The organism is Candidatus Blochmannia vicinus (assembly GCF_023586525.1).
In the GTDB taxonomy this organism is placed as follows: Bacteria; Pseudomonadota; Gammaproteobacteria; order Enterobacterales; family Enterobacteriaceae; genus Blochmanniella; species Blochmanniella vicinus.
Genome location: NZ_CP097763.1, coordinates 57,672 through 115,342 on the forward strand (window position 1 = coordinate 57,672; position 57,671 = coordinate 115,342).

General features: G+C 27.5%; 45 protein-coding genes, 4 tRNA genes and 1 pseudogene (1 of these 50 only partly in view). 23 read left to right on the forward strand and 27 right to left on the reverse strand.

Features of this window, described 5'->3' with window-relative positions; translation table 11 throughout:
• Positions 1-325: 325 nt before the first annotated feature.
• The gene (gene trxB, locus M9408_RS00265) at positions 326-1,294 is read left to right on the forward strand and encodes a thioredoxin-disulfide reductase (RefSeq protein ID WP_250257230.1); all 969 of its coding nucleotides are present in this window, start codon (positions 326-328) and stop codon (positions 1,292-1,294) included.
• 278 nt (positions 1,295-1,572) lie between these two features.
• Positions 1,573-1,791, forward strand: coding sequence for a translation initiation factor IF-1 (gene infA / locus M9408_RS00270; RefSeq protein ID WP_250257231.1), 219 nt, complete (start codon positions 1,573-1,575; stop codon positions 1,789-1,791).
• A 144-nt stretch (positions 1,792-1,935) separates the two neighbouring features.
• Here the strand turns inward: infA and M9408_RS00275 are convergent, their stop codons facing one another.
• Positions 1,936-4,089, reverse strand: coding sequence for a TonB-dependent receptor domain-containing protein (locus tag M9408_RS00275; RefSeq protein WP_250257232.1), 2,154 nt, complete (start codon positions 4,087-4,089; stop codon positions 1,936-1,938).
• 658 nt (positions 4,090-4,747) lie between these two features.
• On the opposite strand from M9408_RS00275, the gene M9408_RS00280 reads away from it, so the two are divergent.
• Complete coding sequence (locus M9408_RS00280; protein ID WP_250257233.1) at positions 4,748-5,383, forward strand: winged helix-turn-helix domain-containing protein; 636 nt, start codon at positions 4,748-4,750, stop codon at positions 5,381-5,383.
• Between the two features lie 836 nt (positions 5,384-6,219).
• Here M9408_RS00280 and M9408_RS00285 read toward each other — a convergent pair.
• Complete coding sequence (locus tag M9408_RS00285) at positions 6,220-6,864, reverse strand: transglycosylase SLT domain-containing protein (RefSeq protein WP_250257234.1); 645 nt, start codon at positions 6,862-6,864, stop codon at positions 6,220-6,222.
• Between the two features lie 360 nt (positions 6,865-7,224).
• Positions 7,225-7,641, reverse strand: a complete 417-nt coding sequence (mntR, locus tag M9408_RS00290; RefSeq protein ID WP_250257235.1) for a manganese-binding transcriptional regulator MntR — start codon at positions 7,639-7,641, stop codon at positions 7,225-7,227.
• Between the two features lie 760 nt (positions 7,642-8,401).
• Between mntR and mnmA the strand changes: the two genes are divergently transcribed.
• Together mnmA and purB are read left to right on the forward strand one after the other, a co-directional pair.
• The gene (gene mnmA / locus M9408_RS00295; protein ID WP_250257236.1) at positions 8,402-9,571 is read left to right on the forward strand and encodes a tRNA 2-thiouridine(34) synthase MnmA; all 1,170 of its coding nucleotides are present in this window, start codon (positions 8,402-8,404) and stop codon (positions 9,569-9,571) included.
• A gap of 105 nt (positions 9,572-9,676) precedes the next feature.
• Entirely contained in the window at positions 9,677-11,059 is a 1,383-nt protein-coding gene (gene purB / locus M9408_RS00300) for an adenylosuccinate lyase (RefSeq protein ID WP_250257495.1), read from the forward strand.
• Positions 11,060-11,448: 389 nt separating this feature from the next.
• Here the strand turns inward: purB and M9408_RS00305 are convergent, their stop codons facing one another.
• The 16 genes from M9408_RS00305 to rluC form a co-directional block, all read right to left on the reverse strand.
• Entirely contained in the window at positions 11,449-12,687 is a 1,239-nt protein-coding gene (locus tag M9408_RS00305) for an ABC transporter permease (protein ID WP_250257237.1), read from the reverse strand.
• A 28-nt stretch (positions 12,688-12,715) separates the two neighbouring features.
• Entirely contained in the window at positions 12,716-13,399 is a 684-nt protein-coding gene (gene lolD / locus M9408_RS00310) for a lipoprotein-releasing ABC transporter ATP-binding protein LolD (protein ID WP_250257238.1), read from the reverse strand.
• Positions 13,392-14,609, reverse strand: coding sequence for a lipoprotein-releasing ABC transporter permease subunit LolC (lolC, locus tag M9408_RS00315; RefSeq protein ID WP_250257239.1), 1,218 nt, complete (start codon positions 14,607-14,609; stop codon positions 13,392-13,394). The genes lolD and lolC overlap by 8 nt, the downstream gene beginning before the upstream one ends.
• 215 nt (positions 14,610-14,824) lie before the next feature.
• Entirely contained in the window at positions 14,825-15,328 is a 504-nt protein-coding gene (locus M9408_RS00320) for a penicillin-binding protein activator LpoB (RefSeq protein ID WP_250257240.1), read from the reverse strand.
• Between the two features lie 243 nt (positions 15,329-15,571).
• Positions 15,572-15,916 carry an HIT domain-containing protein gene (locus tag M9408_RS00325; protein ID WP_250257241.1) on the reverse strand — a complete coding sequence of 115 codons (345 nt, stop codon included), beginning with the start codon at positions 15,914-15,916 and terminating at the stop codon, positions 15,572-15,574.
• Positions 15,917-16,189: 273 nt separating this feature from the next.
• On the reverse strand, positions 16,190-16,972 hold the full coding sequence (locus tag M9408_RS00330) for a YchF/TatD family DNA exonuclease (protein WP_250257496.1): 783 nt from the start codon (positions 16,970-16,972) through the stop codon (positions 16,190-16,192).
• A 4-nt stretch (positions 16,973-16,976) separates the two neighbouring features.
• On the reverse strand, positions 16,977-17,990 hold the full coding sequence (locus tag M9408_RS00335) for a DNA polymerase III subunit delta' C-terminal domain-containing protein (RefSeq protein ID WP_250257242.1): 1,014 nt from the start codon (positions 17,988-17,990) through the stop codon (positions 16,977-16,979).
• Positions 17,990-18,634, reverse strand: a complete 645-nt coding sequence (gene tmk, locus M9408_RS00340) for a dTMP kinase (protein WP_250257243.1) — start codon at positions 18,632-18,634, stop codon at positions 17,990-17,992. The genes M9408_RS00335 and tmk overlap by 1 nt, the downstream gene beginning before the upstream one ends.
• 391 nt (positions 18,635-19,025) lie before the next feature.
• On the reverse strand, positions 19,026-19,886 hold the full coding sequence (pabC, locus tag M9408_RS00345) for an aminodeoxychorismate lyase (protein WP_250257244.1): 861 nt from the start codon (positions 19,884-19,886) through the stop codon (positions 19,026-19,028).
• 434 nt (positions 19,887-20,320) lie between these two features.
• A complete protein-coding gene (acpP, locus tag M9408_RS00350; protein ID WP_250232341.1) occupies positions 20,321-20,569 on the reverse strand; it encodes an acyl carrier protein in 249 nt (82 codons plus the stop codon).
• A gap of 140 nt (positions 20,570-20,709) precedes the next feature.
• Positions 20,710-21,444 carry a 3-oxoacyl-ACP reductase FabG gene (fabG, locus tag M9408_RS00355; RefSeq protein WP_250235667.1) on the reverse strand — a complete coding sequence of 245 codons (735 nt, stop codon included), beginning with the start codon at positions 21,442-21,444 and terminating at the stop codon, positions 20,710-20,712.
• A 26-nt stretch (positions 21,445-21,470) separates the two neighbouring features.
• Complete coding sequence (gene fabD / locus M9408_RS00360) at positions 21,471-22,412, reverse strand: ACP S-malonyltransferase (protein ID WP_250257245.1); 942 nt, start codon at positions 22,410-22,412, stop codon at positions 21,471-21,473.
• A 20-nt stretch (positions 22,413-22,432) separates the two neighbouring features.
• The gene (locus M9408_RS00365) at positions 22,433-23,386 is read right to left on the reverse strand and encodes a beta-ketoacyl-ACP synthase III (RefSeq protein ID WP_250235670.1); all 954 of its coding nucleotides are present in this window, start codon (positions 23,384-23,386) and stop codon (positions 22,433-22,435) included.
• 13 nt (positions 23,387-23,399) lie between these two features.
• A complete protein-coding gene (gene plsX / locus M9408_RS00370) occupies positions 23,400-24,431 on the reverse strand; it encodes a phosphate acyltransferase PlsX (RefSeq protein ID WP_250257497.1) in 1,032 nt (343 codons plus the stop codon).
• 21 nt (positions 24,432-24,452) lie between these two features.
• Entirely contained in the window at positions 24,453-24,623 is a 171-nt protein-coding gene (gene rpmF, locus M9408_RS00375) for a 50S ribosomal protein L32 (protein WP_250257246.1), read from the reverse strand.
• Between the two features lie 1,007 nt (positions 24,624-25,630).
• Entirely contained in the window at positions 25,631-26,641 is a 1,011-nt protein-coding gene (gene rluC / locus M9408_RS00380; RefSeq protein ID WP_250257247.1) for a 23S rRNA pseudouridine(955/2504/2580) synthase RluC, read from the reverse strand.
• A 517-nt stretch (positions 26,642-27,158) separates the two neighbouring features.
• Here rluC and rne point away from each other — a divergent pair.
• The 3 genes and pseudogenes from rne (at position 27,159) to M9408_RS00395 (ending at position 32,324) form a co-directional block, all read left to right on the forward strand.
• Positions 27,159-29,723: a ribonuclease E gene (gene rne, locus M9408_RS00385; protein ID WP_250257248.1), complete on the forward strand. Its 2,565-nt coding sequence runs from the start codon at positions 27,159-27,161 to the stop codon at positions 29,721-29,723.
• A 327-nt stretch (positions 29,724-30,050) separates the two neighbouring features.
• Positions 30,051-30,974, forward strand: coding sequence for an LpxL/LpxP family Kdo(2)-lipid IV(A) lauroyl/palmitoleoyl acyltransferase (gene lpxL, locus M9408_RS00390; protein ID WP_250257249.1), 924 nt, complete (start codon positions 30,051-30,053; stop codon positions 30,972-30,974).
• A gap of 415 nt (positions 30,975-31,389) precedes the next feature.
• Positions 31,390-32,324, forward strand: a pseudogene (locus M9408_RS00395) (L,D-transpeptidase family protein).
• Between the two features lie 153 nt (positions 32,325-32,477).
• Here M9408_RS00395 and M9408_RS00400 read toward each other — a convergent pair.
• The 3 genes from M9408_RS00400 to pgsA form a co-directional block, all read right to left on the reverse strand.
• Positions 32,478-32,560 (reverse strand) — tRNA-Leu (locus M9408_RS00400).
• Positions 32,561-32,574: 14 nt separating this feature from the next.
• Positions 32,575-32,645: transfer RNA gene (locus tag M9408_RS00405), tRNA-Cys, on the reverse strand.
• A gap of 209 nt (positions 32,646-32,854) precedes the next feature.
• Complete coding sequence (gene pgsA / locus M9408_RS00410; protein ID WP_250257250.1) at positions 32,855-33,406, reverse strand: CDP-diacylglycerol--glycerol-3-phosphate 3-phosphatidyltransferase; 552 nt, start codon at positions 33,404-33,406, stop codon at positions 32,855-32,857.
• Between the two features lie 390 nt (positions 33,407-33,796).
• Between pgsA and M9408_RS00415 the strand changes: the two genes are divergently transcribed.
• Positions 33,797-33,870, forward strand: a tRNA-Lys gene (locus tag M9408_RS00415).
• 298 nt (positions 33,871-34,168) lie between these two features.
• Here the strand turns inward: M9408_RS00415 and M9408_RS00420 are convergent.
• Positions 34,169-34,251, reverse strand: a tRNA-Ser gene (locus M9408_RS00420).
• Between the two features lie 377 nt (positions 34,252-34,628).
• Between M9408_RS00420 and M9408_RS00425 the strand changes: the two genes are divergently transcribed.
• The 5 genes from M9408_RS00425 to M9408_RS00445 all read left to right on the forward strand — a co-directional run bounded on the left by M9408_RS00425 (position 34,629) and on the right by M9408_RS00445 (position 39,792).
• Complete coding sequence (locus M9408_RS00425; protein WP_250248800.1) at positions 34,629-34,958, forward strand: TusE/DsrC/DsvC family sulfur relay protein; 330 nt, start codon at positions 34,629-34,631, stop codon at positions 34,956-34,958.
• 209 nt (positions 34,959-35,167) lie between these two features.
• Positions 35,168-35,485, forward strand: coding sequence for a heat shock protein HspQ (gene hspQ, locus M9408_RS00430; RefSeq protein WP_250257251.1), 318 nt, complete (start codon positions 35,168-35,170; stop codon positions 35,483-35,485).
• Between the two features lie 718 nt (positions 35,486-36,203).
• Positions 36,204-36,722: a bifunctional 3-hydroxydecanoyl-ACP dehydratase/trans-2-decenoyl-ACP isomerase gene (gene fabA, locus M9408_RS00435; protein WP_250235684.1), complete on the forward strand. Its 519-nt coding sequence runs from the start codon at positions 36,204-36,206 to the stop codon at positions 36,720-36,722.
• 218 nt (positions 36,723-36,940) lie between these two features.
• Positions 36,941-38,347, forward strand: coding sequence for an asparagine--tRNA ligase (gene asnS / locus M9408_RS00440; protein WP_250257252.1), 1,407 nt, complete (start codon positions 36,941-36,943; stop codon positions 38,345-38,347).
• Positions 38,348-38,571: 224 nt separating this feature from the next.
• Positions 38,572-39,792: an amino acid aminotransferase gene (locus M9408_RS00445; protein ID WP_250257253.1), complete on the forward strand. Its 1,221-nt coding sequence runs from the start codon at positions 38,572-38,574 to the stop codon at positions 39,790-39,792.
• Between the two features lie 97 nt (positions 39,793-39,889).
• On the opposite strand, the gene M9408_RS00450 is transcribed toward M9408_RS00445, so the two are convergent.
• Positions 39,890-40,537 (reverse strand): MBL fold metallo-hydrolase, encoded by a 648-nt coding sequence (locus M9408_RS00450; protein ID WP_250257254.1) that lies wholly within the window; start codon positions 40,535-40,537, stop codon positions 39,890-39,892.
• A 168-nt stretch (positions 40,538-40,705) separates the two neighbouring features.
• Entirely contained in the window at positions 40,706-41,491 is a 786-nt protein-coding gene (locus M9408_RS00455) for an SDR family oxidoreductase (protein ID WP_250257255.1), read from the reverse strand.
• A gap of 1,685 nt (positions 41,492-43,176) precedes the next feature.
• Here M9408_RS00455 and ribA point away from each other — a divergent pair.
• The 8 genes from ribA to M9408_RS00495 all read left to right on the forward strand — a co-directional run bounded on the left by ribA (position 43,177) and on the right by M9408_RS00495 (position 54,011).
• Positions 43,177-43,767 (forward strand): GTP cyclohydrolase II, encoded by a 591-nt coding sequence (gene ribA, locus M9408_RS00460; RefSeq protein ID WP_250257256.1) that lies wholly within the window; start codon positions 43,177-43,179, stop codon positions 43,765-43,767.
• A gap of 2,616 nt (positions 43,768-46,383) precedes the next feature.
• Positions 46,384-47,949 (forward strand): anthranilate synthase component 1, encoded by a 1,566-nt coding sequence (locus M9408_RS00465; RefSeq protein ID WP_250257257.1) that lies wholly within the window; start codon positions 46,384-46,386, stop codon positions 47,947-47,949.
• 2 nt (positions 47,950-47,951) lie between these two features.
• The gene (locus tag M9408_RS00470; RefSeq protein ID WP_250248790.1) at positions 47,952-48,551 is read left to right on the forward strand and encodes a glutamine amidotransferase-related protein; all 600 of its coding nucleotides are present in this window, start codon (positions 47,952-47,954) and stop codon (positions 48,549-48,551) included.
• 1 nt (position 48,552) lies between these two features.
• Positions 48,553-49,554 carry an anthranilate phosphoribosyltransferase gene (gene trpD, locus M9408_RS00475; RefSeq protein ID WP_250257258.1) on the forward strand — a complete coding sequence of 334 codons (1,002 nt, stop codon included), beginning with the start codon at positions 48,553-48,555 and terminating at the stop codon, positions 49,552-49,554.
• 4 nt (positions 49,555-49,558) lie between these two features.
• Positions 49,559-50,932: a bifunctional indole-3-glycerol-phosphate synthase TrpC/phosphoribosylanthranilate isomerase TrpF gene (gene trpCF / locus M9408_RS00480; RefSeq protein ID WP_250257259.1), complete on the forward strand. Its 1,374-nt coding sequence runs from the start codon at positions 49,559-49,561 to the stop codon at positions 50,930-50,932.
• Positions 50,933-50,980: 48 nt separating this feature from the next.
• Positions 50,981-52,171: a tryptophan synthase subunit beta gene (gene trpB / locus M9408_RS00485; protein ID WP_250257260.1), complete on the forward strand. Its 1,191-nt coding sequence runs from the start codon at positions 50,981-50,983 to the stop codon at positions 52,169-52,171.
• 1 nt (position 52,172) lies between these two features.
• Complete coding sequence (trpA, locus tag M9408_RS00490) at positions 52,173-53,003, forward strand: tryptophan synthase subunit alpha (RefSeq protein WP_250257261.1); 831 nt, start codon at positions 52,173-52,175, stop codon at positions 53,001-53,003.
• Between the two features lie 270 nt (positions 53,004-53,273).
• Positions 53,274-54,011 carry a YciC family protein gene (locus tag M9408_RS00495; protein WP_250257262.1) on the forward strand — a complete coding sequence of 246 codons (738 nt, stop codon included), beginning with the start codon at positions 53,274-53,276 and terminating at the stop codon, positions 54,009-54,011.
• A 155-nt stretch (positions 54,012-54,166) separates the two neighbouring features.
• Here the strand turns inward: M9408_RS00495 and M9408_RS00500 are convergent, their stop codons facing one another.
• Positions 54,167-54,787 (reverse strand): TonB family protein, encoded by a 621-nt coding sequence (locus M9408_RS00500; protein ID WP_250257263.1) that lies wholly within the window; start codon positions 54,785-54,787, stop codon positions 54,167-54,169.
• Between the two features lie 822 nt (positions 54,788-55,609).
• Here M9408_RS00500 and cls point away from each other — a divergent pair.
• The gene (cls, locus tag M9408_RS00505; RefSeq protein WP_250257264.1) at positions 55,610-57,079 is read left to right on the forward strand and encodes a cardiolipin synthase; all 1,470 of its coding nucleotides are present in this window, start codon (positions 55,610-55,612) and stop codon (positions 57,077-57,079) included.
• Positions 57,080-57,546: 467 nt separating this feature from the next.
• Here cls and M9408_RS00510 read toward each other — a convergent pair whose 3' ends face one another.
• Positions 57,547-57,671, reverse strand: partial view of a thymidine kinase gene (locus M9408_RS00510; RefSeq protein ID WP_250257265.1) — the 3' end only. Its footprint extends 463 nt past the window's final position; the window shows 125 of its 588 coding nt (coding positions 464-588); its start codon lies beyond the right edge, outside the window; its stop codon occupies positions 57,547-57,549.

Here is a 57,671-nt window from a genome sequence, read left to right on the forward strand (position 1 = left end):
TATGAAAAAATAATTAGTTTGCTGTGTTATTTAAATAATATATACGACATATTTAACAAACTTCAGTAATTTTAAATAAATTAAAGCACTTTAATTTATTTAAAATACTTGCTATATTGTATACATTATTTTATAATATATCGCATGTGATGTAAGTTAAAAATAGTTATAGGAATTGTTATATAACAACTTAGAATTTCGTTCTGGTCTTTGTTGTAAACTTATTTAAAAAATTTAATATTTCAAGATTTATAAACATACTGCATACAATATGGATACAGCAGAAATCAAATGAAATTAGAGAGAGCTATATGAGATACATTGCATGACAAAAAGTAAAAAACATTGCAAACTACTTATATTGGGAACAGGTCCCGCTGGATATACTGCAGCTATCTACGCAGCCCGAGCTAATTTAGCTCCTGTACTAATCACTGGATTAGAAATGGGAGGACAACTAAACACCACTACAGATATAGAAAACTGGCCTGGAGATCCTGAAAATCTTACTGGACCTATATTAATGAATCGTATGAATACACATGCTATTCATTTAAACACCGAGATAATCCCCGATTATATCGTTAAAGTAAATTTTAAGCAATATCCTTTTTATTTATGTGGAAACATGTATGAATATACATGTGATTCCTTAATCATAAGTACAGGAGGATCTGCTCGAAACCTTGGAATTCCTTCTGAAGAAAAATATAGAGGGAAAGGTGTTTCTTCATGTGCTACATGCGATGGCTTTTTTTTTAAAAAGCAAATTGTTGCAGTTGTTGGTGGCGGCTCTACAGCAGTAGAAGAAAGTTTATACTTATCTAATATTGCCGAAGAAATTCATCTTATTCACCGTCGTAATCAGTTTAGAGCAGAAAAAATTTTAATTAACAGACTGATGAACAAAGTTAAAAATGGTAATATTTTTTTACATCTCAATCATACTGTTGAAGAAATATTAGGAGATGGTACAAATGTTACTGGATTATACTTAAAAAATATGACGCAACAAGATAAAAAATACACAATAACTGTCCAAGGTGTATTCATTGCTATTGGATATACGCCAAATACTTCTATATTCAGTAATCAACTCATATTGAATAATGGATATATTAATGTACAATCTGGAACTAACGGTAACACAACTGCTACTTCTATTCCGGGAATATTTGCTGCAGGAGACGTAATAGACCATAACTACCGTCAAGCAATTACTGCAGCCGGATCTGGTTGTATGGCTGCTCTAGATGCTGAACGCTACTTGTCTGCTATCAAATTAACAAAGTAACTTAAAGAAATAATAATTAATAAAAAAAAATAATAATACAACTACTTATTAAAGTATAAATAAAATAAATCATATTATTTTTATTGTTTATCATTAAAATACTGTCACTATAACAAACAATCATAGTAATAATTCCATTATCAAAGAAGATTACATTATAAAAATAACTATTTTTATAATTTTTAAAATATCAAATCTCAATCGACGCATACTACTTGATTAGCTGATATCTTATGATAAAATTTTTAGATTATCATTTAATTCTATAGAAGAACCTAATGACAAAAGAAGATAATTTCGAAATGCATGGTGTCGTATTAGATACTTTACCTAATACAATGTTTCGCGTAGAACTAGAAAACGGGCATACTATCATAGCACATATTTCTGGAAAAATAAGAAAAAATTACATTCGAATCCTAACAGGAGACAAAGTAACTGTTGAACTTACACCATATGATTTAAGTAAAGGAAGAATTATTTTTCGTAGCAGATAATAACATTTAAAAATTTAATGCCTTTACATGCGTATTTATAAAATCATGCTAGCATGATTTTATAAATACGCATGTAAATTTTAAACATAGACTAATTTTAAAAACTTTTTAAATATAAATCAAATTTCTTCTTGCCTTTTTTATTTATAGCACTATCCCCAATTTAATCCACCAAATGCGTCCTGGTTCATACATTAACGTTCCAGTAGGATATCCAAGGCGTTTATGCATATATAAATTAAAATATTCCCTATAATTATGATTCAACAAATTATCCACACCAATACTAAATTTATAAAATTGAGAGTTAGTCCATGCTAAATGTGTAGATAATATTCCAAACCCTGAAGTATTATAATTCTCACGCGCATGCAATAACGTATTCTTATAAGTAACAGGGGCTGGAGAAATAAATAAATTATTAGATTGTGGAAATGCAAATCTCCACAAAGCAGTGATGCTGTAACATCCTTTTATCCATTGACATATTACTTTACCTTCCAATGGAGGAATTTTAGGTAAAGAACAATTATTATCTGCATTTATACCCCAAGACCATGACATATTACTTTCAGCCCGCCAATAATCATTAAATTGATAATTTAATCCTATTTCAGTTCCACATATTTTAGCATTAATATTTTCTGTATGATTAATACCACCATTATATGGTATGTAATCATTGTAATAACCACATAAAATAAAATCTCTAATATATCCAGCATAAGACGATATCCATCCATTTGTTTGTAGATGTTGAAAATTAGCTCCTATATCTATCTGAACGACCTTCTCAGGTTTTAGTTCTAAAACATTTTCTATACTGCTATTAATATTCTGACTAAATCTATTAGAAAATAACTCCCAATAATCAGGAAAACGAAAACTTGTTCCAACACCTACATAATATGATAACAATGGATTAACATTGTCCTCATAGCGTAAAAATCCCGCAGGATATATAATACTATACCGTTTATATTTAGAAAAATTATTAAAATTAACTACACTGTATTCCAGTCGCGTACCTCCAATAAATCTTTTACTTGATAATGAATTCGCAATTAATTCAGTAAATATACCAATATCTTGGGAAACAATATCTTTCTCCCAATTAAAACAAGATTGTACGTGTTCTCTGTGTTTGTTAACTTGCACATCTGCTCCGCTATAACATTTGATGTTATCCCATTGTGTTGTCGCAACACCTCGCGCACCCCATATTAATCGATCAACATTGTTTTCAATATCATTATTAAATCCACAACAATTTTTACAAGATAATCCTGTAACATACGGTAAAGTATCAGCCATAATATGGCTTACATAATTATGCCAAGCTTGCAACTCAATTTTATCTAATTTTTTAATTATGTCTGTAGTTTCTACTTTTATTCCATAACTTTCTCTAGCAAAACATAATCCATCCATAGATCTAACAGCATAATTTGCATTACCGTTACCTTGCCCTAAACTAATCTCTAAATGTATGTCTTCTCTTAAATTTAAAGACAAAATGGCATCAGCGTTCCATTTATACCATGCAGAATGTACTCTATGTTTATGGCCATCATAATAATCATCTGACTGAGAAAGATTACCTATTAATCTAAGATATCCATATTTACTTCCTATAATACTGTCTATATTTCTATCTACTTTATTATTTGCTCCAATCATTAAATTACTGCGCAATTGAACTTTTGATTTATCAAAACAAGGATTATATCGTTCAAATTGTAATGTAGCTCCAGATGCTACAGGACCCCATAACACTGTCTGCGGGCCTTTAATAACATTTAAAATATCAAAAGTTTCTGGAGAAATATAAGCGCTAATAGGATCCATATGAGAAAAACAAGCACCAAGTATTTCTCCGTTATCCATTAAAATACGTATCCGAGATCCAAACATCCCACGAAAAACTGGTTCGTTATTAACTCCTCCGTTACGAATAGCAGTAAACCCTGAAATATTTTTCAAATAATCAGCTGCATCAGTTACATATAATGATTGCAATGATCTTGTAGGAGAAGCAGTAAAAACCAATGGAGAATTTTTTAATGAAATGATAGTCATTATATCATCACGTATTTTTACCTGATGATATAATGTTGGCGATCTTTGTATATCATCAGATACTGACATTAAGGTGTCTTTAGATCTATTTCCAATAGACATATCATTCAAATTAGCTTGAGAGTTATTAAGAGTAATCATGATTAAATCAAAACATATCAAAAATAACATTTTATAAATTAATGTTCTAAAACTATATAAAAATGTGTCATACATCATATATACGCTCATAGTTATTAAATGATTCTTAAAAAGACTAATATAACAACTAAAATATGCGCGTTAAAACTTAACATTATTCAGTAAAACACCAAGTACATCAATAATACAAAATAATGTCAACTCAAACACATATCTATAATCATATCAGTATATTATACTAAATCACTTCAACTATCTTAATACCTAAAAAAAAGAATATTATTTATGAATATAATCATTTAAATTAAAAAATACTATTCTAATAGAAATAAAACCTAAATATTTTCTGTGTTACAATCGGTTAAAATTTTTATATATACATATTTGTTTAAATTAATATCAAAATCAATTAAATAACTTCTATGTCATCGACATGTATCAAATATAACAATATCACATATATATATTATTATAATAATGTAATATACATTTACTAATGTACTAGATTTTTAGAGTATATTATTATATTATTTAAAAATTAAATTATGAAAATGCCAAAAAATATGATCACGTTACTAACATTATGTTAGTAATAGAATTTTAATAATAAAAATACTGTTTTATAATCTTTATATATATTGATTAAAGAATAAAAAAATGCTATTATTTTAGATTATATGTAAACAGCTGGCATAAACGTTGCTTAATCCATATACAGTTCATATGGAGTAACTAAATGAAATATGTCATTCAATCAACTATCATATTCGATACTGCAGAATATATTTTAACATCATTAACTGAACCTAACACATCGGTGAAGTTATCTAATTCTGCAGGACGAGTATTAGAAGAACTTATTAAACAACGAAATATTGATCCCAACACTCCAGTCACTCGGGACCATTTATTTTCAATTGTATGGCGAGTTTATGGGCTCGAGCCATCTAACGGAAACTTAAACCAACAAATTAGTTTAATACGAAAAACTATAACCTCTTTTGGGTTAGATCCTTCATCTATTATAACTATACCTAAACGAGGTTTAAAACTAAACAACCAGTTAACTATAGAAAAAATAAATGAAGAGACCCCGTGTTTATCTTCTACTCTACATAAAACCATAGATAAAAACAACAACTTACCATCTTCCGCTTTACTAAATATAAAAACTCATATAAAATATATGACTACTCTCACAACAATAGTCTCAATCTTATTCAGTATTGGGTTTTTTTATTTATACACCAAAAAAGACCATATAAAATTATATTGTTGCAAAGAAATAAACTCATGCAATGTTTGTACTTTTCATTCAGAACCAGGATTAGATTGTAGCGGCTGTGCTATACAATGTACCGAAGTGACATAATATAATCAGATATAAGATAATTTATAAAAATTTTACTTTTCATTATCATGATCTAAAATTATAAGCAGCTCATCACTATATGAATATATATCTAAACCCCACAACATGTTTTAGTAACTATCTTTAACTTTATAACAATTCTACACTAATATCTAACCAATATTAACCTAAAAATTAGTAAATATATTTATACATATTCTTTTAATAAAACAACTATTTAATAAAATTTCTATTTATACGTATCATAAAAATCAATCAAATTAAATCTAGTCCTCCCTTTTTATTAAAATTTAAAACATCAACATATGATTAATAATCATTCAATTACAACAAAAACATTATTTTTATGAAAGATTTTATTTCAAATATTTAATTGAAATTAACTCATCACAAAAGATATATCATAAAATTACAATCTTTATATTTAATATAGATTGCAATTATATTAATATTAATTTCTTACCATTAACAATAATATAAATCCCTATATGAATATAATTAGACCATAAATAAAATTAACATATATACATACGATATTAAAATATCTATCAAAAAATAAATATACTTGTATATAATCTTATTTATCTAACTTAGACACAATTTATTTACATTCATAACAATTTTTAATTAAATAACATATTTAATCATTGTTACATTTGTAATACTATTTTATTCTGTAATTTTAAACTAATATATTCCTAACGATCAAACATCATTTAAATTTTTTATTACTTAATATAATAAATAATCGCAGAAAAAATATATCAATATATATCTCCAAGTTTATAAAAAATTAATTTAAAAAATAAAATATTAATCTAAAATTAGATCTATAATTAATCCTGATTAACATAAATAGAATTAACTTTAGATAAATAACGCTGTGCCTGCGCAGATGGATGATGGGATTGTATATATTGGTAAAATTGATCTGGACTAAGCTTATTTATTTTTTCAATAGCATAACTACGATCAATAGAAAATGTTTTTAACAATGCACTCAAACCATTTACATAGGCAACAATAACAGCGTAACGTCTAGTTTTTGGATTAATAATACCTTCTAATTGTTTTTGTAATATAGACAAATAAGCAGTGCCAAGATCAATATTGACAACAGCATTTTTTAATTCATAAATACTAGGTTCTCCTGTCCATCCTTTTAAACGATAAGCATCTCTACCTGCAGTATCTGCTTTAAGCTGCATTAGTCCGACAGCATTAGATTTACTAATTACAGTAGGATCATAATTGGATTCTACTTGAATAATAGCCTTCACTAAAGATGCATCTACTCCATAATTAATAGCGCAACGACGAATGCAATCATTATATATTGATGATGTAACTTGTTTAGAAGAATCAACTTCTTTGCATCTTAAATTAGTAGATGATGTACGTATAGCATTATCTTTATTATTTTGTTGTACACAAGTTGTCAGCAAAAAAATAATAACTAAATATATTATATATATCTTCATAATTTTATAATTTTTGTAATCAAAATATATATTATTTATATAATATTATGAAATGAGACAATGTTTTATGTTTTAAAAATTAGTTTTCCTATAACTCTAAAAATATAGATAACAATATCTATATCTATATATAAATTAAACAATGAAATCATTGTCTACAAATAAAATACGTAAAGGTATTAACTTTGGCTATGTACAATGGAAAATATCTCATTTATTAAAGAAATAATACAACCATAAATCATGTATATTAAAGATATAAATACTACATAATTCTCTCAAAAATTTTAAATAATTTTACCCAAACGTATGTTACACGATGAATAACTTAATGAAATACATATATATATTCATATTCAATTATTTATTACATCGCTTAGAAAACTGTCTAAATGCTAATAATGTTTCATTGCTGACATGATGCTCAATACCTTCCGCATCTCTTTGAGCAGTTTTTTTATTAATACCCAAATCCATTAGAAATGTTCTTACAATTTTATGTCGTACATGATTTTCATCAGCTAATCGTCTTCCTTGTTCTGTTAATAATACTCTACGATAGCGTTTATGTTCAATTAATGAACAAGCAATCAATTTCTTTAACATTTTTGCTACTGTTGGTTGTGTTACTCCCAATCGTAAAGCTAAATCTACTTGACGAGCCTCTCCACATTCTTGGATTAAATCTGAAATCAACTCAATATAATCATCAATAAGCTCACGGCGATGTGCTGCTCTAACCTGAATAAATCCTTGTGAATTATCTACTTTTTTCATAAAAATTTTGAATTACTGGGAAATATCTTCATATTATTTTTAGTTATAATAAATATATCATGATACCTTATAAATAATATACCTTATCAACATAAGTAGATTATAACGTTTCTTTAAAAAATAATATTTTTATCATTATGCTATTTTTTATATTAATATATAAATACAACTTACATTATAATACTCTATATTTATGAAATAAAATATAGTAAATAATCTATACGCAATAAATATAAGGATACAACAAACATATTAACAAAATTAACCAACACAGTAACTTGCCTAAATAAAAATAAAATTGTTTATACTGATCTATAATTATTACATATATTTTTAACGACTAATTATGTTTAAAAAGTCATATAATTTTATCGTATTTTATCCATATAACTAATAAAAAAATAATATCATCTAACTTAAGATAAAAAATAAATAAATTAACTGATTACATATACGTAAACGACACTGTTATTGTCTTGATAACGTAAATAAATATTACGATATTCATATTTTATATAAATAAAACATTTTTTCTAAAAAAATATCTTTAAGCATTTAAATTATAAATAGTATAAATTATTTAATATGTTATCACTAATATATATATTTATATCATCATATCTTTCTAAAGATAAGATTTGCTATATAACAAAATTTATAATATTATCCATCTAGGTTTTGCAATAAAATGATTAAAAATAATATATTTGCTTTAATATTAAATCGTGCATACACAAAATAACTTATATTTTATCTAATCATGAATACTATATTACATACCCATTGTAAAAAAAAAGTGATTGTTGGAATGTCTGGGGGGGTTGATTCTTCCGTATCCGCATGGATATTATTACAACAAGGATATAAAGTAGAAGGATTATTTATGAAAAATTGGGAAGATGACGATAGTAATGAACATTGCTCATCAGCATCTGATTTATCGGATACTTATTCTGTCTGTAATCATTTGGGTATATATTTACATACCGTAAATTTTTCTAAAGAATATTGGGAAAATGTATTTCAAGTATTTTTGCAAGAATATAAAATTGGCCGCACCCCTAATCCTGACATACTCTGCAATAAAGAAATTAAATTCAAATGTTTTTTAGAATTTGCACTCAAAGATTTAGACGCAGATTTTATTGCAACTGGACATTATGTACGCCGTATTGACACCAATCAAGGAACGTGCCTAATGCGTGGTTTAGACAAAAATAAGGATCAAAGTTATTTTCTATATACACTTAGTCATACACAACTTAAACAATGTTTGTTTCCTGTAGGAACATTAAAAAAATCACAAGTTAGAAATATCGCTAAAGAATTAAACTTAATTACAGCTAATAAAAAAGACTCTACTGGTATTTGTTTCATTGGTAAACGAAAATTTAGAAATTTTATTAGTCATTACATACCAATGCAACCAGGAATTATAATTAATATAAATGGAGATAAAATTGGAACACATCAAGGAGTATCATTTTATACTTTAGGACAAAGAAAAGGATTAAATATAGGTGGAATCAAAAAAGGAAATGGGAAACCATGGTACGTAATAGACAAAGATATAAAAAATAATACGTTAATCGCAGCGCAAGAACATCATCACCCGCTTCTTATGTCTACTGAATTCATTGCTAAACAAGTACAATGGATAAAAGGAAATATACTTAAGTCACCTTTATATTGTACAGTAAAAATTAGATACAGACACCCAGATGTTCAATGTCGTGTATATCCTATTTTTAACAATGACCTTAAAGTTGTTTTAAAAAATCCAGTATCAGCAATTACACCGGGGCAAGCAGCAGTTTTTTACTCACATGAAAATTGTTTAGGCGGCGGCATCATTGAACAAACTATTCCTTATAGCTACTTAAGCCCTAAAAATTATTACTCTTCAATAAACATAAACAATATCAATTAAAAATATTTATTCAATATCATTGAACATATTAAATACTACCATAATTATAAAACTAAATAATTATTATATTTAATGTTTAATTTCATCATGAAAGGAGAAGAAGTGATAAAATTATCGCCCTTAACTGTAGTATCACCTATCGATGGTCGTTACTATAAACAAACTGATTCCTTACGTAGTATTTTTAGTGAATTCAGTCTGTTAAAATTTCGAGTACAGATTGAAATCTATTGGTTACAAAAACTAGCTCACACAACAGCTATTAAAGAAATATCTCCTTTTACACAACCCGAATATGACTTTTTAAATAAATTAGTGATTAATTTTAATATCAAAGATGCAGAACGTATTAAAGAAATAGAACAAATTATTAAGCATGATATCAAAGCAGTAGAGTATTTCTTAAAAGAAAAAATAAGTATATTACCTAATTTAAAAAAAATAAGTGAATTTATTCATTTTGCTTGTACTTCAGATGATATTAACAATCTTGCATATGGATTAATGCTTACTAATGCCAAAAAAACTATTTTGTTACCTATTTGGCAACAAATTATTAATGAAATTAAAAAAATGAGTATTAATTATAAAGATATTCCTTTATTATCTAGAACTCATGGACAGCCCGCTACCCCTTCTACTATTGGAAAAGAAATGGCTAACATTGCATATCGACTAATACGTCAATATAATCAATTAAAATCAATAAAAATTTTAGGTAAAATGAACGGCGCTGTAGGAAACTACAATGCTCATACAGTAGCATACCCAGAAATAAATTGGCGTAAATTAAGCAAAGAATTTGTTATATCTTTAGGAATCGAATATAATCCATATACAACACAAATAGAACCACATGATTATATTGCTGAATTATCCGACTGTATTACACGATTCAATACAATCTTGATAAATTTTAATAGAGATATATGGGGTTATATTTCACTCAACTATTTTAAACTATACCATAATGAAATTTCAATTGGATCATCCACTATGCCACACAAAGTAAATCCTATAGACTTTGAAAAGTCTGAAGGAAACCTAGGATTAGCAAACGCCATATTTAATCATTTTTCTGAGAAGTTACCAATATCACGTTGGCAACGCGATTTAAGCGATTCAACCGTCCTAAGAAGCTTAGGAATGGCTATAGGATACGCTTTAATCTCCTACCATAGCGTACTAAAAGGCATAAAAACATTAATAGTTAATAAAGAATACATATTAAGTGAATTAAATAGACATTGGATAGTATTAAGCGAAGCTATTCAAACGGTTATGAGACGGCATAATATTCATAAATCTTATGAAGATACAAAAAAATTTATCAGCAGTACAGATATTAATCCTGAAAAAATAAAAATTTTTATTGAATCACTACCATTACCAGCAACAGAAAAAATACGTTTACAAAAATTGACTCCAACCAATTACATAGGTTTAGCAGCAGAAATGGCAAATGAAATTGATGATGTAACATCATGATGTTACATCATCAATTTCATTTGCCATTTCTGCTGCTAAACCTATGTAATTGGTTGGAGTCAAAAATAAAAATAAATATTTTAACTCACACATTAAATTAAGTTACCAAAATGGAATCTACTGCATTGCGCTAACAGTGTTATTTTCATTTTATAAATAATATATTTTATAAAAATTTATTTATATACCATGAGTTTGAAATATTAAACGCTACTCAATATAACATTGATATACCATATCAAAACTGTCAAAATTATAAATATTAGAAACCTACATTCTATTATCTACAATTGATGTTTATATTTTTATTTATTTATAACTCAACTATATTATTAAACAAATTATTCAAAATCTTTTGCTCTAGCAAAAGATCACAAATTTTCAATTTCTCATTTTAACATTTTATATAAATCAAATTTTTCTGTTTTTAATACCGTATACCAACTAGTAACTATCCCGAGTAATAATGTTATACCTAAAACCGATAATACATCCCACCCATTTAATTTAACAGGTAAAAAATTAATAAAATAAATTCCTTGTGACAAAATCTTACTTCCCAAAAAATCGTTACAAATTGTAATTAAACTTGTTAAGTTAAAAGAAACAAAAACACCTAATCCGGTTCCTATAACACCAGAAATAATATAAATAATTAACCCATACCAGAAAAATATACGTCTAATTAAAATATTTTGACCTCCTAATGCACAAATTAGCGCAATATCATAATTTTTATCTTTTATTGATAAAATAAGCGTAGCAATTACGTTAAAACAAGAGATACTCATCATCAATATCATTGATAAATATACAATTACACGAACCATTTGAATATCTCTATAAATATACCCATAGGTATCCATCCAGCTTCTTACATAAACCTGACGATTAATTATTTTTTCAATTTTATGTACTATTTTATTAGCAGAAAAAATATCATTAATTTTAATAGCTATTCCTGTAATATCTGATTTTTTATCATATAAATGTTGTATATCCAATAAAGACATTATAGCAATATTGTAGTCTAATTGACTACTCAAATTTAATATACCAGCCACTTGTAAACGAATTTTTTTAGATGATAACAATTTATTATCTATACGAAAATTATGAGCAATTAAAATAGTGATCCAATCACCTACTTTAATTCCTAGCGCATCCGATATTCCTTTTCCTAAAATAATCTGTTCCGTATTTTCATAAAAATATTTCCAAGAAAAATCTTTCTCTATAAAATAAGATAATATATTTTTATCTACGTTTTTCATTAAATCTATACTTTTAACGTAAACCACGTGCCATTTATTATTAAATTCAACAACTCCAGAAAAATTAATATAAGGAGTTACACAAATAATTTCTGGCATTTGACAAATACACTTCGAAACCTCAGACCAATCGATAAATGACTCACTAACCGACTCAATTTCTACGTGCGGAACAATCGCCAAAATACGATGACTTAATTCATATTTAAACCCATTAATTGCGCTTAATGCAATTATAGATATTGCTATTCCTATAGTAATACTAATAATAGCAATTAAAGATACTAAAGATATCAGAATATTATTATTCGCACCGCGATGAAATTTTAAAGCAATTTGTAAAGATAATATCATTTTAAAACAATTACCTAAACGAATTATCCTATGTTAATATTATTTGACCATCAGATATCGTTAATATTCTATGACATTTCTTAGCCAAATCTAAATCATGAGTTGCAATTAAAAAAGTTGTTCCATAATGAATATTTAATGTTTTTAATAATTGAAAAATATTACTTGAATTTTCTTCGTCTAAATTTCCAGTAGGTTCATCGGCCAGCACTAAAGCTGGATTATTTATTATAGCTCGTGCTATAGCTACTCTCTGACTTTCTCCTCCAGATAATTCGTTTGGAAAAAAATGAATACGATTCTCTAAACCAACTAATTTTAATATACATCGTGCTTTATTTTTCGCTTGACTAAATCCAGTACCTCCAATCAATAATGGCATCGCTACATTTTCTAAAATATCAAAATCTAATAATAAATGATGAAATTGGTAAATAAAACCTAAACGTTTATTACGTATCATAGCGCGCGCATTATCAGATAATTTATGTAATGCATATCCTTCAAAGAATATCTCACCTGCAGTTGGTTTATCTAATCCCCCGAGTAAATGTAACAATGTACTTTTACCAGACCCAGACATCCCCACAACAGCAATAATCTCCTTAGGTTGTATACTTAAAGTAATATGATTCAACACTTTGATTAAAAACCCAGCACGACGATAATATTTCGTCAATTGAGCACAATATAATAATGGAATATCAACCATGACGTAAAATTCTTGCAGGATGAACGGAAGCTGCACGCCATGATGGATACAACGTAGCTAAGAAGACTATAATAAACGTCATAAATACGATACCTAATATTTGATAATATTTTATTTCTACGGGTAATTGTACAGCATCTGGTAATATTTTTAAAAATAATAATATTTGATTTAGTTTACTAGATAGTAATAATCCTAATCCTGTACCAAATATAATACCTAAAATACCATTTCCAAATCCCTGAATCATAAAAAGCAACACAATCTGTCGGCGAGTAAAACCATATGTTTGCAGTACTGCAATTTCTATCTGTTTGTCTAATATTAGTAACGCTAAAAAAGAAATAACATTAAAACCTGCTGCTATTATGATTAAAACTAATAACAAGGACATTATATTTTTTTCTATTTTCATCGCTTGAAATAAAGATCCTTTACACTCTCTCCAATCCCTCCACACCCAATCCTTACATAATTGCAAGCGATTATTATAATAATAATTGTTCAGTAACAATGGTTCATGTAGCCACAATCTCCACCCAGTAACACATTGCGCTGGATAATGCATTAACGCAGAAGCATCAGATCGATGTATTAATACTTGATAAGAATCAACTTCACTAGTCGTAATATAAACATCTAATACTGTAAATAGTCGTTGACTAGGAACATAGCCAATAGGAGTGATCTGCATAACAGAAGGAACAATTAAACGAATTTGATCATTTATACGTACTTCAAGTTTTTTTGCTAAAGCTGACCCAATAATGACATAATATTTTCCTGGAATTAACTGATCCATATATTTATTAATTAAATACAGATATAATGGCTCAAAATGATTCGGATCAATCCCTAACATCACTCCAAATGATGCTTTTCTAGAACTTTGTAATATAACATTAGATGTCACCAACGGTTGAACACATATTATTTTATGTTGTAATTGACGTAATACTAATTTTGGTTTATTCTCAATATGTACATATCCTTTGTCAGTAGTAAGCAATACATGAGGTATAAAATTAAGAAGATTTTGTTTTATTTCACGCTCACAACCATTCATAACTGACAATACAGTTATCATTGCCATCACACCTAACATAATAGCAATACTAGAAATCCAATAAATATTTCGGCCAAACTGATCTATCGATTTCCCCAAAACATAACGTAAAGCAATAAACAATACGATTGGTTGATACGTCAAAATCTGCTGTATTACCTCATAAGTATATCAAATAATATATTTTTTTAAATTCTCATATATCTGCAACATTTAATCATTAAATATACATGCCAACTATACAACATATATAGTCATTTTAAATGTAATAATTGAATCTTTTTATAAGATCATATCTTTAACCCTTTTATAATGCCTTAAGTAATTACTAACAATTACTATTAAAACCTATTTATATCTTATGCAGAACCACTAACAACTCTCAAAATCTCACCAGTCTTAACCGATATTAATTGTAATTCTAAATTTGGTTTTTCTGAATTTCCATAAGCAATACCATATAGGATATAATTTGCTTGCAAATAATTTGCAATTTTCATAGAAAAATTATAAGAATTTCTATTATCTTCCGGAAACACACCCAATTCTCTGTATACAGAATGTAATCTTTCTATATCAATAACATTATATTTTCCAGTATTCTCTACAATACATTTGATTAATATGTTTGTAACATTATTAGTCTGAAAAATACCGTTGGTATTATTCTTGATTATATTTACTAACAATACACTACCGCGTTCGATATTATCAAAAAAAAATGCATTCTGCAGCATATTTAATATAATTGGTTCCCAATGAATTAAGTTAATTTGAGATGGTACTGATAATGCAGGCTTCGTATTTAGCGTAAACGTGTTATCATAATTACATAACCCAATACAATAATGTACAGAAATCATACCGATCACTAAACATATTATCTTGTTTTTATAAATGAAATATATGTTATTATCATTTTGCATAATAATTTTTATCTAAAAATAAAAATTTTTTACCAAATTCGCTATCATATTGTCCTTTACACATCAATAAACATATATTTTAATTTTTACACAAAACAAAAAATTAACTCTTATTAAAAGAGATACTAATTGAAAAATCCACTTATAATTAAACTATAATATATGCTCTTATTACTTTTTTTATAACAAAGGACCTAGAGGTTTTCCTCCTAATAAATGCATATGAAGATGATAAATTTCTTGACCAGCATGATGGTTACAATTAACTATTAAACGATAACCTGAAGAATGTATATTCTTTTTCTTAGCAATTTTTGCTGCTACTACAAATAATCTACCTAATATTATTTCATCATTAGTTGTGACATGATTAACAGTAGGAATCAATATATTAGGTACAATTAATACATGAACAGGCGCTTTAGGGTTTAAATCATAAAATGCAGTCACTAATTCGTCTTGATATAAGATATCAACTTTAATTTTCTTTTTAATAATATTTATAAAAATATTATCTTTTTTCACAACTTATCCTATTACTTAAAAGTATATAAATATTACAATAATTCTTTGACCACATCAGCTAGCATCTACCCCTAACATAAAAAATACAAATACTATATTTGTCTTCAGGTTATTAAATATTATATTACATTTACAATATATATAATAAATTAATGATTATATTAATCAAATTATATTCAATATAGTATAACTACTATATTCTAATGTTAATAACAATACGACACTATTAATCTATCCGTAATATCCATTTAATATATTCATTTTATTCTTATTTCACAAATGAAATAAAGTACGAAAATTAACTGTAGTAATAAACGCTAATTCATCCATATCAATATTTTTTATAAGCGCTATATGATTAGCAATTTCATATATATAAGCCGGCTGATTCTCTTTCCCTCTATAAGGAATGGGAGCAAGATAAGGAGAATCAGTTTCTAACAATATACGATCAGAAGGCACATATTTAATTACTTCTTGCATCATATAAGATTTTCTAAATGTTATCATACCAGAAAAAGATATATAAAAATTAAGATTTAATAACAATCTTGCAGTATCTACATTTTCATTAAAACAATGTAACACACCACCACAATCTTCTGCTGATTCTGAACGTAAAATAGCAACAGTATCCTTACAAGAATCACGACTGTGTACGATAACTGGCTTCTGTGCTGCTCTAGCAACACGAATATGTTCCCGAAATGCTTCTTTTTGTTTTTTTTTGTTATCTAATTTTAATTTATGATAATAATCCAATCCAGTTTCACCTATTGCTACTACATTTCTTCTAGAAGATAAAATATACAATCTTTCTCTATCAAAATTATTAGAATAATGTACATATGTAGGATGTACTCCGCAAGAAAATACAACATCATTTCTGTATCCAATTAACTCAACCATGCTATTATAATCTGACATAGAGACACTAACTGATAAAACTAGCTTTACTCCTCTTTTTTTCGCTTTGTTCAATACATCTGAAACATTTTTATGAATATTTTGATAATTTAATTGATTCAAATGACAATGAGAATCTACCAAAAACATAATGTCATATACTCCATGCATGGAAACAAGATTCAATAACGTCTTGTTTCCAATTTAATAAACGATAGGTCAATAATAATTCACGATCAATATTAGTAAATTTCTGAAAACAACACAACAATAATAACCATTGTTGTAATTGAAGGCTTAAAGATGAAATACTCCAATAATCTGCAATAATAGTAATTAATTCTATTTGATCTAAATTTATTATAAATCTCTTATTTATTCCTTGCTTCCATTTTAATGCATCTACAAGTACAGTAATAAACCAATACAAATATGTATTTTTCCGACAAGTATTTAAAAATGGTACGAGTTTTAAAAAATCTTTATTTATAATAGTATCATGTATAGATTTACATAATTCTAATCGTTGTTTCCACATCCCTAATTTAAACATAGTTTCTGCTTCTATAGGCGCTCCGTTACACAAACGTAGTGCACATTGTGCCGATAAAATATCATTCACTCCTTCCCGTTGCCGTATTAGCCACTGTAATCCAAGCGATTCCTTTGGAGGTATAATTGACCATTTCATACATCGACTCAAAAATGTTAATGGTATTTTTATATAATCTCGAGTTTTAAAAAAAAAATAAGTATTTATTGGAGGTTCGTCAAGTGTTTTAAGTAATGCATTAATAGATTGATCAGTTAAATATTCTACATATTTTATATGTATAATTTTTACTTTACTTTGACAAGCGTGATGATATATGGAATGAATACAGGCACGCATGATATCAACGCCTATAGTCTGAGTATTATTTTCTGGATTTATCGGATAATAATCAGGATGATGTCCTGCATTCATTAACTTGCAATTATGGCAAATATCACAGTGTCGAGTTTCTAGAGGATGAGAGCAACTTAACCATCGCACAATAGCATAAATTAAAGTATCTTCCCCGTTATCCCATTTAGCATTTAAAAGTAATGCGTGATGTCCTCTATTTTTTCGATAAGAATTCAATATTTTACTATAAATAATATCCAACCAGGGATACCATCTCATTATAGCTTCCTCCTGGAACGTATTAACCACCAATCTAAATATCTATAAATAATAGCAGAAACTTTTTCTAAACTTTGGGAAGCATCAATCATGATAACATTCTTTTTTTCAGAGGCCAATTTTTTATAACAAGAACGCACACGAGCAAAAAAAATTAAAGATTCTTGTTCAAAACAATCTAACATTATTCTGTTCTTTATTCGAGATATACTTAATTCTGGAGAAATATCAAGATAAAATATTAAATCTGGATATAAGATACTTGTAACTTTATTAGATAAAGCATGTAATAATAGCATATCAACTCCTCTACCTCCTCCTTGATATGCCTGAGAAGACAAATCATACCTATCTCCAATTACCCAATAACCTTTAGATAAAGCTGGTTTAATAACATTTTTTATTAGTTGAAATCGTGCGGTATAAATCATCAATAATTCTGATATACTATCAATAGGATCGTTTATAGGTCCACCATATTTAATTAATACACGTAATAAATCTGCAACTGGTGTGCCCCCTGGTTCACGAGTAGTTACAACGTTTACAATGCCACATTTATTTAAATATTTAGTTATACGATAAACAACGGTAGTTTTTCCGGCTCCATCCAATCCTTCAATTGTAATAAATTTATTACTCACATCCATACCTTATACAAAAATTATTAATGCCAAAATTTAATTATTCATTAAAGTTATAAAAATTTACGTGTTTATTGCAATAAATATTAAAAACACATAACCTTTATATTTCCCATAACTATAAGTATTTTCTATATCCATAGAAATTAAAAAATAAAAAATTTAATTCTTATAAGTAGAAAATTAATAATAACAATAATAAATATTTATATAGTATATGAGCTAATATCGTTTCTAATGTCATTAAAAATATATCTCTTAACAACAATTCTGATAAAAAGGTTCAATTAAATCATTATTTTTTTTTGATCAGCTTATTAAAGACAACTCTATTTTTGATAAAAATCATGAAACATTTTATACATACAATTTTTTAGAAAAATAATAAATACTATTGAATTTTATTATTTGTAATATGAGAATACAACAAACGAAATAATGTCTTATCTGAATAAAAGCAATCATCAATTGAGTTAACTGATGCTAATGGCAATAAAGCATTTGTAATAAACACTTCATTTGCGTTTTTTACATGCTCAGGACCAACTGTCACTGTCCGTATACAATATCCTAATTCTGGTAATAATCTAAATACTATCTGACGCATAATTCCATTAACACCAGCATAATGTATAGAAGGAGTAAACACTTGATATTTATATCTCCAAAAAATATTAGAACTGCAACATTCTACAACATTTCCATCAGTATCTAAAACTAATGCTTCATCAATTTCCTCGTTTTTACTGATCCACATCGAAATCATAACTTGTTCTAATCTATTAAGATGCTTGATTCCAGCTAAAAAAGTATTCCGTGCTAACCGCACAACACTTGTTTTCATACAAATCCCAACATTAATCCATCGTATGTAATATTTCGGTAATCGACCGATATAAATTATACGCAATGGTTCAATATCGTTTTTGCATTTATATCCATGTAGCTTATGATTGTCACTTCTGCTAATTATTACTTTGATGATACTATATGTGCTACTAAAAGAAGCTGCTTGTAACATTTCTTTATATAAAAAATTATAATTGAAATTATTAAACATCAACCTCTTCGCCGACAAAATTAATCGATTCATATGCAAATCTAAAAACTCTATTTCACCATGTCGTAATCTAGCTGTCGTAAAAAATCCATCTCCAAAATGCAAAGCACGATTATTTAATGATACTGTTTTTTTTAAAATTCCATTCACCCAATACATTATTATTTTCAATTTACCAGCGATAAATAACATTTCGATGTGTCTTGTAATACAATAGATACCGAAACTGTTGTCCCTTAACCCTATCAACAATAATACAATATTATTTTTTTATATATACCGCACAATTAATTTATAATATTTAATAAACATAATTATTTATTCTTGATGTAACATGTACAACTACGAAATTAACATCTTATTGCCTTCTATTTTTAAATATACAGGTTTCATTATAATCTAATTATTTTTTAACTCTTACAATATATCGTGATATTGTAATTTAAAAATTTACATTAATATTAACATATTACTAATGGTACCAACTTTTTTAAGTCATTACTTTTTAATTCTCATATGTTATTAGCATAATTTATTATATTGAAATAACCTTACTTACAAAAACAATTTATCAATTTACTAAAAATACCTATGCACTAGTATAAGCAACATACTATACCTTATAATTAATCATTTTTATTTTTATGACTATTACTAATAAAATCTATTGCTGCTTGAACAGTTGTAATCTTTTCAGCTTCTTCATCTGGAATTTCAGTATCAAATTCTTCCTCTAATGCCATAACCAACTCAACAGTATCAAGAGAATCAGCTCCAAGATCATCAACAAATGAAGCATGATTCACAACTTCTTCTTTTTTAACCCCCAATTGTTCAGCAATAATTGTTTTTACTTTTTCTTCTATAGTATTCATATTCTCATTTTCCTATTAAAATGTGCCTATACGATAGTTTTCAAAAAATATAAAAAACAAAATAATACCACTCCCTAGCAATTTTAAAAAATTAAACTTTCTTTTATTAAAGCTTTAATAGATATATCACATAACACTAATTATCCCATATACATCCCTCCATTAACATGCATTGTTTGTCCAGTAATATATTCTGCATAATCAGAAGCAAAAAACATTACAGAATAGGCCACATCTTTGGGCTCTCCAAAACGATTAACTGGTATCTTTGATAAAATATCATTTTTCTGTTTGTCAGTGAATTTTTTTACCATATCCGTACAAATAAATCCCGGTGTTATTAAATTAACTGTAATACCTCTAGAAGCAACTTCACGCGCTAAAGACTTTGTAAATCCAATTAATCCAGATTTAGCAGCTGAATAGTTTACTTGACCAGCGTTCCCCATAATACCGACTACGGAACCAATGTTGATAATTCTACCATAATGTTTTTTTATCATCGATTTTATTACCAATTTAGACATACGATATACAGCAGTCAAATTTACATCAATGACAGATTTCCATTCATTATCTTTCATATGTAACAAAATATTATCTTGAACGATACCAGCATTATTTACTAAAATATCAACATTTCCAAATTCTTGACGAATCTTTTTTGCAAAAAGATCAATAGAATATTTGTCAGTAACATCTAATTCCATCCCTTTTCCTTGACTCCCTAAGTACATATCAATATCTTTAACACCCAACTCACTAGTCGCAGTTCCTATTACAGTAGCTCCATATTTTGCAAACATTTCAATAATAGCGCGACCAATACCACGACGAGCACCGGTTACTAAGACAATTTTTTCATTAAAAGTCATCTTACATGTACTCCTATACAAATATATCAATTCCAATCAATTTTCATTGCTTCTGACAAAGAAACAGGGTCATTTACTGATAAACTAAACACGTTACTAACAATACTACGTATTAGTCCAGTTAATATTTTCCCCGGTCCCATTTCTAAAAATTTTTCAATTCTCTGATGAATACAATATTGCACGACCTCACGCCAACGCACTGGGGTGTATAATTGTCGCATTAATGCACTACGAATAGCTCTTGGTTCCTGCTCAATACATACATCAGTACTATTTAACACTGGTATACTGGGAGTGTTAATTTTTATTTTTTCTAATTCTTTTATAAACCTTGTAGCCACTGGTTTCATTAATGCGCAATGTGCTGGAACACTAATCGGAAGTGTAAATACATGTTTTGCTCCTGCATTTTTACAAAATAAATTAACACGGTCTACTGCTGCTTTATTCCCGGAAATAACTACATGTCCAGGTGCATTAAAACCAGCGAGGGAAACAATTTGATCTTGTTGTGCTGCTTTGCAAAATTCAAAAACAACATCATCATTTAGACCAATAATTACAGACATAGCTCCACATCCATTCGGGACGACTTCTTGCATCAACATACCACGTACCATTACCAATCTAACCCCAGAACGTAAATCCATACTTCCCGCGCATACTAAAGCAGAATACTCCCCTAAACTATGACCTGCCATTATTTGTGGCATACAACCTCCTTGCTGTTTCCATATTCTCCACACGGCTACTGAAGCCGTTAAAATAGCTGGTTGTGCTCGATAAGTTTTATTTAGTTCTGTAAAAGGGCCATATTGTACTAATTTCCATATATCATAACCTAAAATCTCTGATGCTTCAGAAAAAGTCTCTTCTACTAACGAATAATGTGCTGCCAGAGTTTTTAACATTCCTACCCTTTGACTCGCTTGTCCTGGAAATACTATAGCTAATAATGTATTCATAATAATATTTCTCTCTTGTATTAAAATCGTAATAACGCTGAACCCCAAGTAAACCCCGCTCCAAACGCTTCTAATAACACTAATTGGCCTGGTTTAATACGACCATCACGAACAGCCTCATCCAAAGCTAAAGGAACAGAAGCTGCAGACGTATTTCCGTGTCTATCAAGCGTAACTACTACTTTTTTCATATCCATATCCAATCGTTTAGCAGTAGCAGAAATAATTCGTAAATTAGCCTGATGAGGAACTAACCAATCTAATTCATCTTGATGTAAATTATTAATATTAAGAGTTTCATCAATAACACGTGCTAAAACAGAAACAGCTATTTTAAATACTTTATTTCCAGACATTGTTAAATAATTAGATATAGTCGGGTTATTTCTATTATAATTAGGGAGAGTTAATAAATCCCCATGATATCCATCTGCGTGTAAATGAATAGAAATAATACCTGGTGTTTTTGAGCGACCAAGTATTACTGCGCCTGCCCCATCGCCAAACAAAATTAACGTCCCACGATCTCTAGGATCTAAAGTGTGACTTAAAGTATCTGACCCTATAACCAAAGCATAATCCACACTTCCACTTTTAATATATTGATCTGCTACGCCTAACGCATAAACAAATCCAGAGCAAGCTGCTGACAAATCAAAAGCAATAGTATCCCGCACATGCAAATCCCGTTGAATTTGACATGCTGAACTAGGAAATGCATGACTGGAAGAAGTGGTCGCGACAATAATAATACCTACTTTATCTGCATGTATACAAGCCATATCTAAGGCCCTTTTAGCAGCAAAATAACCCATTTTAGCCACAGTTTCGTCAGAACTAGAAATACGACGTTCTTGAATGCCAGTACGAGCGACAATCCATTCATGCGATGTATCTACCATTTTTTCTAAAACAACGTTAGATCTAATATGCTGAGGTAAATAACTCCCTGTTCCAAGGATTCTAGTAAACATGTATATTTGATTATTATTTTTTAGATAAGACTGTACTTAATCGAGCAGAGATCCTTTCTGGAATTTTTCGTTCTACAGCGTGAATTGCCTGTACAATAGCAGCGGTAAATGCACGTTGATTAGCCGCGCCATGGCTTTTTATTACCGTATTACGTAAACCTATCAAATAAGCGCCATTATACCAATCAGGATGAAATTGACTGAATTTATTAAACAAACATTTACCTATCCAAAAATTAATACTTTGCATAAACCAATTCAATTTATTTTCTTTTTCTGATGATTTCAATGTTGACAAAATAACTCTTATAACTCCTTCCATAGTCTTTAAGGTAATGTTACCAACAAAACCATCACAAACTAAAACATCTGTTTTTCCTATTAATAAATCATTTGCTTCGATGTAACCAACATAATGAATTGATGAAATGGTGTGTAATATCTCTGAAGCATGGCGAATATTATCTAATCCTTTAGTTTCTTCTGATCCAATATTCAATAACGCTACTCTTGGATTACTTACGCCTAAAATTTGTTCTGATAATACCGAACCCATAATTGCAAATTGTACTAACATTGCGCCATCACATGAAATATTAGCACCTAAATCTAAAATAACGGTCTTTCCTTGTTTTTGGTGTGGCAGTAGTGTCGTTAAAGCAGGACGTTCGATACCGTTTATAGACTTCAGCACTAATTTGGATAAACCCATAAGCGCCCCTGTGTTACCTGCGCTAACGCAAGCTTGAGCACGACCTGACTTAATAAGCTCTAAAGCTACACGCATTGAAGTATCCTTACTGACTCTAATTGCTTGAGCAGGCCTAATATCCCCACCTATTACCAATTTTGCTGGAATAACAGTTAATCTATCAATACACGCAGATCTTGACGCTGACAAAATAGGTGAGATTACATCAGGATTTCCAACAAGCAATAATTCAAGTTTCGGATGTAAAGACAATGCTTGTAGGGAAGCAGGCACTGTCACAACTGGACCGAAATCACCACCCATTGCGTCTAATGCAAGAACTACATTTTTCAGCTGTATATCATTATTCAAAAATCACTTCTCAATCATTTTTTTTCCGCGATAAAATCCATTCAAAGTAATACAATGGCGTCGATGTACTTCTCCAGATACTTGATCTACTGATATAGCAACTGGACGTAATACATGATGAGAACGACGCATTCCTCTTGTAGAACGAGTAGATTTATTTTGCTGTACAGCCATATTATACTCTCCTTTTATTTTATTTTAATATTATTTATTGTCTAGGTGATTAGTATAAATATTAATTAAATCAACCAAATAATTGAAATACACGATTATTTAACAAAATATAATTTAATTTTTTAAATTGATAACATTTTTATGATTTTTATTTTATAGAATATTATTTTTCTATCAAATAAAGTATATTTGATAGTTGAGTAAATCCACAAATATTAACTTATCTATATCAGTTGTTATACAATTATAAAAAATTCTAGCGCTTTTTATTTATTTAAACTAAATAAAAGTGCATATAATTATTAAATTCAATTCACACATACACATTTATTAAGATAAATATAAATCGTAATTTATTATTACATCATTAATATTATTATAATAATATGTTATTTCTGTCTTAGTTTTACAAATTTATTGAGCTTTTTATAATAAGCACCATACCTCTAGGCTGAATCAATACACGTCTCAGTACTATTACCTATTAACACATCATCTTAATAAGAACATTGAATAATATATCTAATACAACTCATCTGTCTAGATAAACTTCATCCTATACTATAGGGTTACATACCTATATTCTAAATATATAAATTTTTATTTATAGTCATTATAATTAAATTATCAAACATATAGATTATTCATAATCCATTAAAATAATCAGTTAACTTTTATTTTTCAAATAAAATCATCTAAACATTGTCCAAATAATATACACTCATAAAACATTTGGTTATATCATCAGTATAATACCTACTATTTAGTAATATTAATATTTGTCCTTTCATAAAAATGCATAATTAATTAAATGTCTTCGTTAATTATATTTTCTTACAGTATAAAAATAACACTTAAATTATTTAAGAAATAATATATATCATACTTCTAGTATGAGATTAATTACGTCAAAACATAAAACAACAAAAAATAACGATATTTTATTTTAATTTTACGATGTATATAACTTATTTCATTAAATTAATAACAAATAATTTCTTTAATTATTAATTATTATTTATATTTTTTACTATACTTTCTAATGAACGATTATAATTAGTCATAATTAAGTTTCTCAAAAAAAATAAGCAATTGTAAAATAATTGGTCTAATGGCGCATATATGGAAACATCTTTCTTTGTATTTGGATGCGTAAAACGCAACATATAAGCGTGCAAAAATAATCGATTAAATCCAAATTGTTTAAATTGAATATTAGATTTATAATCGCCATACACACTATCTCCTACAATAGGATGATCCGCGTATTTAGTATGTTTCCTAATTTGATGTGTACGTCCAGTAATAGGTTTAATTACCAAAAAAGTTGCTATTCTTTCAAATTGTTCTTTAATTTTAAAATGAGTCGTAGAACATTTCCCCTTTTCCGCATCTCTGTAACCAATCTTATTGTTAAATAAAACAGTTTTTTTGAATAACGGCTCAGATATGAGCTCTACATTTATATCCCACTTTCCATGTACCAAAGCTAAATATTCTTTCTTCATACTTTTTATACGTAACTGTTCATGTAAAAACACCAAAGCAATACGTTTTTTAGCTATCAATAATACACCAGAAGTTTCTCGATCTAAACGATGAACTAATTCTAAAAATTGATCTTTAGGGCGTAATGCTCGTAATCCCTCAATGATGCCAAACTTAAGACCACTTCCTCCATGCACAGCAATGCCAGTGGGCTTGTTAAGTGCTAATAAATAATCATCTTCATAAATTATAATATTCTGTAAAAATGCAATTTCTTTCATATATTTTATATCAAATTCATTTAAATGCATCCTTCTTACTGGAGGGATTCGCAATACATCTCCTATTTGCAACTTATATTGAAATTTGATTCTTTTTTTATTAATACGTATTGCACCAGTTCGTATAATTCTATAAATCATAGATTTAGGCACTACTTTAAAATAAGTATTCAAAAAATTATCAATTCTTTGACCAGAAAAATTTGAAGAAATTACAACAAAATGCGCATGAATGTCACGTTCTTTCATAAGAAACCATGGTAATTACATAATTGTTTGAATATAATAACAAAATAGAAACAATAATAATTGTAGCAAACTAAAATAAACTAACTAAATAATAAATACGAAAAATTAGTATAGTTAAATATTTAAAAATTATCAGTTTTTAAATATTTAACTATACTTTTACATATACAATATTTATATAAATTATTAATTTTTAATTTGCTACCCAGCATAGCCATTGATTCGTATAATTATAATGAAGTTATTTATAAATAACATATTGTAAAAAATTACACAATAATAAATATCATCATAAATAATGTTATGTAAATGTAATAATCTATCAATAACTAATATTATAGTTTGCATAAATATATAGTTATTAATAATACCAAAGATCTTACAAACAAAAATAATTATATATGTAGTTATTACTGCAAACCTATTGAATATCAAATGTACAATAATACTGAAAACTATTAGATATTTAAATCAAAATATCTACATTTCAATATATCAACATTGAGTAAAAATTATAATGAAAAGAATGTTAATTAACGCTACTCAACAAGAAGAGTTACGAATAGCATTAGTAGATGGGCAACGATTATACGACCTGGATATTGAAACAGTAGGTCATGAACAAAAGAAAGCAAATATTTATAAAGGTAAAATTATTCGAATAGAACCTAGTTTAGAAGCAGTATTTGTGGATTATGGAGCTGAACGACACGGATTTCTTCCGATAAGAGAAATTACTCGTGAGTATTTTATTTCTTCATCATCTTCCTGCAACAAATTTAATATTAAAGAAATTTTATATGAAGGACAAGAATTGCTTGTACAAGTAGATAAAGAAGAAAGAGGGAATAAAGGCGCTGCACTAACTACTTTTATCAGTTTAGCAGGAAGTTACTTGGTACTCATGCCAAATAGTCCTAAGTCTGGAGGAATTTCAAGACGTATTGAAGGTAGTGATCGTATAGAATTAAAAGAAACTCTATCTACTTTAAATTTACCTGAAGGCATGAGTTTGATTGTTCGTACTGCTGGATTAGGAAAATCTATTGAAGCATTAGAATGGGATTTAACTTCTCTCTTACAGCACTGGGAAACTATTAAAAATACTGCAGTTAATCAACTAGCTCCCTTTTTAATTCATCAAGACAGTAACGTTATCGTACGTGCATTTCGCGATTATTTACGTCCAGATATAGGAGAAATTTTAATTGATAATCCTAAAATTTTAAATTTAGCTAAAGAACACCTCATTTCTTTAGGTCGTTCAGATTTTGCCAAAAAAATAAAATCATATAACGGAGACATTCCTTTGTTTAGTCACTATCAAATAGAGTCTCAAATAGAATCAGCGTTTCAGCGTGAAGTACGACTGTTGTCTGGAGGCTCCATTGTTATTGATACCACTGAAGCTTTAACAGCAATTGATATTAATTCCTCACGTTCTACTAAGGGAGTAGATATTGAAGATACAGCTTTTAATACTAATTTAGAAGCAACTGATGAAATAGCGCGTCAGTTACGTCTTCGTGATGTAGCTGGCTTAATTGTTATAGATTTCATAGATATGGCCTCGATTCAACATCAACGTGAAATTGAAAACAACTTAAAAATAGCAGTACATCAAGATCGTGCTCGCATTCAGATAGGGCGTATTTCTAAATTTGGTTTGTTAGAATTATCTAGACAACGACTAAGCACATCATTAGGGGAATCAAGTCATTATATTTGCCCACGCTGTAGTGGCACAGGCAGTATTCGTGATAATGAATCTTTATCCTTGTCCATTTTACGTTTAATTGAAGAAGAAGCGCTAAAAAATAATACCTATGAAGTACACGCTATCGTTCCAGTAGTCATCGCCTCATATTTGCTGAATGAAAAACGAAAAGCTATTAGCGATATAGAACAACGACAAAAAGGAGTACGCGCTATTATAGTTCCTTATGAACATATGAAAACTCCAAATTATGAGGTACGACGCATACGAAAAGGGGAAATAAACAATAAACCAAGTTATTTGTTAGCAACCAACCAAAATCACGCAGCAATTCAATCATCAGAAGAAACTGCTCCTTTAATTTACACTTATAATTCAGAACAACTAAAACTAAAAACAGATATCATTTCAAATTTAACATCTGCCTACAATAAAATTTTTAAGTATAAAAATTATACGTTGCAATCTAAATCAAAAAAAGAAATGTCATGGTTTAACAATATAAAAAATTTTTTAAATAAAATAATTTATTTATATATTAGCAATTATAATAATATAAAACAAAAATTATTAGAAATAATAAAAAAATATATCAACGGAATATATGTCAAAATTGCATACAAAAACAGACTATTCCAAAATTTAAAATATAATTATAAATTACATCAAAATTCTTATTTTAAACATATTAATAACGATAAAAAAAATTATAACCACAATATACAAAATAAAATTAACTTAAGTAATAATAAAAAAATTAAAAATTGTCTCAACGAGAATAATGATAATATTATATCTCTATCAAAATTTATTACAAATACTAACAAGACTAAATTTAGTTCTGATTATCCTAATCAAAAATTATCTATTAAAAATATAATAAAAAAAATATCCGAACAAAAATATAAAAAAAAGCATAAACAAAATATCGAACAAAAAAATTTAAAAAAAATAAATTATTTAGAACCCAAAATATGGTTGAAAATACATCAACTTAAATGTCGCTTAAATATAAAAACAAACGAAAAATCAACGCCTATAAATATAAATCATTACAAAAAATATAATACATCATATTCTAATATTTTTGAAAAAAAAATCACGACTACTGAGTTAAATACTGATTTTATTGAAAACTCTAAAAACATTAATCATACTATTATACGTTATCCATATGTCGATCATAATGCTATCGCACATACTAATAAAATATGTCGCCAAAAAGAACAACACTCTAGCTATCCGCGATTTATGCGTCGATTACGCCGTTCTTCTCGTCATTTTCGTATAAATCTAAAACAACGCTTACAACAACAACGTCAAAATAAAAATGATCCTAAAAAATACAACAATGCTATTAAATAACGACAAAATAACTTCTAAAAAATTAATTTATATGTAATTATCTTTCATGTGTCTAAATAATATCTAAATATCAAAAGATTAATTTTTAATTTTTTATAAAATAAACTTATATGATATACATATAATCAGACAATATTACCACAACTTAACAAAAACAATTAATTAACACAAACATCTATTTTTATGTACAAATACATTTATATAGTTAATATTTATAGTTTTATTCACTAAAAATTATATAGATTTCTATTAGATAATGTAGTCATCGCAATTTATTTATAATAAATACTATACATTTACGCATTCATTTTAAAAAGTTACTTGCACATGAAGAAACTTCCGGTTTTTAATTATTCTTTTTTACACCCACGATTTTGGTTTGTTTGGTTAGGCATAGGAACATTATATATTTTAGTACTACTTCCATACCCTATAATACACTATCTCGGTACTAGAATTGGTCGCATTACAAAATATTTTATGCTAAATCGCATGCATATAATTCGCCGAAATTTAGAGCTCTGTTTTCCTAATTTATCAAATCAAGAGCAAAGAGATTTATTTAATAAAAATTGTGAATCAATAGGTATGGGCATATTTGAAACTGGCATGGCTTGGTTTTGGTCAGAACATAGAATTAAACGTTGGTTTAAAATTAGTGGATTAAACAATATAATACAAACACAAAAAAAAAATAAAGGCGTATTACTAATTGGAATGCATTTTTTTACCTTAGAATTAGGCGCTCGAATTTTGGGTATAATAAATCCAGGCATTGGTGTTTATCGTCCTAATAATAATCCATTATTAGATTGGTTACAAACTAAAGGAAGATTAAGATCTAATAAGATGATGTTAGACCGTACTGATATTAAAGGCATGATTAAAGCTTTAAAAAATGGTGAAATTGTTTGGTACGCCCCAGACCATGATTATGGACATAAAAACAGTGTATTTGTGCCTCTATTCGCAGTATCAAACGCTGCAAGTACAATCGGTACTTACATACTCACAAAAATAGCTAAACCTGCAATTGTTCCTTTTGTAGCACGTAGGTTACCTAATGCTATTGGATATGAATTATTAATTTTGCCAAACAAACAAAATGAAATACCTATAGAAACAAATATTGATATGATCAAACATATCAACAAAGTCATCGAACAAGTAATTTTATTAGCTCCTGATCAATACATGTGGTTACATCGTAGATTTAAAACCCGCCCACCTGGAGAACCTTCCTTGTATTAATTCACAAGATACAAAAATTATATAAAATCATACAAAATTATTTAAATATTAACAATAATAATTCAAAACTACATATATCATTCAAACTCATTTGAATAATTCATTATACTATCTAATTTTAGAATAGATAGTATAAAACTTATAGACATGAATAAGTATATAATACTCACAATATGTAACACTCTCTTAAAGAGTGTTTTAATTGAATTAAAAATAATTTTAAGAATTAGTAAATAAAAATTATTGTTTATATTATCAGCATTGGCTATAATTTTGTTGTAGAAAAGTAGTTGTTTTATTGTAAATTAAATGCCAATTTTTTTGAAGACTATTAAAACAAACTTATACCATCATACTTACAGTTTATACCAAATATTATTTATAATATAAATTACTGCAAGTAATACAAATATTTATGAATATAAAAGTATATTTTTATAATATGATATTTGTCTTTATAGAATTGAGTCATTGTCTTGCCTATGCCGCTGTTTATACATTACCTAAAAATAATGATAGACTAATTGGAAAAAATATAGAAATTTTTACGCCTAAAAACAACAGACACTCCCTTGAATTTTTCTCCGAAAAATTTCAAGTAGGAATTAGTAACATGTTAGAAGCTAATCCAGATGTTGACGTATACCTGCCAGATTCAGAAAAAAAATTAATAATTCCACATCAATTAATTTTACCAAATACGCCTCATTTAGGTATTATTATTAACAGCGCCGAAATGCGATTATTTTATTATCCTAAAAATAGCAATACTGTCGTTATATTACCAATTGCTATTGGAACAATCAAAAATGCAACACCATATTACTGGATAACTTCAATAAAACATAAAAAAAAAACCCAGTTTGGGTCCCTACCAAAAATATGCGTGATGAATATATAAGGCGTGGAGAAATCCTACCTACAATGTTTCCAGCAGGATCTAACAACCCCATGGGCCTATATGCTTTATACTTAGGTAGAAACTATGCAATTCATGGCACTAATAGTAACTTTGGCATTGGACTCAGAGTAACTCGCGGTTGTATTAGATTGCGTCCTCAAGATATCGAATTTCTTTTTAAAGCTGTACCTGTAGGAACTAGAGTGCAATTTATTAATGAACCTATAAAAAGTACTGTTGAATCAAACGGTATGCAATATCTTGAAATCCATAATCCATTATCTTATGAAAAAGAAAAAAATCATTTAAATACGTCAGTGATAGCGCATTTAAGAAAAAAATTACAGACTATATTAATTAACGGTTCGAATATAGATTATAAAGTAGTTAACGAAGCATTGAAAACCCGTTCTGGTATACCAATAAATATTACACGAAAAACTTATTAAAAACTAAAGATCAGCAACAATCGTGTTCATTATATTACGAATATATATATAATATTTTCGTACCAAAAAAAAATTAACAACAACTAATAATCATTTTATTAAGTAAAACTATTTTAACATTCAAATAATCTTTTTACGCACTGTTCAAAACACTACCCGGGACGAGACTCGAACTCGTATAGCTAAAAGCTGAGGGATTTTAAGTCCCTTGTGTCTACCAATTCCACCACCCGGGCTGTTTAAAAAATAAAAGCGCGTCTCGGGATTGAACCGAGTTACACGGATTTGCAATCCGCTGCATAACCACTCTGCCAACGCGCTACATAAACAACATAAAACAAATATATAATCAAATCATATTAAATTAATTTAACACCAATATATTTATGCATTGATAAACCTTATCATAATTTATTACTTTACATACTAATAAACCAGATATTTAAATTTTAAAAAATAAATCTTAGATTTAAAAATGACGAATAATTGCCATTAATTATTTCAATCTCAAAACCGCACATTATACAAAATCAGCAATTATATAAATTATGCCACGCATAATATAAATAAGCACACATAGACCAAAATGTTAATAAAACCGAAATATATAATGCAATAACACCTATAATCACTATCCATTCATAAGGACTCCACAGTAACGCAGTTAAAGCTAACATTTGTACGCACGTTTTAATTTTACTAACCCAAGAAACTTTAATTCCATTACCATTACCAATTCCCGCTACCCATTCACGTAATGCTAATATAATAACTTCACGGATAATTATACTAGAAGATGGCAATGTAACCCACCATACATGAAAGTGCTCAGCTATTAAAATAAGTGCTGAAATTATCATCACTTTATCTGCTACTGGATCTAAAAATTTACCAAAATTAGTAGTTTGATTCCAACGGCGAGCTAAAAACCCATCGAACCAATCTGTAATAGCTGCAACAAAAAATATAACAGTACATACCGTCGATGCCCAACTCATAGGTAAATAAAACAACATTGTAAACAATGGCGCCATAACAACTCGAAATAGAGTAAGATATGTTGGTATATTAATAAAATCCATAATATTTAAAATAACTAATTTAATATAATTACAATATTATATATTTAATAAATTAACTAATTTCAATTCGTAACATACCCTATACTAACAATATCAATACCACATCTACTTATGTGTGTATATAACATTAATTTCAACAATCATTATTTATTACATAATCCCGAATAATCATTTATTTATATTTTAAAAAATATATAATATACTATTGTGGTGGTTATTACTATACGCGTAGTTCCTATTATTTTATGTAGAAGAAAAAATAAATCACATTATCTTCGAAATACCTAAATACTACCATTATACATAATAATCATTGTTGTAATTTTAGAAATAATCAATATCCAAAACTACAGTTTTATTCCCAGTATACTACTATACCGTAAAATAACCGGGTCGTTAGCTCAATATGGCAGAGCAGTTGACTCTTAATCAATTGGTTGTAGGTTCAAATCCTACACGACCCAATAAATAAAACTTTTTTAATGTTCTTACTACGATATACATACGCGGCTAGATCTTTAACTTTTAGTGGGTAGTATATATGAGGAGGGATAAAATTTATATCTGGGATTAATATCGTAGCATACATCTGCTACTAAGGCTTATTTAAGTCACTATAAGAATGTCTCCAATTCTCACTTATTAAAATGATTAATCCAAATATCATATGTTTTACATATAATTCAAGTGCTAATAATATTTAGCTATGTCATCAATCAATTTACAAAAAATATTTTTAACATAATAACTGACAAAATACTTCGGAGGAGTAGAGATTCGAACTCTAGAATGTTTTCACTACCGATTTTCAAGACCGGCGCCTTAAGCCACTCGGCCACTCCTCCAAAATATTTAAAATAAACAAAATGAGTTCTATCAATCCTTAGAAAATACATCATCGATACTTTTTGTAGAATAACAGCGCATACTATCAAAATACCAGTCTTACATTTAAATCAATATTAAATATTAAAAAATAATCCCCATAACTAATAAAACCACGATTAGTTGCATGATTTAAAAACAACATCAAGTATATATTAAACTTAAAATATAAGATATAATTAATAATAAAATTACAAAAAGTATACTCATTATTAGAATTTTTCATTATAATAATGAGTATTTGTTATAATTCATATTTAAAATTTAAATACTATCTTGTTTTTAAATGTTATCATTTAGCAAAATAACATTTAAAAACAATTTTTAGGAAAAATTTGTGAAATGTAGTCAAATAAACGCTAACATTAATGAGCAAGGCTATTTAATACATATTGAAGACTGGAATGAAGACATTGCGATGCATCTAGCTAATCTAGAAGGCATCACGATGGATGCAATACATTGGGAAATTATATATTTTGTACGTAAATTCTACATGGAATTCAACGCGTTACCAAAAATCAGAATATTAATTAATGCCATAGCACTTAAACATGGTAAAGAAAAAGGAAATAGCCAATTTCTTGCTCGATTATTTCCAAAAGGCTCCGTAGCTCAAAAAATTGCAAAAATTTCAGGTCTTCCTAAACCCATAAAATGCTTATAATATAAAAAATATCATTTGGAACTTAGAACAGATTATTCTATTAAAATTTATTAATATTTAAAATAAAACCTATTACATTTATTTAATACTAAATAATAAGAATCATTCCTTATTTATATTTTAATCTACTTAACAATAATTTACCCTTGATTTTATCATATTGCCCCATATCTATTATTCCTGATAGATAATATTTTACAGGAGATTATATGATAACTAGTAAATTTGGAATCGGACAACAAGTCCGACACAAGTTATTGGGGTATTTAGGAGTAGTAATAGACATAGATCCAGAATATTCTCTTGAAAAACCAACTTTGGATGAAATTACAAAAAACGACACTTTACGCAAATCTCCATGGTATCATGTCGTTATGGAAGACGAAAACGGAAAACCTATGCATACTTATTTAGCAGAAGTACAATTAGGATACGAGAACGCTCATATACACCCAGAGCAAAGCACTTTAGATGAACTTTCTGCGTCTATTCTTTTACAACTGCAAACACCACGGCTAAGAAATTAAATACTCATGTACCATGAACCCTATATATAATGGATCTTATTGAAATATATAATCATTTTTTATACCATAATTTTTCAGTGACATCTACGTTATGCTACTGCAAGCAGTTTGTTATAAAAACTATAAATCTTAATAACATCTATCTTATGTGTCACCTAATATTAAGTTCAATAAATAGCACAATGATTAATCATAATGAAAATCTACAGCCTAATCCAGCATTCCTCTATCTCTACAAACTATAAACCCTACATTTAGGTACTAATTACTACTTTAAATATTAAGACTACCAGCTTATTATATAAATATAAGGTCATAATAATCGCGCTAAATAATAAATTAAGTTCTATTATCATCGTTATTAACGATTATATTTAATCATACTCTGTGTTAAATAGATATATTCTACGCATAACATGTATCAAAACTTAATTATACTTTTCCAAACAAATTATTGTATATTTAATAAACAATAATATTTCCAGACTAAAATAAATATAATAGAATTAATTTGTAAATATTTATATATAACTTCAATTTTCACTAAACCATAATAACTAAAAATTATTGTTTTAATAAAAAATTTTTATTACCTAACAAAACAACTATATATTATAAAACAACTATTTTCCACTGTATGGTGTATTCACATGTAATAATTGTTACATTTTATTATCTTTAATATAAGAAAATATATTGCAATAGAACGAGATATACTATGATTAATAGACGTGAATCATATACAAAGGAAGATCTATTAGCTTCTAGTAGAGGCGAGCTATTTGGAAAAAACGGGCCTACACTCCCAGCTCCTAATATGCTGATGGTGGATCGAGTCATAAAAATGACTAAACATGGAGGAAATTATAATAAAGGATTTATAGAAGCAGAATTAGATATCCAATCGGATATGTGGTTTTTTAATTGTCATTTCATAAAAGACCCAGTTATGCCAGGATGTTTAGGATTGGATGCAATGTGGCAGCTAGTGGGGTTTTACCTTGGATGGCTTGGAGGAGAAGGGAAAGGACGTGCTTTAGGAGTAAAAGATGTTAAATTTACTGGTCAAATTTTACCTACATCTAAAAAAGTTACCTATCTTGTTCATTTCCGCAGAATTATTAACAGAAAACTAACTATGGGTATGGCCGATGGTGAGGTATTATGTGATGGAAAAATAATTTATACCGCAACTGACTTAAAAGTTGGATTATTTAAAAAAAATACAATATTCTGATATACTTATATATATTAATTGATTAAACCAAGCACTGTATCAAGATATCGACCATTGTTTATACCGAAAACACGAATATATCTCAAAAAAAAATTGCATGAATTATATCTCGTAATACCTTTAGTCAATTAAATCATACATTATTATATGTATTTAAATTTAAGTTATGAATAACACAACAAAATATTATTAATTTGAAAAATCTGGAGGATTATAGCATGAATGTAGTATCAGTAGCAGATATATTGTACGGTTATATATCAAAAAATACTGAAATTACTATACAGGGTTGGATTCGCACCCGACGTGATTCTAAAGCTAAAATTTCCTTTCTTGATATCTACGATGGTTCTTGCATAACCCCACTACAAATAATTGCATATGATAATTTATATAATTATAAAAATGAAATATTACACTTGACTAGTGGTTGCTCAGTTACAATTGATGGAATCGTATCCGCATCCATTGGAATGAAACAACGTGTTGAAGTAATCGCAAAAAGTATTAAAATATTAGGATGGATAGAAAACCCTAGCACCTACCCAATAACAGCTAAAAACCACACTATGAAATATCTACGTGAAGTTTCTCATTTAAGACCACGTACCAATATAATTGGAGCTGTTGCACGTATCAGACACACATTGTCGCAAGCTATCCATACCTTTATGCACAAACAAGGATTTATATGGGTCCCTACCCCTATAATTACTGCGTACGATACTGAAGGCAATGGAAAAATGTTCTGCGTTTCTACTTCAAAAAATCAGAAAGCTTTACATAATTCAAAAGAAAAAACCAATACTTACGATACCCATAATTTTTTTGGTAAAGAAGCTTTTTTAACAGTATCAGGGCAATTAAATGCCGAAGCCTATGCTTGTGCATTATCGAAAGTATACACTTTTGGTCCAACTTTTAGAGCAGAATATTCCAATACCAATCGTCATTTATCTGAATTCTGGATGATAGAACCAGAAGCAGCGTTTATGACTTTAGATGACATTATTATTTTAGCAGAATCTTTACTTAAAAATATCATCATAGTACTCCTTAAAGAATGTTCTGATGATATAAAATATTTTATTAATAAAATAGATAAAAATATCATATCTCGATTAGAAAACTTCACTAATATTAAGTTTAACTGTATAGAATATACTGAAGCAATAAAATTATTAAAAGTATGTAATAAACAATTTAATATTCCAATACATTGGGGAACAGATTTATTCTCTGAACATGAAAAATATCTATCAGAAGAATATTTTAAATCTCCTGTAATAGTAAAAAATTATCCAAAAAGTATCAAAGCTTTCTACATGCGCTTAAATGACGATAACCAAACTGTAGCATCTATGGACGTTTTAGTACCTGGCATTGGAGAAATAATTGGAGGTTCGCAGAGAGAAGAAAGATTATCAACCTTAGATCAAAGATTGCAAGAAAACAACTTAACACAAGAAAATTATTGGTGGTATCGCGATTTAAGACGATATGGAACAGTACCTCATTCAGGATTCGGTCTAGGTTTTGAAAGATTAATGATATATGTTACAGGGATAAAAAATATTAGAGATGTTATCCCTTTTCCTAGAACACCAAAGAATGTCAATTTTTAATAATACTTGCATTTATATTAATTTACATAAATAAAATAGATATTATTACAATATTAAAAAAATAAATAATTTGCAATAAGTAGTAGATATATAAAGCTATAAAATATATTATATTATATTTCGCATTTAAACTAAAAAATATAATAATTAATAGTTGGAAAAAATAATAGTTTTGATATAAATATAAAATCCTTACATAATTATAATAAATATGGACGTACGTTATGTTTAAGTCTATTAAAATGGCACCTGCTGATCCAATTCTTGGCTTATCAGAAATTTACAATTCTGATGAACGAAAACACAAAATAAATCTCGGTATAGGTGTATATCTTGATAAAATAAAAAATACTCCTGTTTTAACTAGTGTTAAACAAGCTGAAGAATGGTTGTTAAAACATGAAACCACTAAAAATTATCTTAGCATAGAGGGTATGCATTCCTTTAATACAGCTACCCAGTGTTTATTATTTGGAGTAAACAATAATAACTCTATTATTTCAAAAGAACGCATAAGAACTGTTCAAGCACCTGGAGGAACTGGTGCATTACGTATAGCAGCTGAGTTCATAATAAAAAACACTAAATCTAAACGAATATGGATAAGCAATCCCAGTTGGGTTAATCACAAAAATATTTTTTTATCTGCAGGATTTGAAATATGCACCTATCCTTATTATAATAATACAACTCATTCACTAAATTTTGACGAATTATATTCAAGCTTAAAAAATGTTAAACCTAATGATGTAGTATTGTTTCATTGTTGTTGCCATAATCCTACAGGAATTGATCCTAATATCGAACAATGGAATATTCTATCAGAATTATCAGAAAAAAATAGATGGTTACCTTTGTTCGATCTAGCTTATCAAGGATTTTCTCGTGGATTAACAGAGGATATTGAAGGATTATATATTTTCTGTAAAAAAAATGCAGAATTGATAGTATGTAATTCTTACTCAAAAAATTTTGGATTATATAATGAAAGAATAGGAGCGTGCAGTGTAATAACCAATAATAAAGATGATGCAGATCGAGTGTTAAGTCAGTTGCGTGTTATTATTCGCGGTAATTATTCTAATCCACCAGCACATGGTGCTTCTATTGTTTCTTTGATATTAAACAATAAAAATTTGCGCTCTATATGGGAAGAAGAACTAAAAACCATGAGGGAACATATTAATTACATGCGAAAATTATTTTTTAATACTTTAAAAAATAATAATGAAAACACAGACTTCAGTTTCATTAAAACCCAATGTGGAATGTTTTCTTTTATAGGATTAAATGAAAATCAAGTGATGAACTTAAGAAATAAGTTCGGCATATACCTAGTAGGTGCTGGCAGAATTAATTTAGCTGGATTATCAAATGATAATATCGTTTATGTATGTAGGTCTATTATTAAAACTATGGATGAAAAGATAATTACATCCAAATAAACAAAACCCATTATTTTAATAAATAAAAGACTTATACAAATTAAGAGTCATTTTTATTTGTATACTATGATTATAAAACTCATACTGTATTATACAGTCATCTTATTATACTACAAAAAGTATTGTTCACACGTTCATGCCCAATCGTAGATTGGGCACCGTGTCCTGGTAAAAAAACAATATCGTCGTCTAACGAAAATAACTTGTTTTTAATAGAATTCATTAAAGATATAATGTTTCCTCCTGGCAAATCTGTGCGACCAATATTTTCTTTAAATAATACATCTCCCATAATTATAAATTTTTGTATTTTATTCCAGTACACCACATGACCTGGCGAATGGCCAGGGCAATGCAATACATTAAAAAATTCATGTCCTACTTGTACTGTATCTCCATCTTTTAACCAAAAATCTGGAATAACCGCAGTAGTATCATCAGGAATATCCACACCCAACATATTACATTGAATGATTAAACTATCTAACAATATCTGATCTGATTTGTGTGGTCCTATTATTGGAACACTGTAATATTTTTTTAGTTCAACTGCACTACCAACATGATCAATATGACCATGAGTTAATAAAATTTTACCTATCTTCACATTTAACTTATCTACTTCTGCTCGTAATTTATTACTTTCTCCTCCGGGATCCACTAAAGCCGCTTCGTGTGTTATTTCACACCAAATTATTAAGCAATTTTGATTAAAATGAGTAACTGGTACAATACGATATCGCATATTCACATGTCCTAGATATTATTTATGGACCTGTCATTAAAATATTTCAATGAAAAGATACCATGACTCAAAACTCTTTAAAATATAAATAACTCCATATATATAATTCTTTACAAAAATTTAAATATATAGATTTCATTCAAGAAAATACACCATTATTTATATAAGTTATTTTTCATCATCTATAGTAGAAACAATATTAAACCCGCCATCAACATAAATTATTTCTCCAGTAATTCCAGATGATAAATTAGAACATAAAAATGCGGCAACATTTCCAATTTCTTCTATAGAAACATTGCGACGTATAGGTGATTGTCTCTGACAAAATGATAGCATCCTTTTAAAATTCTTGATACCAGAAGAAGCCAAAGTACGTACAGGTCCACAAGAAATTGCATTAACACGAATCCCCTCTGGCCCCATAGCATTAGCCATATAACGAGTATTGGCTTCTAATGAAGCTTTAACTAATCCCATTACATTATAATGGGGTATAGCACGCATAGATCCCAAATAAGTTAATGTAACTAAAGATGCTTTATTATTTAGCATACTTCTACATGCTTTGGCTATTCCTACAAAGCTATAAGAACCGATAGAATGAGATAACGTAAACCCTTCACGGGTAACAGTATCAACATAATCACCCTTCAACTGTTCAGTAGGAGCAAATGCTATCGCATGGACAAACCCATCAAAAGTTAGCCATTTTTTTTTTAATTCAACAAATAGCTGATCTATACAAAAGTCCTCAGATACATCACATGGTAATATAATATCAGAATCAAAATTTTTAGATAAATCTTGCACTCTTAATTTCAATTTATTGGTATGATAAGTAAAAGCCAATTCGGCTCCTTCTCTATATAAAGCCTGAGCAATACCATAAGCTATTGACCGATGACTGGCCATTCCGGTAACTAAAATCCGCTTATTATTAAGCAATGCCATACATTCGTCTCCAAACCCGTAACAAGTGTATTGTTACTATATTAAAGTATGTTCAAATACGAAAATCATTTTCGATTCATCTAACAATCATTGTTATACTTTTATGAAATTGTTTTCGCTCTTAATTATATAAATTAACAATTTAAATATTTCTAAAAGATTTTAGAATACTACTATTGTAGCAATATAAAACTAAAATATGTATAAATATTTATATGATTAAATATATAACTCTAAAAGTCCCAAAGTACATTAACAAATGTATACGCAGTATTAACACGAACATTAAAATATTTCTATGATAAAAAGTAAATAGACCACATAACCTAATAATAAATAACTCTGATTTACAAAAAATATACAATAATTTGAATATATCACACAATTTACTTACTATTCTTTTAATTATGTTTTTACCGTTTATTTTAGCGCAAACACCATTAATCTATAAAATATCTTTTAAAATCATATATTTAAATAAATTATTAAATCACTATAACTGATAATTTAAAATACCCCATTTATATTAATCAATTTATTCATCAAAATTTAAGCAGTCACATTAAATTTACTTTTAAATTAACTGCATATACTAACTAACATATAAAATATATTATCAATATATGTAATTACACTCCTTCTCTACATATACGAATTCATAATACATTTTCTACTATCAGAACATTATACAAATAGTCAGCAACTGTTAATAATTTATAACAACTATGTTTTCATTATTAAAAAATTAATTTTTTAAATCATTATGTGTAATATGCACACAACATCCTGGTCCCATTTGTTTATATATCAACCCCATAATAAAATTATCTAAAATATTCTTTAATATTGTTATTATTTTATTTCGATTATTAAATTTATATTTAATATCTGTACAATTATCTCAATTAATTTCATAAAAAATACAAAAATTAGCAATTTTGTTTATTTATCCTTTATAATTTTTATACATTTGTATCTTAATAATAATATTAAAAAACAAAAAATATATAAAATTACAATAGTATCATATAGTTAAAACAATAAATATTATCTGTTTTCTGATTACTATACTAGTTTATACATTAAAATAAAATTAAAATACATACGATACTTTAGGTATTAATAACACTTATTCTCATTAAAATATAATTAAATATCAAGATATCTAATGTAATCCACAATTATTAACTATAACAAAAAATAAATGCCAATTATTTACGTATTACTTATATATTAAAAAATTTATCCTAAATCAACAATCTATCATAGATATTCATAATCTCTCGTCAGTATATTCTACTATTATGATTCTATCATTTATAAAAAGACATTCATATTTACAACTATATAATATAATCTTTATTATTTAACTAATGCTATCTGTTACATATAGCTTTAACAAAGTCGCTGATAATAAAACGTTTATACAGTTAGTATATAGATATTTTATACAAATAAAACATATGATATTTATCATAATAAACTTTGGTAATTACACATATCACAATACCATTATCATATATACTAAATGATTCATTTATTCACTAAAAATATATTGTTCTACAAATAACCATAATATAGATATTATATAATATGACATATTTTCTACTACGATACGACTATTAAGAAACTATCTATTCTTTAATAAAACACATTATTAATTACATCTTTAGAGAGGTACAAATATGCGACTTAGGCGTGTAACAGAAGCAAAATTACCAACAATTTGGGGCAATTTTTTAGTAGTAGGATTCGAAGAAAAATTCACCGGGCATAACCATATCGCATTAGTATATGGAAATATTACCGGATCAGATCCAGTATTAACACGAATACATTCCGAATGTTTAACGGGTGATGCCCTGTTCAGTTCACGCTGTGATTGCGGATTTCAACTAAAAACAGCATTGTATTGTATTACAGAAGAGAAACGTGGTATTTTAATCTATCATCGACAAGAAGGACGTAACATAGGCCTGTTGAATAAAATTCGTGCTTATGCATTACAAGACAACGGAGCTGACACAGTAGAAGCAAACCAATGTCTAGGATTTGCTCCTGATGAACGAGACTTTACTATTTGTGCAGATATTTTAAAATTATTATCTGTAAAAAAAATACGTATTTTAACAAATAATCCAAAAAAAGTAGAAATTTTAAATACATCATGTATTAACATCACAGAACGAATTCCGTTAATAGTAGGAAGAAATCCAGAAAATTCTAGATATTTGGATACTAAAGCATTTAAATTAGGACATTTATTTCATAACTAATAAGAAATAAGAAACCTAATATAATTAAATATTAATTCTCATATAGTGTCTCAGAATGAGCTGAATGATTCTTTGATATAAAACTATTTTATGATTAATTCACATATGAAATTATATAAATAATATGATCATATATGATGTGTTTGTATGTATTCATTTTATTTAAATAGATGAATTTATATATAATTACCATATGAACATTATATTTAAAACACCGTTAAATTATTTTTAATAGTGTTAAAAATGCAACCAATTAAAAATGAATATAAATAATCTATTACAATTAAACAATTTATATTTTTAATATTTAACTTAATTTCTCATATAAAATTAGTTCCTTTCATCTACATAAAATTGATCAAAATATTGATTTTGTCATTTTTATAATTTTTAAATAAAATATTGTTTATTTAATAAAATAAAATATCTATATTCGATATAATCACGTTTTATTTTTCTATAAAAATCTATTAGATTATATTAATTTATATAAAGTATATTTTCCCCGTATCGATCTATATCCCTTATTTTTTAAATCTACAATTCAATTAAAAATTGATTCTAAAAAAATAATTTTTAGTTACAAATTCTATTTATAATAAATAATATTATTTCCCATCTAAGACATATAAAAAATAATTCTAATAACACTAAAATAATAACTAACCATATCTAAAATTAGATTAAATATATGCAATTACATTAATTGATCATAAAAATTTTTATAATTTACTCTTTTTAATTTTACGTTTCTTAAGATAGATATAATCACGATTAAAACAAATAATATTACAAATATAAATTCTCCAAATAATAAAATTAATCAAAATTTTTATTAAAAATACCCATTTATATAATTAACGACCAATTTGTTTAACAAATTAAATTTTATATCATATATACTTAATACAAGCATAGCTTTTATTATTAACTGCTCTTACACTTACTAAAATAAATTTTACATATATACATTAAACTGTATGTCTATATTTAGACATAATTATCATAAAATTTATATTGAATTTAGTTATCTAATAAAAGATAAATTAATTACTGTATTGCATATATATACTTAAACAACATAACTTTATCTGAAAATATATTGAATGCTATGAAAATAGCATCTACTTTAACAGATATCTTAAAATATTTTATCAATTCAAAAACAGTTCTATTTTAAAATAGATGATATTTCCACACATCTATTTTTAAATTGCTTATTAAAATAAAATATATTTTTATCTATACTAGAATCTTAGTAACCAATATATATCTCGGACACCATAAAAACTTCCAACAACTTATTTTATATAATTAAACAGTATTTAATACATATTTTGTGTCATGAACCTTGTTCATTTTGAGTGACATATTTGCTATACATACTTATACATAAGCTATATTTTCACACCAATTGAACACAAAACAATCTATAATAAAGTAATCATGACAATTTTTCAAAATTAATAAAATAAAAATTTTTATAATTATTATTAATCATCATTTTATTATAAAAATTAAAAATACCTCATATTCTCAATAAATAAATCACATCTTTGATATATACTATCAACATTTAAAAAATCATTTTTAAATTTAATAATAATTAATATATTTCTAAAACAACTAGCCTATCAATTCGAAATAAATTTCTTATGCATATAAATAAAAAATAAAAACAAACAAATTAATTTTATTTTATTTTTTACAAAATATAATTTTTATCAAATTATATTTAATTATATGCTTGATCCAAAATTAAATATATAAACTCAAAACCATTTCTCAGTTAAAATAAATATTAAACTTTAGATAAATATTTAATAATCTAAAATTTTTTTATTAAATTTTAATTACCTATTATCATATCTCTTTATAATTATATTAATATTATTTAACTAATATTAAATTTGTAAAAATAAAATAAAAATTATAATTTTTATTTTATTAATCCTTTATTTTAATCTTTATTAATTTCTTAGTTACACCATTAACTAAAATAAAAACTATATAATATTTAATTCAAAATTATATAATAATTATGATTCAAATTTATATAGATCCAAAAATAATAGTGATTTATAAATTACAATATAACATAAACTTACATAATCAAAAAATATACATATAGTATATGTATTTACTTTTATATAATTATGATTGTTTATTTCAATGTATTTATAAAATTTTATTTATAAAGATTTCTTATAACAATATTTCTATAAAACCCCATAAATAACATAAGAATGCAATAATATATATTATAAAAATAATTCAATACAATTTCGTATTTATTTTTATCAAAACGATTATACTATAAACAAAATCACAACATACAATCGCTCGTTGTAATACATAAAAAAATTATATTCAATAAACAGTTTTTACTGTTTTTTCAGTTATCGTTATTTGACATTAAAAAAATAGTAATACTAAGATGATTCATATTTTTATAAAATAGACACATAATCATATCAGGAAAAAACTAAATATTCTGCTACCTAACCATTTAATACTAATTAAACAGTTATTTAGAATGTTTAATATGCTTGAAAATATTTCAATCAAACCGTTAATATATATGGGATCCTAATAAACAACTGGAAAAATTAAATAATGGAATTTCAAAAAATTCATATAGAATGTTTAAATATTCAAGTACGTTATCATTCTAACCCTACAGCAATTTTTAACCAATTATGTAATCACCGTAATTCGACATTATTATTAGAATCATCAGAAATTAACAAAAAACATAACATAGAAAGCATGATGATTATTGACAGTGCCTTACGTATTACTGCTTATGGTGCAAATGTCACCATACAAGCTCTAACTAAAAATGGTGCAAGTTTACTCCCATTATTAGGAAAAGCTTTCCCAATACAAGTAAAAATTAATAAAACTGTTGATAAAATCAAATTGATATTCCCGCCAATACAAACAATGATTGATGAAGATACACGTTTGCGATCAATCTCAATATTTGACTGTTTACGATCATTGCTAATGATAACACAACCATTTAAAAATGCTCCTAAAGCCATATTTTTAGGCGGTCTATTTTCTTATGATTTAATATCTTGTTTTGAATCTTTTCCTAAATTAATTAATACTTATAAATGTCCAGACTACTGTTTCTACTTAGCTGAAACATTATTAGTTTTTGATCATCAACAACATACCGCTTTATTACAAAGTACTTTATTTACTTCAAACACTTTAGAAAAAAATAGATTAAAAAATAGAATGAACCAATTAAAAACCCAACTCAATCAAACACCTCCTCCAACTATTCCATCTCAAAAAGTACACAATATGATACTACGTTGCCATCCAAGTGACGAAAAATATAAAAAAATTATACGTAAAATAAAACGAGCTATACGTCAAGGAGAAATTTTACAAGCTGTACCCTCACGACGTTTTTTTCTTCCATGCCCTTCGCCATTAGCAGCGTACCACATACTAAAAACTAACAACCCCAGTCCCTACATGTTTTTTATGCAAGACACGATATTTACACTATTCGGAGCTTCTCCAGAAAGTTCTTTAAAATATAATGCGGATACTCGACAAATTGAAATCTATCCCATTGCCGGAACACGAGCTAGAACTTATCATGTCGACGGATCATTAGATACAGATTCAGATAACCGCATAGAATTAGAAATGCGCTTAAACCATAAAGAATTATCAGAACATTTAATGTTAGTAGATTTAGCAAGAAATGATCTAGCACGTGTCTGCAAAGCAGGGAGTCGATATGTAGCTGATTTGTTAAAAGTAGATAGATATTCTTTTGTTATGCATTTAGTATCTAGAGTAGTAGGAGAATTGCGCCATGATCTTGATGTATTACATGCTTATCGTGCATGCATGAATATGGGCACATTAACTGGAGCGCCTAAAATTAGAGCTATGCAACTTATCTACGAAGTAGAAGGTACACGGCGTAATACTTATGGCGGCGCTATTGGATACTTAACCGGTTCTGGAAGTTTAGATACATGCATTATTATCCGATCGGCTTATGTTACGAATCAAATAGCTACGGTGCAAGCAGGAGCTGGCATAGTGATAGATTCCGTACCTCAATCAGAAGTAGACGAAAGTCGTAATAAAGCTCGGGCTGTTTTACGTGCTATTGCTATAGCACATGCTTCTGAGGAGTTATTTTAACAATGAGCAACATAGTATTACTCGATAACATTGATTCATTCACGTATAACTTAGTTGATCAATTACGTGATAATGGACATAAAGTTTTGGTATATACCAATCAATTACCAATATCAATCATCATAAACACACTATCAAATATGATAGACCCAATTTTAATGTTATCCCCAGGCCCTGGGTCTCCCAGTAAGGCTGGGTGCATGGCGCAGCTAATAAGACAACTAATTAGACAAATTCCAATCATTGGAATTTGTCTAGGATATCAAGCTATTATAGAATTTTATGGAGGGCATGTATCTCAATCAAAAAAAATTTTTCATGGCAAATCCTCTTTAATATACCACGATAATCTAGCCATGTTTTCTAACATACCAAACCCTTTTTTAGTAGGACGATACCATTCGCTAATAGGTAATCATATACCAAATAATTTAAAAATTACTGCTCATTATAATAAACACGTAGCAATGGCAGTGCGTAATGATTCTGATCGAATTTGTGGATTTCAATTTCATCCTGAATCCATTTTAACCACTCATGGCACACAACTCATTAAACAAACTATCACATGGGCAATATGTTCATCGCAAGGAAAAAAATAATATGCAAGATATTCTAGAAACTTTATATCAAGGTAAAAGCATCAACCAAAAACAAAGTGAAACACTATTTTATAACATTATAGAAGAAAAAATATCTTCTATACAAATAGCATCTGCACTTATTAGTATGAAAACACGTGGGGAAACATTCGAAGAAATAATAGGCGCTGTAAAAATGTTATTAACTCATGCTAAACCCTTTCCTCGTCCAAATAACTTGTTTTCAGACATCACAGGCACTGGAGGAGATAATAGTAATACTATTAATATTTCTACAGCAAGCGCTATTGTTGCTTCAACTTGTGGCGCAAAAATTATTAAACACGGCAATTGCAGTATATCCAGTCTAACAGGATCAATGGATTTTTTAGAAAAATATAATTTACATATAAAAAAAGATGCACAACAAGCACGTAAAAATTTTGATGAATTAGGTATATGTTTTTTATATGCTCCTCAATACTACGAAGTCTTATATCGTATCATGCCTATACGCAAACAATTAAAAACTCCCACACTATTTAATATAGTAGGACCACTAATTAATCCATCTCAACCTTCATTAACACTGATTGGTGTATATAAAAAAGAATTATTATCACTTATGGCTCAAGTATTGCAATTACTCAAATATCATCACGCAATAGTAGTACATTGCGGAGGAATAGATGAAGTAGGATTACATGCTCCTACTCATATAGCAGAATTACACGATGATATAATAAACAACTATATTTTAAAAGCATCAGATTTTGGATTAGACTCTTATCCAATAGAAAAACTACGCTGTCATTCAAGAAACCAAGCTCACGAATACATGATTAATTTACTAAAAGGAAAAGGAACACCTGCGCATTCAGCCGTAATAGCAGCCAATGTAGCATTATTATTAAAATTATTTGGATATGATAATTTACGTGATAACACACGATTGGCTCTCGACAAAATACACCATGGTATTCCGTACGCTCGTTTGTTATCTTTATCAAAAAATAGGATATAAAATCATGCAGCAATACACAATACTTGATGAAATTTTATCACACAAAAAAATATGGATAACTAAACAAAAAAAAAGACACCCGTTATATATTTTAAAAAGTAAGACACAAGTAAGTAATCGTGATTTTTATCATGCTGTGTCCAATAAAAAAAAACAAACAATATTTATATTAGAATGTAAGAAAGCATCACCTTCTCAAGGTATTATCTGTAATAATTTTAACCCTGTCCAAATAGCCCAGACCTATAAAGAATATTCCTCAGTTATTTCAGTATTAACTGACGATAAATATTTTCACGGAAGCTTTGATATTTTACAACAAGTAAGTAACATCGTAGAACAACCAATATTATGTAAAGACTTTTTTATTTCAGAATGGCAAATCTATTTTGCACGGTTACATCAGGCTGATGCCGTTTTATTAATGCTATCAATTTTAAATGATGCAACTTATCAAAAATTAGTTCAAATAACCCATATGTTACGTATGGGTGTATTGACAGAAATAATAAACGAAGATGAATTACAACGTGCTAAATATTTAGGAGCTAAAGTTATCGGTATAAATAATCGTAATCTACATGATCTTTCCGTTGATCTAAATCGTACTATCACTCTCAGTAAACATATACCCAGTACAATAACAATAATTAGTGAATCTGGTATTAATAGTTATTGTAAAATCAGAAAACTTAGACCATATGTCAATGGATTTTTAATCGGAACAACATTAATGTCTCAACCACATATTGATATAGCGGTCAAAAAATTAATTTTAGGAGAGAATAAAATATGCGGACTAACTCGAATTAGTGATGCTTATATTACCAATAAATTAGGAGCAATATATGGAGGATTAATTTTTGTTTCTACTTCACCTCGCTACATAAATATCATTACCGCGCAACATATTGTTTCTAATGTAAAAAATTTAAGCTATGTTGGTGTATTTCGTAATGCTACTATCTCCTATATTATCAATATAGTAAATATATTAAACCTATCAGCAGTACAATTACATGGCACAGAGGATCAAAATTATATTAATCTTTTAAGAAAACAATTACCCATTACATGTCGCATATGGAAAAGTATTAATATGAATCACAGACCTTTATTATCATGTAATATACTAAACGTAGACCGCTATTTAACAGATAATGGCGGAGGTAGCGGACAAACTTTTGATTGGTCGCTTCTTTCTAATATGCAATTAGAAAAAGTAATTTTAGCAGGAGGATTAACAATAAATAATTGTACAAAAGCAGCGCGTATAGGTTGTTTAGGTTTAGATTTTAATTCAGGAGTTGAAATTAGACCAGGTATCAAGAATCATAAGAAACTTATAAAAATATTTCAAATACTAAACTCTTATTAAACAATCAATGCATTTAAGATAATTTTAAGGGAGCTAAATATAATTAATATGATAAAATTACAGTCCTATTTTGGTGAATTTGGAGGTATGTATGTCCCACAAATTCTAATACCAGCGCTTACTCAATTAGAAGAAGCATTTATATCAGCTCAAAACGATCCTACTTTTCAAAAAGAAGTTAAATATCTTTTAAATCATTATGCTGGACGACCCACTCCTTTAACATTATGCAGAAACTTAACAAAAGGAACGCGCGCTAAACTTTATTTAAAACGTGAAGACCTATTACATGGAGGATCTCATAAAACTAACCAAGTATTAGGACAAGCTTTACTAGCTAAACGTATGTGTAAAAAAGAAATAATTGCTGAAACTGGTGCTGGACAACATGGAGTTGCTGTCTCTATTGCAGCATCTCTCTTAGGATTAAAATGTCGTATTTATATGGGATCTAAAGATATAAAACGTCAAGAACTCAACGTTTTAAGAATGCAATTAATGGGTACACAAGTGATCCCAGTATATCATGGCTCTGGAACCTTAAAAGATGCTTGTAATGAGGCTATGCGAGAATGGTCTAAAACTTATGAATATACTCATTATATGCTTGGGACAGCTGCTGGCCCTCATCCTTTTCCTACAATTGTTAGAGAATTTCAACGTATTATTGGAAAAGAAACACATAAGCAAATACAAATATGTGAACAGCGTTTACCAGATGCAATTATTGCTTGCGTAGGAGGAGGATCTAACGCTATCGGAATATTTTCTGATTTTATTGATGCACCATCAGTACAGTTGTTGGGTGTAGAGGCCGGGGGTTTGGGAATAAATACTAAATATCATGGTGCTGCTCTACAACATGGACATATAGGAATTCATTTTGGCATGAAAACTTCAATCTTACAGTCTTCAGATGGACAAATAAAAAATTCCTATTCTATTTCTGCTGGTCTCGATTTCCCATCTGTTGGACCAGAACACGTTTACCTAAAAAAAACGGGTCGAGTGAAATATGTATCTGTTAATGATATAGAAGCTGTAGAAGCTTTTAAGCAATTATCCGCTCATGAAGGAATCATTCCAGCCCTAGAATCCGCTCATGCTTTAGCACATGCGCTAAAAATAATTCAAAAACAACCAAATAAAATACAAATCTTAGTAGTTAATTTATCTGGACGTGGAGATAAAGATATTTATACAGTTAATAATGTATTACAAAAACAAAGAGAGATATAAAATGGATCGTTATCAAGCATTATTTACACGTTTAAATCAAAATAAATCAGGAGCGTTTGTCCCTTTTATTACTATAGGAGATCCAAATACTGTTTCTTTTATGCATATTGTAGATACTTTAATTGCATCAGGTTCTGATGCATTAGAATTAGGCATACCATTTTCTGACCCTATATCAGATGGACCTGTGATACAAAAAAGCATAGCACGGGCCTTCAAATCAGGTATAAATTTTTCACGTTGTTTTATCATATTACGAAATATTCGTAACAAATATCCAAATTTACCTATCGGGTTATTAATCTATGCAAATTTAGTTTTTAAAAATGGAATAAATAATTTCTATTCACGTTGCGCAGAACTAGATATAGATTCCATACTCATTCCCGATCTTCCTATAGAAGAAAGCTTACCATTTTACAAAGCTGCTATACAGCATCAAATAGCACATATCTTTATTTGTCCACCTAATGCTACTGAAGAATTAATACATAAAATTGTAAAACAAGGATCCGGATATATATACTTATTATCCCGTCCTGGAGTAACTGGAATTGAAATTAATAAAAAAACAATTAATACTGCTATTTTACATAATTTAATTAAATATATTCAAAAACAAGAAAAAAAAATACCTATCTTACAAGGTTTTGGCATGCATACGCCACTGCAAGCACAAAAATCACTATCATTAGGCACCTCTGGTATTATTTCCGGTTCTGAAATTGCAAGAATTATTGCAGAAAATATATCTAATCTAGAATTAACGCTAAAACAATTAAAAAAGTTAGTACGTCTGATGAAAATGTCTATGTATTCTCATATAAATTAAATTTATATATGATAGGTATCATTTAATTCTTATATAAAACAAGCACTTAACATCAATAAAAAATATGTAATTACTAATTATAATAACAACGATATTAAAATCCGCTATACGAAATATGGAGCATCAAAATAAAAATATTCGATTTTATTATAAACTATTAATGCTATTAAAAAATTATAAAATAATTTAATCATATCTTATTAATTTCATTTTAAAAATATGATTTTTTATTTTCAAAAAATATTTTTTAGAGAAAAAATTATAGAAACTATGCTAATTAAATTATCTCGAGATGTATTGAATTTCATTCATAATTATTGTACTAAAATCACAATATTCATATTGATTACAACGTTAATCCAAGCTTGTTTGGACTATATTTTTTTACCAAAACAAGAAGAACTTATATTCATGAATAATTTTGTTGGAATAGGACTACATAACGTGATCAAAGAGTTATCAGTAGATCAGCAGTGTATTTTGTTCAGATTATCTGCAGCTAATAGCATTTCTAAAATTTTGAGCAGTACCTTTTTATTCGGAAATATATTAACTATGTTACATCTAATATCTACCACTAATGAAAGTAATCAGCATTTAAACATAGGAAATATTATTGCATCAGCAATGCTAATATTTCCAAAATTCTTATTATTAATTTTTTGCACCACATTATTTGTGCAATTAGGACTTATAATAGCAATTATTCCGGGCATTGCATTAGCAATTATTATAAGTTTAACTCCAGTTATTGTCATTACTGATAATTTACCCATCATGGATGCCATATATCTTAGTATAAAAATAAGTTATCGTAATTTTCATTTAATTACACCACCAATATTGCTATGGTTTTTAATTAAAACAATATTGATGTCAATTTTATTCCATCATTATTATTATTGGATATTTATTACTAAAATTTTTGTAAATAGCTTTAATAATGCATTATCCGTAATTATTTTAATATACCTATATCGTTTATACATGATCATTAAGGCAATATAAATTATTAATATTCATAAAATAATAACAATTCAATATTATTAATTTTTAATTTTAAATACTGTTCCATATTTATTTTTATAAATTCACTTAATTAAAATCATTATTTTATTCGGTATAAAATATATAAGTATTTCAACCATTTAATTATTATAGTGTCAATCGCTAAAATTTTTACTAGAATTTAAAAAAAATTTAAAAGTAATCATTAAATCTTTTTCTGGTTTATTACTTTCATATACCCAACGACGCATGGCCGATCTAATGCTTTCTTCAAATATACCAGTAGGAACAGCTGATAATACCCGTATGTTATCCACTCTACCCGCAATGTTAACATTGTATTGTACAGTAACTATCCCCTCTATACCTAATATTTTTGCTTTATTAGGATATTCAGGATATATGCGGTCAATCACACAAGAAGATACATAACTCTGATTATGATTTATTTTAAAAGAAGATATAGAATTTTTTGTAACTTCTGAAAGATCAATATTGTTTTTTTCAGCTACAAGAAAATTTTTATTAGAATCTAATATATTTTTAGAATTATTTACAATTTGTTGTTGTTTTGGATTCGTTATAGTTTTTAGGTTTGACTTATTATGATTTTTTTTTAATAGTTTTAATGACTGATCTTCTTCCGATGAGACACAAGGAATCTGATCAAGTTTCAGAAACGATAGTGTAAATGTTTTAGACTTTTCTATATAAATAGACTTATTAACAACATGAGAAAATTGGCGCGACAACATATTCATGATAATTATATGCATAATACACGATAAAAAAACACAAAAATAAATTGACACATACAATCTGTACCAAATACGCCGATAATTATTTATAATTAAATTTTTTAAAAAACTCATATTAGATTATATAAGTTAAACAATTTGTTATTTTGTACAATAAATTATTCGCTATCACGCTCCTTAATACTTTTTAAAAAATTTTTATCACTTTATATGTAAAAAACACATTTATATTCTGCATGTTTCTTTTATTACATATGGTAAACGATTATATATAGTATTCAGTTTAAATTTACTTAAATATGTATCGTTTATTTATATGACCATTCTTATAATTTTCATATATGTACGTGAATAATTATTTAAAAATAATCTTTTATATTCATTGAATAGATAAGTACGTTTTTTCTTCTAAAAATATTAATAAAACCAAAAATAATTAATTAAAATCAAAAAATTTTAATTAAACATATATATCAAGTTTTAAATTTTGACTATATACTAATTTAACGTTAATAATAAACTAAAAAATTTTAATTACCTATGCACAAAAATTGCTAATTATTATAATTAACCTATTTATTTATTCAATGTACAAAAAAATTTCATACAACTATCATACATTTTATGGTTTATAAAAACATAACAAAATCAAATATTATTGATACAAATTTATTAATATTTAACCAATATATTTTACTGATTAAAATTTGATAATTATAGATATATAAGTCTCTTATACAATTATAAGATTTATCACAAAGTAAAAATTCAAATAATAATCGAACAGCAGCCTTTTTTAAAACATTCCATAAAAATTCTAAATAGAGATTTATTATAATCATGATCGCGATGTATACCATTTTTAATTGTATTTTTTTATGCAGTTACTGGATATTAATCGCACTAGTTACATTTCGAGTTTTAGTAAAACGTCGAGCAGTTCCATCATCTATGGCATGGCTATTAGTAATTTATATCTTACCTTTAATAGGTGTGATTACATATCTGCTATTTGGAGAATCTAATCTTGGTAAACAACGATCTAGTAGGAGTAGAATAGCATGGTTGTCTACTGTACGTCGAATACAAATATTAAAAACCTATAAACATATTTTTTCAACTGAACACAGTGCAATTGCTACATCATTATTTAAGCTTTGTGAACATCGTCAAGGGATAGGCGCTCTAAAAGGTAATAAAATACAATTATTTAGAAAAACTAATGATGCCATTGCCTCTTTAATTAAAGATATTGAATTAGCTCAACACAGTATTGATATGGTATTTTATATTTGGGAGTCTGGAGGATTAGTAGATCACGTTATAAAAAAATTAATCATGGCAGCTAAAAGAGGCATTCAGTGTCGAATTATACTAGATTCTGCCGGATGTACTAGTTTTTTTAACAGTTCATATCCTAATATAATGCGACAGGCTGGAGTCAATGTAGTAGAAGCGCTGCATGTAAATTTGCTACGAATCTTTTTGCGACGAATGGATTTACGCCAACATCGAAAAATGGTATTAATTGACGAACATATTGCCTATGCTGGCAGTATGAATATGGTAGATCCACAATTATTTAAAAAAAATATAGGAGTTGGACAATGGATTGATATCATGGTTCGAATAGATGGGCCTGCTACTTCAGTTATGAGTATAATATTTTCTTCTGATTGGGAAATTGAAACAGGACAACATGTGCTACTACCATTATTGTTAAATACTCGCGTAATGGCAGCTCACGAATTAATACCAACAGGCCACACCATTCAAATTATTCCTTCTGGACCAGGATGTCCAGAAGGAATAATTCATCAAATATTACTCATATCATTATATGAAGCTCGTAAAAAACTTATAATTACTACTCCATACTTAGTCCCTAGCGACGATCTACTGCATGCTATTTGCACTGCAGCACAAAGAGGAGTAGAAGTACATATCATTATTCCAAAACACAACGATTCTCTACTAGTAAATTGGGCTAGTAGAGCATTTTTTAGCGAGTTATTACAAGCTGGCGTTTTAATACATCAATTCCAAAATGGACTATTGCACGTAAAAAGCGTACTAGTTGATCAGCAATTAAGTCTAATAGGCACTGTAAATTTAGACACACGCAGTCTATGGCTAAACTTTGAAATTACTTTAGTTATTGACAGCCAAGAATTTAGTAACGAACTAGAAAAAACACAACAACACTATATTTCTCATTCTAGAGTAATTGATCCTCAAATATGGGCTAACCGTCCTTATTGGGAACGCGTTATTGAACGTTTATTTTATTTCCTAAGTCCTTTATTATAAAAATTTTTTAATCTTCAATGTAAAAAACTGTATAACTCAATTAAAAATAAATCAACCAATAAAAATTCTGATGATAACATTTAGTGAAACTACATATTACTTTTATTAAAGTACCTCAATAACTACAATTGATGTATGAAGATAATAAAAATTATTTATGTACTAAAATAGAAATTAGTTACCCTCAATATTTTCAAATTCAACACTTGTGCTTAACTTCATAATTAAATTAATTAAACAATTAACTATTATATGCATAACACAGCTAAATATGGGCATAATATATACAAATATACGTCGTAAATAAACACAATAAAAATTATAATAATCAATATACATTAAATATAAAATAAAAAATTAATAAAATCAAAAATATATAACCCATATGATATTTATATATTTGTTAAAATATATACATACAAAACTAAATAATCTTTTATCTATTTTAATAAATATATTTTATTAGATTAGCATGATAATTCAAATTTTTCCAAAAAATGTCTACGACATACTGAAACATAACGATTATTACCGCCAACTAATATTTGATCACCATCTCGTATTACTAAACCCTGATCATCAATTCTAAGAA

Excerpts from the sequence above, each read along its gene's own strand:
- trpD (WP_250257258.1), top strand. The coding sequence starts at position 48,553 with ATGCAAGATATTCTAGAAACTTTATATCAAGGTAAAAGCATCAACCAA.
- rluC (WP_250257247.1), bottom strand. The coding sequence starts at position 26,641 with ATGAAAGAACGTGACATTCATGCGCATTTTGTTGTAATTTCTTCAAAT.
- M9408_RS00465 (WP_250257257.1), top strand. The coding sequence starts at position 46,384 with ATGGAATTTCAAAAAATTCATATAGAATGTTTAAATATTCAAGTACGT.
- hspQ (WP_250257251.1), top strand. The coding sequence starts at position 35,168 with ATGATAACTAGTAAATTTGGAATCGGACAACAAGTCCGACACAAGTTA.
- asnS (WP_250257252.1), top strand. The coding sequence starts at position 36,941 with ATGAATGTAGTATCAGTAGCAGATATATTGTACGGTTATATATCAAAA.
- lpxL (WP_250257249.1), top strand. The coding sequence starts at position 30,051 with ATGAAGAAACTTCCGGTTTTTAATTATTCTTTTTTACACCCACGATTT.
- M9408_RS00280 (WP_250257233.1), top strand. The coding sequence starts at position 4,748 with ATGAAATATGTCATTCAATCAACTATCATATTCGATACTGCAGAATAT.
- acpP (WP_250232341.1), bottom strand. The coding sequence starts at position 20,569 with ATGAATACTATAGAAGAAAAAGTAAAAACAATTATTGCTGAACAATTG.
- lolD (WP_250257238.1), bottom strand. The coding sequence starts at position 13,399 with ATGGTTGATATTCCATTATTATATTGTGCTCAATTGACGAAATATTAT.
- M9408_RS00275 (WP_250257232.1), bottom strand. The coding sequence starts at position 4,089 with ATGATGTATGACACATTTTTATATAGTTTTAGAACATTAATTTATAAA.
- M9408_RS00330 (WP_250257496.1), bottom strand. The coding sequence starts at position 16,972 with ATGTTTTTGGTAGATTCTCATTGTCATTTGAATCAATTAAATTATCAA.
- pgsA (WP_250257250.1), bottom strand. The coding sequence starts at position 33,406 with ATGGATTTTATTAATATACCAACATATCTTACTCTATTTCGAGTTGTT.
- mnmA (WP_250257236.1), top strand. The coding sequence starts at position 8,402 with ATGAATACTATATTACATACCCATTGTAAAAAAAAAGTGATTGTTGGA.
- trxB (WP_250257230.1), top strand. The coding sequence starts at position 326 with ATGACAAAAAGTAAAAAACATTGCAAACTACTTATATTGGGAACAGGT.
- M9408_RS00470 (WP_250248790.1), top strand. The coding sequence starts at position 47,952 with ATGAGCAACATAGTATTACTCGATAACATTGATTCATTCACGTATAAC.
- fabA (WP_250235684.1), top strand. The coding sequence starts at position 36,204 with ATGATTAATAGACGTGAATCATATACAAAGGAAGATCTATTAGCTTCT.
- rpmF (WP_250257246.1), bottom strand. The coding sequence starts at position 24,623 with ATGGCTGTACAGCAAAATAAATCTACTCGTTCTACAAGAGGAATGCGT.
- M9408_RS00495 (WP_250257262.1), top strand. The coding sequence starts at position 53,274 with ATGCTAATTAAATTATCTCGAGATGTATTGAATTTCATTCATAATTAT.
- cls (WP_250257264.1), top strand. The coding sequence starts at position 55,610 with ATGATCGCGATGTATACCATTTTTAATTGTATTTTTTTATGCAGTTAC.
- pabC (WP_250257244.1), bottom strand. The coding sequence starts at position 19,886 with ATGTTATTTATCGCTGGTAAATTGAAAATAATAATGTATTGGGTGAAT.
- mntR (WP_250257235.1), bottom strand. The coding sequence starts at position 7,641 with ATGAAAAAAGTAGATAATTCACAAGGATTTATTCAGGTTAGAGCAGCA.
- M9408_RS00320 (WP_250257240.1), bottom strand. The coding sequence starts at position 15,328 with ATGATTTCTGTACATTATTGTATTGGGTTATGTAATTATGATAACACG.
- M9408_RS00335 (WP_250257242.1), bottom strand. The coding sequence starts at position 17,990 with ATGAGATGGTATCCCTGGTTGGATATTATTTATAGTAAAATATTGAAT.
- trpCF (WP_250257259.1), top strand. The coding sequence starts at position 49,559 with ATGCAGCAATACACAATACTTGATGAAATTTTATCACACAAAAAAATA.
- fabD (WP_250257245.1), bottom strand. The coding sequence starts at position 22,412 with ATGAATACATTATTAGCTATAGTATTTCCAGGACAAGCGAGTCAAAGG.
- M9408_RS00455 (WP_250257255.1), bottom strand. The coding sequence starts at position 41,491 with ATGGCATTGCTTAATAATAAGCGGATTTTAGTTACCGGAATGGCCAGT.
- M9408_RS00365 (WP_250235670.1), bottom strand. The coding sequence starts at position 23,386 with ATGTTTACTAGAATCCTTGGAACAGGGAGTTATTTACCTCAGCATATT.
- fabG (WP_250235667.1), bottom strand. The coding sequence starts at position 21,444 with ATGACTTTTAATGAAAAAATTGTCTTAGTAACCGGTGCTCGTCGTGGT.
- ribA (WP_250257256.1), top strand. The coding sequence starts at position 43,177 with ATGCGACTTAGGCGTGTAACAGAAGCAAAATTACCAACAATTTGGGGC.
- trpA (WP_250257261.1), top strand. The coding sequence starts at position 52,173 with ATGGATCGTTATCAAGCATTATTTACACGTTTAAATCAAAATAAATCA.
- infA (WP_250257231.1), top strand. The coding sequence starts at position 1,573 with ATGACAAAAGAAGATAATTTCGAAATGCATGGTGTCGTATTAGATACT.
- M9408_RS00285 (WP_250257234.1), bottom strand. The coding sequence starts at position 6,864 with ATGAAGATATATATAATATATTTAGTTATTATTTTTTTGCTGACAACT.
- M9408_RS00445 (WP_250257253.1), top strand. The coding sequence starts at position 38,572 with ATGTTTAAGTCTATTAAAATGGCACCTGCTGATCCAATTCTTGGCTTA.
- M9408_RS00500 (WP_250257263.1), bottom strand. The coding sequence starts at position 54,787 with ATGCATATAATTATCATGAATATGTTGTCGCGCCAATTTTCTCATGTT.
- trpB (WP_250257260.1), top strand. The coding sequence starts at position 50,981 with ATGATAAAATTACAGTCCTATTTTGGTGAATTTGGAGGTATGTATGTC.
- rne (WP_250257248.1), top strand. The coding sequence starts at position 27,159 with ATGAAAAGAATGTTAATTAACGCTACTCAACAAGAAGAGTTACGAATA.
- M9408_RS00305 (WP_250257237.1), bottom strand. The coding sequence starts at position 12,687 with ATGATATTATCTTTACAAATTGCTTTAAAATTTCATCGCGGTGCGAAT.
- M9408_RS00450 (WP_250257254.1), bottom strand. The coding sequence starts at position 40,537 with ATGCGATATCGTATTGTACCAGTTACTCATTTTAATCAAAATTGCTTA.